The organism is Lactobacillus porci, assembly GCF_009695985.1.
Taxonomy (GTDB): domain Bacteria; phylum Bacillota; class Bacilli; order Lactobacillales; family Lactobacillaceae; genus Lactobacillus; species Lactobacillus absianus.
This window is the reverse complement of sequence record NZ_VUMX01000019.1, coordinates 1-42739: the sequence shown is the minus strand read 5'-3', so window position 1 is coordinate 42739 and position 42739 is coordinate 1. Positions and strand designations below refer to the sequence as shown.

The following is a 42739-nucleotide window of genomic DNA, read 5'->3' as shown; positions in this document are numbered from 1 at the left end:
ACTGACAGTTCTGTATAATTCATAGTAAGAAGGGCTCCCCATGTTTTTGTCGTTATTAACATTGTAAGGGACAACCCTTCTTTTTTTGTTATCTAATTTCTATTTACACAAGAATTTATACTGAACCGATTTTTCCCCTAAAAGTACCTAATTACGGCTGATTTTGGAAAAATGAGCCCCGTAAAGTACCTAACTACGGGCTTTTGCAAAAATTTGAGCCCCGTAAAGTACCCAACTACGGGCTTTTGCAAAAAATCGAGCCCCGTAAAGTACCCAACTACGGGCTTTTGCAAAAAATCGAGCCCCGTAAAGTACCCAACTACGGGCTTTTGCAAAAATTTGAGCCCCGTAAAGTACCCAACTACGGGCTTTTGCAAAAAATCGAGCCCCGTAAAGTACCCAACTACGGGCTTTTGCAAAAATTTGAGCCCCGTAAAGTACCTAACTACAGCCCGTTTCAAAAAATACCTAGCAACTAACGCTTTGACAAGAACGTTACCCTAAAGCTATCTAACTGCAGTTGATTTCTGATAGTAAAAAAGTGTTGAACAATTGCTCCATCGAGTAATCATTCAACACTTTAGGTTAATATTGCTATTCGCTTCTTCCAGCAAAATTACTTTGCAGCGTCAGTAGTAGTCTTAGTTGCGTCAGTTGCTGGGGTAGTAGTTGACTTAGTGTCAGTAGTAGTCTTAGTTGCGTCAGCTGCTGGGGTAGTAGTTGACTTAGTGTCAGTAGTAGTCTTAGTTGCGTCAGTTGCTGGGGTAGTAGTTGACTTAGTGTCAGTAGTAGTCTTAGTTGCTGGCTTAGTAGTCTTCTTGGTAGTCTTAGTTGACTTTGCGGCCTTCTTAGTGGTCTTAGTTGACTTCTTAGCAGCAGCCTTCTTGGTAGTCTTAGTTGACTTCTTAGCAGCGGCCTTCTTAGCAGTCTTAGTTGACTTCTTAGCAGCGGCCTTCTTAGCAGTCTTAGTTGACTTCTTAGCAGCGGCCTTCTTAGCAGTCTTAGTTGACTTCTTAGCAGCGGCCTTCTTAGCAGTCTTAGTTGACTTCTTAGCAGCGGCCTTCTTAGCAGTCTTAGTTGACTTCTTAGCAGCGGCCTTCTTAGCAGTCTTAGTTGACTTCTTAGCAGCGGCCTTCTTAGCAGTCTTAGTTGACTTCTTAGTAGCGGCCTTCTTAGCAGTCTTAGTTGACTTCTTAGCAGCGGCCTTCTTAGCAGTCTTAGTTGACTTCTTAGTAGCGGCCTTCTTAGCAGTCTTAGTTGACTTCTTAGCAGCAGCCTTCTTAGTAGTCTTGGTTGACTTTGCGGCCTTCTTGGTTGACTTTGCGTCAGCCTTCTTAGTGGTCTTTGCGGCCTTCTTAGTGGTCTTTGCTGAAGTCTTTGCAGCTTCCTTGGTTGACTTTGCGTCAGCCTTCTTAGTGGTCTTTGCGTCAGCCTTCTTAGTGGTCTTTGCGGCCTTCTTGGTTGACTTTGCGTCAGCCTTCTTAGTGGTCTTTGCGGCCTTCTTGGTGGTCTTTGCGGAAGTCTTAGCTGCTTCCTTGGTTGACTTAGCGGCCTTCTTGGTGGTCTTTGCTGAAGTCTTAGCTGCTTCCTTGGTTGACTTAGCGGCCTTCTTAGTGGTCTTTGTTGTCGATGTCTTTGCTACAGCCTTCTTGTTGGTCTTAGCAGCTGCCTTCTTAGCAGCGTGAACAGTCAGTGACGTGCCTGGGTTGGCAACGGCACCAGCACCTGCAAGCAGGGCAACAGCAACAGTAGCTTTACTTAAGTTCTTAACTAAACGGTTCTTCATGATATTTTTTCCTTTCCTGATAAAACAACTATTTGCCACGTATTATAACGCATATTTTTCAAAATTGTCATTTTTTCAAAAAAATACACCTAGTATTTAAATAGACTTAAAATAAATTTCCGTGCCCGCTTAGATATTTTTCAAAAATCAATCGCACGCTGGATTTCTTTGAAGAGTCTGGGAAAAACTCAATGTCATAAAAAAGCTTCCAGAAGTTTTCCACTTCTAGAAGCTTTTCCCAGATTCTTTATTGTTCTTCTTTCAAAATGCGCATCGTCGCCTTTAAGGCATCGCGCAATTCCGTGTCCGCCACAAAGCCCAGCTGGCTGATTTTATCAATATCCAGCAAGGCCTTCGTTGCGGTTGAATAGCCAGAGGCTTCTTCGGCATCAGGCAGCTCGAAGACGACCTTCGTGCCGACCGCGTCCGCGATCGTTTCCGCCAAGTTCTTCAACGTGGTATCGCACTTGCTGCCGGCAACGTTATAGGCTTCACCGCATTTGCCATGAACCAGCGTGAAAAAGATCGCCGCTACGGCATCAACGGAATAGATGTATGAATACTGCTGCGTCCCGGCGCTCTTGAGCACGATGTCCTCTTTGGCAATCCCCTTCTTGATGAACTGGGACAAGGCCTTAGAATCCGATTTAAGCATCGTTGGGCCAAAAGAACGCGACAGACGGGCGATTACCACATCCAGGCCTTTTTCTTTGATATAAGCCTGGCAGAGGGCTTCACCGGTACGCTTGCTTTCAGGGTAGCCCGCGCGCAAGGTGTTGCAGTCAAGGTAGCCCAAGTAGTCTTCTTTAAACTTGTCGACGTCACCGCGGTTTTCGCCATACACTTCAACGGATGACATGAACAAGACGCGCTTGACGCCGTGTTCAGCCGCGTAGCTCAGCAAGTTGTTCGTGCCAATCACGTTGGTAGTGATCGTGCTGATCGGGAACTTCGAATAAGCCAAGGGGTGGGTATTGCTGGCCGCGTGCAAAATGTAGTCAACGTGGCCATCATAGTTCACGCCGGCATTGATGTCGCCTTCCGCGAAAGTAAAGTTCGCGTCGTCCCAATAGCTGCCAAAGCGGCCCTGGGCCTTCTTCGCATTGCGGCCTAAAGCAACGATCCGGCAGTTCAGATCGGCTTCTTTGTTCAAAAGCATCACTGCATCGATCAAGCAGCTGCCAATCATCCCCGTTGCCCCGGCAACCATGATCGAGCTGTCTTTGAAGGCCTTCCAATCTTGATATTTTTTAGACCAAGTTCTTAATTCTGACATGTATTCTTGATTATCAGTAATCATCGCAGAGCCTCTAATCTAACTGGTTGGTGTTCAGGTAAGCCTTGAAGAAGCTGAGGTTTTCCGGCGTGGTCAGCTTAATGTTCATGTCTGAGCCAGCCGCGAAGTGCAGTTCAACGCCCAGATCAACCATCATCGTGTTGGTGTATGAAGACCCGTAAATGCCAATCTTTTTTTCAAAAGCTTCATGGTATTTGCTGTCAAGCAGGTCAAAATTGTAAGCCTGCGGCGTCGACACGCGGCGCAGGGTCTCACGTGGAATGTACTTGTGGGTCTTAGCCGGGTCTTTTTCATCAATGACAAAAATTTGCTCATTGTAAGGCATCGAAGTTACGGCATTGCCATATTGCTGGCACTTGACAATCACGTCGGAGATAACTTCATTGTCAATCAATGGACGCACGCCATCGTGAACCAGAATGATGTCATCTTTAGCCGCTTTGCCTTCTAAGTTGAAGACCCCGTTGCGAATGGATTCCTGGCCGGTCTCCCCGCCAGTGACGATCCACTTAAGCTTGGTAATTCCATATTGCTTAGCGTAGGCTTCAGCAACGTTCTGCCAGCCATCCAGGCAGACCAATTCAATAGCGTCAATTTGCGGGTGTCTTTGGAAAGATTCAAGCGTGTACACCAAAACAGGCTTGTCATTGATGTTGATAAATTGCTTGGGAATCTTCTGACCCATTCTCTTGCCAACGCCACCAGCGATTATAATTGCGATATTTGCCATTTTTTGCTCCTAAATAAATTCCCGCTGCCCTGAAATCCGCCAGCTAAGTCATGCGCGGCTTTCGGCGCGGAAAGGCCCAGTTGGGCCAAAAAGTTCAGTCAATACTTTAATTTTAGCAGATCTCCCAGTTTTTGGGGGCTATTTGCCCGCTAGTTGGCTTGCAGGAAGGCGGTCAATAAGTTTCAAAGCGGACGAATTCCGCGAATCTAGGCAAGGTGAACGAGATGCTCCCGTACTTGCGGGTGTCGATCAAGCCTTGGTTCTTAAGCCGGCGGCGGTATTGGTTAAACAGGTTCGGATTCATGTTTAACCGCTCTCTGAACTCTTTCACCTTTCCCCCTTCGTTTTCCGCGATCACGCTTAGGACCTCCTGGTCCAGATCCGACAGTTCACTCCACAGCTTGGCATATGAGGCATCAGCCAGCAATTGATCGTATTCTTGCATAGTGTCTTCACTAATCTCGCAGCTGCCTTGTTCCCAGCAGACATAGCCCAAAGTCTGGAAAGCAAATGGATAGCCCCGGGTCAAGCGGGCCATTTCGATGCTTCTTTCTTGGTCAAGATTAAAAATGCTGGCATAAGCATTGGCCACTGCCATTTGATTCAAAGGCGCCAAAACGATCTTAGGCGACCGGTAGAGAAAGGTCAGATTTTTTACATCCTGCAAAGACATGATTTCATCGTACAAGCCCGTTGCCAAAAAATACAAGGGGCGGTCGTTGCTGATAAAAAGCTGGAAGGCACTGGCAAACTGCTGCATCTGCGGCGTGTTGGTTGCTTCATCAATAGCCACCAGAACCTTTATGCCTTGCTTTTGAAAAGTCGCCAGCGTCTTATCAATGGAATCGACCAAGTTCGGTTCTGGCCGCTGGTGGTTAACTGTGACGCTAGCCCCCAACAATGACAAGCCGTAACTTGCTTCATAGTTGCTAGGGTTAAAAAAGCGGCTGTTTTGCAGGTCACTGTACAAGGCTTTCAGAATGTTGTCCAAAGGACTGATCTTGATCACCAGCCAATTTTTCATTTGGCCAATCCGCTCACAAATATCAGTTAATAGCACGGTTTTGCCGCTGCCTCTGATCCCCATCAATATATATACTTGATCAGTTACTGGCGGCTGCGTAAATGTAGTAATCACGCGATTGCTATCACTCAAACGATTGATATATTCCACCGGTTTTCGTCCAAAAGAAATAGTAAACGGATTTTTACCCTTGTACATGACAGTCCCTCCCTTAATGTTTGTTTTCTCATGCAAGTCCATTATATAAGCTTATACAACCTTATACAACTTTTGTTTTCTTATACAACTGTATACAACTTTTTTTAGTTGGGGACTTTTCGGGAACGGAGTGTGCAAGTTTGGGCTCAGTTAGGTATTTTTTCAAAAAAGACTCCCGAAAAGTACTCAATTGCGACTCCCGCAAAACAAAAAGCGCCACCGTCGGTGCACTGTCTTTAAGCTGAGACGCTGCAACACGCGGGTGACGCTAATTATTTTCACTATTCAAATCGATGACCAGTTCAGTGCTGTCCTTGTCGATGATCAATTTTGGCCGCGGAGCCTTGATTTTAGCCAGGTTCTGGTAGATCCGCTGGCCGCCATTGCCGGATCTCTCCCCCAGCCGGTCAATATCCGGCTCCTCCAGCAATGGCATTTCCCTGTAAAACAAGCAGTTGTCAAAAGAATGCCCCAATAGAGCCAGCCTAAATATTATTGTACTTGTATTATTATATTGTGTTCAAAATCCAAAAAACTGGTGAAATCCTATCGTGGGACTGCACCAGTTTTTGCTTTATTCAAAAATTTTCCGGTATTCGCCATAGCCTGCTTCTGTCAGCTGGTCGTAAGGAATAAACCTAAGGGCCGCGGAATTGATGCAGTAGCGCAGGCCGCCTTGATCCAAGGGGCCATCGGTAAAAACGTGGCCTAGGTGAGAATCAGCCTGGCGGCTGCGGACCTCAGTCCGCTCCATGCCAAAGGACTGGTCCCGGCGCTGGGTGAGCTTGGCCAAAGGCTTGGTAAAAGCCGGCCAGCCGCACCCTGAATCATACTTGTCCAACGATGAAAACAGCGGCTCACCGCTGACCACGTCCACATAAATGCCTTTTTCAAAAAAATCGTCGTACTTTCCGCTAAAGGCTGGCTCAGTTGCAGCATTTTGGGTCACCGCATACTGCATCGGGGTCAGACGCTTTTTCAGTTCATTTTCCTTAGTCATTTCAGTCACCTCATATTTAAAGCTATTGTAGTCTAGGCAGCCGCTTTTCGTCCTTGATCTAGATCAAGAATCCAAATGAAGAGCTTCAGTAATCTGCGTCAGTTGGGTAAACAAATTCCCCCTGGAAATTGAGAACATATTCCAAGATGATATTTAGCTTAATTGAGCTCAAAAGCAAGGATGTGCTGCTTTGGCCGACTAGCAATTTTTTTAATGAAACCAGCCTCTTCAAGAGCATCCAGTTCCTGCTTGATCTTCCGTTGAGATGTGCCTTCAGCAGAGATTAGTTTAACAATCTCCCTGTCTTGAATTCCCAAAGACGGATTATCACCGGTAAACAGCTTAGATTCAGCCAAGTAAAACATAATGCCGTAAACCGCTTTTTCATTATGACCAACTTCAGCGAGTCTTTTAGCCTTAGCACTAACGACTTCTTTAACATGATCCAGCTTGTTTTTAGCAGTAATCAAGTTTTCTAAGACTTTGTCTTGCTGAGCAGTCAAGATCTGTAGCATTTCTTCAATGAAAAATGTCAGCTCTGCTCTATTTTCAGCCTTATCTGTTTCTTTAAAGATCCGATAGTAGCTAGAAATTTGCGCATGAATCGCAGTGGCAACAGAGAAACCAGTGAAGCGGTCATACTTGCTAGAAAGATAAGTTGACAAAAGATAACGACCCATCCGGCCATTGCCATCTAAGAAAGGGTGAGTGTTTTCAAAAAAGAAGTGAGTTATCAAGGCTTTGTAAACCGCTGGCAAGTCATCTTTATTCATAAAGGCGATCAAACTGCTTAGGGCTTCGGAGATATCTAATTCAGACACTGGCGGTACATGCACAGTCTTAGTGGCCGTACCGATTGTGAGGATGCCACTCGACAATTTGTCCCGGAAAAGCTGACCATTTGGCTGTTTTTCAGCAGGAATTTCACCCTTGAGCAACTCGTCGTAGATATCACGGAAATTCTGTAAGCTTTCAATTTTGAGAAGCTGACCATTTTGAATTTCTTGATACATCCGAATAGTTGACCAAAGGCGTTTTTCCTGTCCTTTTGGGTGGACATCTATGCTTCTGATAATCGTGCTAATTTCAGCTGCATCTGTTTTAATGCCTTCAATACTGTTAGTATAGGTAATTTCGCCAAGAAGGAGAGAGTCCAGAAATTGACCAAGTGCGACATTCGGCAGTTTCATGCTAGCCTTTTCAATTTTTCTAGAATTAAGGATAAATTGATTACATAAATTGATCATTTTTGGCGTATAAACAAAGAAGATTGGATATTTCTTGGTCTGTTTGTCACTATTTTTGAAGCTAAGCAAGGGATAAAGGCTGGTTACAACGGCTGATACATTAGCCAACCGTTGTTGGTATTCCGCATCTAAAGAAAAATTAGGATCATAGTCATGCTGATATTTAACGGTTTCTAAGGGATGATAGTGCACCATCGACTGCTCCTTTTTACTCAAAACACTATTTTTGGCAATTTATAGCACCAATTCTAACACTTTTGGGCATCCTTTTTCGTCAAAACCGGTGTTTTGGTAAAAAGGTTATTGAGATCTTCTAACTTTTCTCGCAAAAAAGCCATTTTGATCAAAATTTAGGTAAACGAAAACCTCTTCGACGCGATCGCTGATCCCCGCAAGGTTGCCCACGGCAAGCCGGCCCCAGACATCTTCCTGGCTGCCGCGAAAGGCGTCGGCTGCCAGCCTGAAGACTGCATCGCCTTTGAAGATTCCGCGGCCGGCATCGCCGCCATCAAGGCTGCCGGCAGCTGCGCGGTCGGCGTCGGCCAGCAGGCCGCGCGGCAAGCCGACATCGGCTTTCTTGATACCGCCGCCCTTGACCTGGACCAAATTCTGGCAAAAATAAACCGCAAAAAAAGCGCTGGATGATTCCAGCGCTTTTTTCAGCTTCTAATATTAGTCAAAGAAGCCTTCTGCCTTCAAGGCTTCCAGGTAGCGGTGCACCGCGTCTGGCCAAGTTGGCAATGGCTTGAAGCCGTTCTTTTCCAGCTTGCTCTTGTCCAAGCGGGAGTTGAATGGCCGCACTGCCTTGGACAGGCCGTATTCGGCCGTGGTAACCGGAGTCACCTTGGTCTTGTAGCCGGCTTGACGGTAGATTTCCTTGGTGAAGTCGTACCAGCTGATATAGCCGGTCTTCGTGCCATTTTTGTCAAAGCCGCTGGCCGTTTCCGGCAGCTCCGCGTTAGTCGCGTGGTAGTAGCCGTACTTGTCGGTTTCGATCATGTCGACCAAGAGGCGGGCCAGGTCAAAAGTATAAGTTGGCGTGCCGATCTGATCGTTGACCACCTTGACTTCATCATGGCTCTTGCCCACGTTGAGCATGGTCTTGATGAAGTTCTTCCCGTTCAAGCCGAAGACCCAGGCGATGCGGACGATGAAGTACTTGTCCAGAGTTTCTGAAACGGCCAATTCGCCGCCCAGCTTGGTCTCACCGTAGACGTTCATTGGCTTGTAGCCCTTGAAGTCCGGGTCCCATGGCGTCGTGCCCTGGCCGTCAAAGACGTAGTCAGTTGAGATGTAGACCATTGGCACGTCCAACTTCTTGGCCACGTTGGCGATGTTTTGGGTCCCGCCAACGTTGACCTTGCGGACTGCTTCCACCTTGTCGTCGTCCTCAGCCATGTCGACTGCCGTCCAAGCGGCGCAGTGGACGATCACGTCCGGATTTACCTCAGTGATGACCTTTTCCACGCCTTCAGCGTCGGTGATGTCCAAGGAAATGTAAGGAGCAGTGGTTACGGCTGAGCCGTCAGCTACCCCGCTGTATTCTGGAGCCAGGTCGCTGCCTACGCCTTCGTAGCCGCGCTTGGCCAGTTCGTTCATCACGTCATGGCCCAATTGGCCATTGACGCCAGTTACGAAAACTTTCATTTTTCTCCTCCAAAAATTAGAACTTAAAGGTGTCCTTGATGCCCAGCCACTTTTGGTCTCTGTCAGACAAAGTCAGCTTAGTACCGTCTTCCAGGGAGTAGCCGCTGGCGTCAGCTGAACCTGGGTATTCGCCAACCAGCTTTGGCCATGCAATGCCGATTTCTGGGTCGTTCCAGGCCATGCCGCCTTCATCGTTTGGGTGCCAGAAGTCGTTGACCTTGTAGCAGAATTCAGCCTCGTCGCTCAAGACCAGGAAGCCGTGGGCAAAGCCTTCTGGAATCAAGAATTGCTTCTTGTTTTCAGCAGTCAGTTCAACCCCGTACCACTTGCCGTAGGTCTTGGAGTTGCTCCGCAAGTCGACTGCCACGTCAAAAACGTCACCGCGAACGGCGCGAACCAGCTTGCATTGCGGGAAGTGCTTTTGGAAGTGCAGGCCCCGCAGCACGCCCTTGGTTGAGCTGGACTGGTTGTCTTGCACGAACTTGATGTCAAAGCCAGCTTCCTTCATGTCGTTTTCGTTGTAGGTTTCCATGAAGTAGCCACGGTCATCCCCGTGCACCGTTGGCGTAATTACTGCCAAGCCTTCGATCCCGCCGACATTTTTTTCAACTTTGATTACTTCGGTTATCAGTCCTTTCTGAAAAACTAATTTTCTAATGTCGCAATTTACCATCAGCAATGTTTTCTAAATATTTGCCATATGAACTCTTTCTATAAAAAGCTACGGCTTTCATAAGCTCATCCGTATCGATCCAGCCATTGTTATAAGCAATTTCTTCTACAGCAGAAATACTTACCCCAGTTTGCTCTTCGATTGTTTTAACGAAAGCAGATGCATCCATGAGACTGTGGACCGTTCCAGTATCCATCCAAGCGCATCCCCGACCTAGTCGTTTAACGTTTAGACGATTTTCGCTAAGATACATTTCGTTTAATGACGTGATTTCAACTTCACCACGTGGACTCGGTTCGACTTGAGCCGCCTTTTCACTAACGCCAGCTGGATAAAAGTAGAGGCCGGTTACGGCATAACTGCTTTTTGGCCGTTCTGGCTTCTCTTCAATTGAGACAGCCTTGCCATCTTGGTCAAATTCAATCACTCCAAAACGTTCAGGATCTTTGACATAGCTGCCGAAAACCGTTGCATAACCTTTTTGTGCATTATTTACAGCTTCTTTGAGCATTTTTGTAAAGCCATTGCCATAAAAAATATTGTCACCCAAAACCATAGCGCAAGGTTCACCATCAATAAATTCTTCCCCTAAAGTAAAAGCCTGAGCCAGACCATCTGGATTAGGCTGAATTTTGTAATTCAACTGAATTCCAAATTGAGATCCATCACCTAAAAGTTCCTTAAAACGCGGCAAATCTGTTGGCGTGGAAATAATCAAAACGTCTTTAATTCCAGCCAGCATTAATGTTGATAAGGGATAGTAGATCATCGGCTTGTCATAAACAGGTAGCAGCTGCTTGCTGGTCACCAATGTAAGTGGATAGAGGCGAGTACCAGAACCACCTGCTAAAATGATTCCTTTCATTTGCAGTTTCTCCTATTCTTTAGTCATATAATACTTTTATCAATTTTGAGAAATGATGTTTTCCCACCATTCCTTGTGGTCCAGATACCATTGGATGGTCTTCTTGATCCCATCCTTGAACATGGTTTCTGGCAGCCAGCCCAGTTCTTCGTGGATCTTGCTTGGGTCGATGGCGTAGCGTTGGTCGTGGCCCTTGCGGTCGGTCACGTGTTCGATCAAGGAGTATGGCTTGCCCAGGTAGTCGCAGATCAGCTTGACGATGTCGATGTTGTGCATTTCGTTGTGGCCGCCGATGTTGTAGATTTCGCCAACCGTGCCCTTTTCCAGGATCAGGTCGATGGCCTTGCAGTGGTCTTCAACGTACAGCCAGTCGCGGACATTTTGCCCTTCGCCGTAAACTGGCAGCTTTTCGTCAGCCAGGGCACGCTGAATCATCAATGGGATCAGCTTTTCTGGGAATTGGTAAGGGCCGTAGTTGTTTGAGCAGCGGGAAATGGTTACTGGCAAGCCGTAGGTTCTGCCGTAAGCGCCAACCAAAAGGTCGGCTGAAGCCTTTGACGATGAGTAAGGGCTTGAAGTGTGCAGCGGCGTGTCTTCGTGGAAGAAGAGGTCTGGGCGGTCAAGCGGCAGGTCGCCGTAGACTTCATCGGTTGAGACTTGGTGGTAGCGCTTGATGCCGTACTTGCAGCAGGCGTCCATCAAGACTGAAGTCCCGATGATGTTGGTTTGCAGGAAGATTTCCGGATTTTCGATTGAACGGTCAACGTGGCTTTCAGCAGCAAAGTTGACCACAACGTCTGGCTGTTCTTCTTCAAAAAGCTTGTAGACGCCTTCGCGGTCGCAGATGTCCAGCTTGACGAAGCGGAAGTTTGGATTGTCCATAACATCCTTCAAGGTTGACAGGTTGCCCGCGTAAGTCAGCTTGTCCAGGCAGATGATTTTACAATTAGGGTGCTGCCTCATCATGTAAAAGATGAAGTTGGCGCCGATAAAGCCCGCGCCTCCGGCAATGATAATTTTCATGAGCAATACCTCCTCGTGCAGTCAATCCGTTCAAATTAGTTAGAGTATAAAACACCCTTGAAACCATTGTTCGATTCCAAGGGTATTTCTTTATATATTCAAGGTAAAGTGCAAAGCGTTGTCGACCTTGCTGGCAATAACGTCATATTCCAGCGGCTGAGGCCGGAAAAGGTTGTCAATCATCGTGTAAGTCAGTCCAAGGCAAAAAGTATCCACGAAGTCATGAGCCTTTTGATCATATGCCAGGCCCTCTTCTTCGATAATCTTTTTGAGAAGGACTGCGATATGACGGGAAATTTCCCCGACCACGTCGACTTCAGTCTGACTTTCATAAACGCTCTTATAGAATTTCTTGTTCAACTCAATTCCATAAAAGACCAAGAAGATGATTCCTTCCCAATCCAGATAGCCGATATTGCTTTCGATATCATTTTCCATCATCGACCGGATCGTGTATTCCAGCAAGTCATACTTGTCCTTGAAGCTTTCATAAAAAGTCTGCCGTCTGATGCCAGTCTTTTTCATAACTTTGGCAATGCTGACGTGACTGAATCCTTCTTTTGCTACCTCGTCCTTAAACACTTGCGCGATGTGCAGCTTTAAGCATTCTGACATTGGCTCACTCTTTATTTAAGCAAGGCCTGCAGGCCGCTGGCCAAGATCCCGCCAGCGATAGGCCCCAAAACTGGCACCCAAGCATAGGCCCAATTGGCACCGCCTTTGTTAGGCACTGGCAAGATTGCGTAAGCCAGACGTGGAGAAAAGTCCCGGGCTGGATTCAGGGCAAAGCCGGTCGTTGACCCCAAAGCCTGACCCACAACCATAATCAAAAGACCAACGACCAGTGGCTTCAAGCCTTGAGTGAAGTTGCCCAAGTTGAGCAGAGTGAAGACGAAGAAGAAGGTTGCGATCGTTTCACTCAAGAAATTGAAGACTGGATTGCTGATAGCCGGGCCAGTCGCGAAAATCCCTACGCTGTTGCCTTCATCAGCCTTAGTGGCTTTGAAGTGCGGATAGTAGTGCAGGATCACTAAGGCTGCCCCAACAAAGGCACCCAAGAATTGGCCTAATAAGTACGGCAATACCTGACTCCAAGGGAAAAAGCCAAAAAGGGCAAAACCAATCGTTACCGCTGGATTAAGGTGGCCTTGTGAACCGAATTGACCTGCCACGTAAACGCCAAAGGTTACGGCCATCCCCCAGGCCAGAGCAACAAAGAGCCAGCCTTGGCCTTTAGCATAAGCCTTGTTCAAGCTGATCCCAGCCCCGCAGCCAACGCCAAAGACAATCAGAATCATCGTTCCTAAGAACTCTCCTAAAAATCCGTTCATGATTAGTCATCTCCTTTAATTTTCAGAGGTGCCAGCTGGCTTTCTAATTCTGCCAGCCCAACGCCTGCCTGCAAAAGCGAAGCCGCCACGTATGAGCCTTCTATCAAAGCCGTATCGTAGACATGCAGCTTCTTGTCAGCAAACTCCCCAGCCATGTCCAAATTCATTTTTGCACTGCCAAGGTCGTAAAAAGCCAAGATCTCGTCCGCTGAATTTTCCGCAATGGCTTGGCTGATCTTTTCCATGCTGGTGCCAATATCGCCATCATCAGTCCCACCGGCAAAAGTAATTGGCACGTCAGCTGCTGCCTGCTTGAGCAGCTTTGGAAGACCAGCCGCAATTTCAGGGACATGTGATACAACTAAAATTCCGTAAGTCATGCTAACCCTCCACTTCCAGCAGAGCACTGAACAAGTAGCCGCTAGATACGGAACCTGGGTCCAGATGGCCAATTGACCGTTCGCCTAAGTACGAAGCCCGGCCCTTCTTGGCTTGCATTGGCTTGGTGCTTTCAACGGCCTTTTGAATCACCTCTTCTGTCAATTCACCCTTGGCCAAAGCCGGAACGACTACGGACCAAACATCAACCATGGTCTTGTCGCCCGGTTCAGCACCGCCCCGCTTTTTTATGCCCAAGAGGGCTGCTTCAGTCAGCTTGGCTAAATCAGTTTCTTTGGCGCTCAATTTCGCCATTTCCAAAAAGGCTGTCCCATACAAAGGACCCGATGCACCGCCAACCTTGCTGATAAGAGACATGGCCACCAGCTTCAGGGCTGAGGTTAAGTCAGCTGGCTTTTTAGCATTCAAAGCATCTTCTACCGCAACCATCCCTCTGGCCATGTTGTTGCCGTGGTCACCGTCACCAATTGGCGTGTCCAAATCGCTTAAGTAGGCCTTGTTGGCTTCGATCTTTTTAGCAAAAGCTGCCATCCACTTGTTCAACAATTCTGTCGTCAGTTCCATTTTCAGCAATCTCCTTTACCAAGCAATCGTCTTAACCGGGTAGTTCAAGTAGTCCAGCCACTTATCATCCGCAATTTCCATTACCGTCAGAGAAATCCCTGCCATATCAATGGAGGTCATATAATTGCCGGCTTTGGTAAAGACCGGCTTAATGCCCTTTTCATCCAGCCAATCGAGAACGTCTTTGCTGAAGATGTATTGCTCCATCAACGGCGTTGCCCCCATCCCGTTGACCAAAACAGCATATTTCTTGTCAGCGGTCAGTTGCAAGCTGGCATCGATCTTGCTGAGGAGTTCGTTGGCCAGATCTTTGGATGGCTTGATCTTTTCTCTGCGGTAGCCTGGTTCGCTGTGAATGCCAACCCCATATTCAATCTCATCATCTGCCAGAATGAAGCCCGGCTTGCCAACTTCTGGTACGGTAGCAGCTGACAAGGCTACCCCAATGGTATTAATGTGTGGCAAAACTGCTTTTGCCAATTGCTCAATTTCATCCAGGCTGGCGCCCTGATCAGCTGCTGCTCCCAAAATCTTGTGCATGAAGACAGTCCCAGCTACCCCGCGGCGGCCTTGAGTATACAGGCTGTTTTCAACGGCAATGTCGTCATCAACCACGATCGAGCGAACTTCAATATCATCCATTGCGGCCAAGTCTTTGGCCATATCAAAGTTCATCACGTCGCCAGAGTAGTTTTTGACGATCAAGAAGACGCCTTTGCCTTGGTCAGCGGCCTTGATGGCCTCGTAAATTTGGTCAGGCGTTGGCGAAGTAAAGACTTGACCGCAAACGGCAGCCGTCAGCATCCCTGCCCCCACCACTGACTAAGCCAACTTTGCCCTTCATCGATTCCTTGTCGCTTCTAACCAAGGCAGTCGTGCCAGGAATCCGTTCAACGTATTGCGGGTACATTCTGGATAAGCCAGTTACCATTTCTTCAACCACATCGCTTGGGTTATTAATGATCTTTTTCATGGGAAATCCTCCTTGCTATTTTTTCCTTCGTATCTATTACCAATCTTATTGTGTAAGCGCTATATTTACAACGGACAGTTTTTCAAAGTTGTCCGCCCGTCCTGCCTCATCCCTACTCCTGTCTAAGTCCGTGCTTAAATTCAGCCAGGATGCGGTTGCCGCAGAGGTGCAGGATCGCGAAGTAGCCGGGGGCGGCCCAAAGGACGGCCCAGAAGACTGTCGCGCCCGGGCCTAATCCTTTGGCCAAAAGCAACTGGCAGACCAGGTACACGTACAAGCAGCCCAGCAGGCTGCTGGCCAGCTTTTTCCAGCTGGGCAATAGGCGGGCCTCCTTCTTAGCCAGCCAGCAGCAAGCCGCGCACGCCGCGATGTCGGCCAGCAGCGTTGCCGCGGCCGCGCCGGTTGCTTGATAAGCTGGGATCAGCAGCCAGTTCAAGCCGACATTGACCACGGCAGCCAGGCTGACGGCCAGCAGGGCGGCTTTTTCCTGCCGGGCCGGAACCAGGACGGCGGCCATGTAAAACCAGGAAAACAAGGAGAAGACCAGGGCCAGGCCAAGGAGGCTCATGGCCCCCGCGGCCGGCGCAAAATCTAAGTCCGCGGTTAAAACGACCACCTGCTCGCTTAAGGCAAACAGGCCACAGGACGCCGGCAAAACCAGCGCCGCCAGCAAGTCGGCCAGCTGCCTGGCCAATCTTTGAAAAGACGCGCCCCCTTTTTGCCCATAAAGGCAGGCCAGGCGCGGCACGGCGACCACGATGACTGCCCCCAGCAGCTGCTTGAGCAGCGCCGTCACCTTGCTGGCAACGGAATAGAGGCCAACATAGTAATCGCTGGCCAGCAGGCCCAGCTGGGCCACGTCCGCGCTGGCGTAAAGCAGGTTGACCACGGCATTGGCAAAAAGCACCATAATGGCCGGCAGGTGCTGTTGCCAAGAAAAACGCCAGGTCAAAGACCAAGTGCAGTATTCGCGCAGGCGGACCAGGTTGAGCAAATTGGCCCCGGCACTGGCCACTACGGTCGTCCAGGCATACAGCAAGAGGTCGCCATCATCCTTGACCAAGGTCAGCAGCAGGACCAGCGAGAGGACTTGACAGCCGATGTTGCGGATGGCCAGGTAGCCATACTCCTCGTGGATGGCATAGAGCCACTCGCAGCCCAAAGTCGTAAACAGCAGGCTGGTGCTCAAGGTCCAGATCAATGGCGCGTAAGCGCGCAGCTTGCTGGAAAAAAGCAGTCCCGCCGCCAGGCCCAGATAAGCCAGCAGGGTCGCGGCCAGGTTGATGACCAGGACTTCCGAGGCAAAACGGGACAAGGCTTGCGGGTCATGGCGCTTCTTCGCTCCTTCCCTGGTCGCGTAGGCGTAGATGCCTAAGCCCGCCACCAGGGCCGCCCAGCTGACGACCGCGGCGGCGAAGTCGTATTGGCCCAGCTGCTCCACCCGCAAAATCCGCGCCAGGTAGGGATAAGTCACCAAGGCACAGAGCAAGCGGGTTCCCGTCTGCAGGCCGCTGGCCAAGGCATTGCGCGGCAGCGACTTCTCTTTGCTTTTCTTTGCTTTTTCCATGCGTCACCTTCTTTCGATTGATTGCTGACAATTCACCCGCACAGGCCCAGCGCGGCGGCGAGGAAGACCCCGGAGGCGCTGGTAAAAATCGGGTTCCCCAGGGAGCTGATCAGGAAAAAGGCCACCAAGCTTATGCACGCCGCCCGCGGGTAGCCCGGCGCGGCTTTCTTCAGGCAAGCCAGCAGCTGCAGCGCCAGCCAGTACGCGTACAGCAAGGCGCCAAAGAAGCCAAACTGGGCCAAGAGCATGGGCCAGAAGTTGTCGTTCATGGCAAAGCCGGTCTCACTGGCCAGCGCGTAGTCATGGTTGAAGCCAAAGCGGACGTAAAGGGGCGAATAATGCTTAAAAGCCTGGTCCGACCCATAGGTCGCGAATCCGCTGCCGCCTGGGAAATATTCCCGCAAGACGACCAGGGCTTGGCGAAGCAATTTCGACCTGACCGTTTCGCTGAAAAAGTACTCCTTGACCTGGGGATAGCCCAGGCAAAAAGCCACGCCGGCCGCGCTGACGGCCTTCTTCCAGGTCAAGCGGACTGCCTGACGCTCATAGCGCAAGGCCAAAAGCAGGATCCCGCTGGCCCCGATGCCGCCAGCCCGCAGGGTCATGGCTACCGTGGCCAAATAGAGGAGCAGCCAAAGCCTGACGCCCTTTTGCCGCCTAAGCCCCTGCCCCAGCATGATCACCACTAGCGACACCAGCAGCACCTCGTTTAAGGCAGCTGGGTTTTCATAGATGAACTTGTAGGACCTGATTCCATAGCGCAGGTCATAGCTGAGACCGACCTCGGCCGCCAAGTTGACCAGGCCGCCCAAAAAGGCCACTAAGATAAAGGCCTTGCTGGCCCAGCGCAAATTGCTGACGATCGTCCTTTTTTCCCAAGGGCGCAGGCAGCAGCTGACGTAAAAGACCACCAGGGGCAGCTTGACCAGCTTAAAGGCGTCAATTGCCACCGGCATCCCCTTGATCAAGCCAGATGTCAGGCCGGAGACCAGCCCGATCGCTTCTACCAGCCCCAAGGCCAGGCCGCTCTTCAGCAGCAGCGCTTCTTCTTTCTGGCTCAGCCGCTTGGTCACAAGGGCCCAGCCAATTCCCAGCAGGCTGAAGACGGCCAAAAGCTCGTCTTGGCTGTCAGCCAGGGGCAGGACTTGGCCCAGCCCGGCAAAAGCGACCAGCTGCAGGGTCAAGTAGACCGTGACCAGGTTCTGCCGGCGCAGCTTGATGACCATGGCTCAGTTCCTGCCCAGCAGGTACTTGCGCCAGCGCCGCCGCCACTTGAAGCGCCAGTGCGCCAGCATGACGCGCCCTTCCCCAGGCAGGCTGAAGCCGTTATAGCGCTTGATCTCCCCCATGGTCACGTTGAAGCCGGGCTCTTTGGCGTAAAAGCCGTCCTTGCCGATAAAGTAGCTGTCGCTTTGGTAAAAATGCCTGCTCATCGCCCTTTTTGGGAAATGCAGGTAGGCCAGCTCCTCATACTTGATTCGCCCGTCCTCATAGTAGGCCCGGTAGATCCGTCCCCGCTCATAAAAGAAGGTCTGGTGGGAATGGTTCAGTGAGCAACGGTCTTTGCGCTTTAAGTAGGACTTGGTCCGCCGCATCTGGTCCCGCCAGGAGTAGATGTCCGCGAAGTTCCGCTTTTGATAGCTCCTGATCCCCAGCAGGTCAAACTTGCGCTGGATTCCAGCCACCTCGTCAAAGACGCAGGCCACGTCCGTTTGAAAGACCCGCCGGTAGTCCATCCCGCCCCTGGCCATGAAGCGCAGGTTGTTGGTGACCGTATTGCGAAAAATGGTCAAATGCCCGTTCTGGTAGAGCTTGTCGTACTTGGCCAGCAAGGAGGCGGGCACAAATTCCGCCAGCCGCCCCATGACCTGGTCCAAGTCACAATACCCCCAGTAGCGGTAATCCTTGAGCCAGTCGGCCAGCAGCCAGCCAAAGGCCGGGCGGTAGTCGCAGATCTTGTAGGGCTGGTGCAGGCGGATCGGGAAGCTGATCTTCCGCTGGAACTTGGCCCGCAAAGCTGGCAGGGTCAGCTGCTTGATCTTGAGGTTGGCCGGGGGCTCCTTGACCAGCTGGTCGGTCACCAGAATAAAGTCGATTTCCGGGTTTGCCCGGACAGAATTGAAAAACAGGTCCGCGTAATTTGGCAGGGGGCCAAAGTAGCAGAGCACTAAGGCAAGCTTGGCGTCAGTCATCGCAGGCTCCTTTCATTTGGCCGACCACTTGCTGGTAAAAAGTCGCCGGCTTGGCAAAATCTTCCTCCGGGAATTTGTGGGAAAGCTTGTGGATTGCCGTCTGCCTGGCAATCGCCGCCCAAATCCGCGGATCATAAGGTTCAAACAGGCGCAGGCCCAATTGGTGGGGGGCGCTGCTGTCCACTGGCACTACCCGTGCCCAGTCCTGGGGACAGGCTTCAACCGCCAATTGGAAAAAGGCGTGGAACAGGTAGTAATCCAGCAGGTCATCATGATCCCGCCAGTAGCTGTAAAGCAGGTCCCGCGTGATCAGCAGCAGGCGGTCAAGGCGCGGGGCCACTAAGAGCCAGTTGGACATTGGCAAGGCCTGCCCGTCCCTTCCAGGCTTAAGCAGCTGGTAGGCAAACAGCTCTTTTTTAAATAGCCAGTCCGGCAGGTCGCGGCTGGCATAGAAGACGGTCGCGTCTGACCAGATGCCGCCATAGTTGATCAAGAGCTCCAAGCGGATCAGGTCCGCCAAATGGGCCCCCGCGATCACGCCGCGCGCGATCTTGTCCTGGATTTCCTGGGGAAAAGTCACGTAATTGCGGTAGTTCTTTTCCGTAATCAAGACCACCTGCCGCCTGCCTTCATAGGCCTTTCTAGCTGAGGCATAGCACTTTTGCACCACTTCCGGCGCCTGGTGGATTCCCTGCAGCCAGCAGAACCAGACATAGTCCACGCCCTTGTCTTCCTCCTTCAGCCCGCGGCTAGGATTTGGGGAATGGTGGGCCACTAAGGCCTGCAATTCTTGGCGGTAGCGCCGGCGCAGCTTTTCCCGGATCCGGTACTGGGTGCTCAGGCGCAGGATCTCCAGGCCCTGATGCTTCCCCCCTAAAGCCAGCAGCTGGTTGAGGGCCAAGGGCAGGCAGCCGGCCCGGGCATACCGGCGCACCAGGCTCCAGCCGCCCTGCTGCTTGAAATAATAGCGGGCATTTTTGTCATTTGCGTTTCGTGTGTTCATAGTCAGCTCCTTTGCATGTGAAATTTGGTAAGGGATAAATTAGCATACAAGTGCAGGCCTGTACAAGGCAGATAACCGCCAGCTCAACTTCCGCGCTTATTTTTTCGCATGCTTGTGAAAAAATCTTAATCCTTGCGTCCAAATGGCCTAATAGGAACAAAGCGGCAGGGGCCACTTTTTCCAAGCCGCTTTGCACGAGCGGGAAAGAATTTCTTAAGATTTTCCGCCTTGACGAAGGGGGGACTGGCTTGCTAAATTATTTGACCACAACCCAAATCCAAATTTTGAAGGAGGCTTATATGCACAAACTAACCCTTTCCGAGATCCAGGAAATCGAACTGGACAACCTGCTGACCATTGACCGGCTCTGCCAGAAACTGGGCCTGGTCTACTATCTGGCCTACGGGACCCTGCTGGGAGCCGTCCGCCACCAGGATTTTATCCCTTGGGACGACGACACGGACATCTGGATGCCGCGGCGGGATTATGAGCAATTGATCCGCTACTGCGAGCAAAACTGCCCCGCCCCCTACAAGCTGTGCACCCGGAAAAACAGCCGCGACTTCCCTTACGGCCTGGCCCGCTTCAGCAACCTGGACTACGAATTCGTCTCAACCAATCCCGCCGAGCAATTTGCGGCCGGGGTCTTCACCGACATCTACCCCCTAGATGAAAACGGGGCGTCCTACTCGGTCGCCCGCTGGCTCTACCGCCGCTGCAAGTGGGCCAACATTGCCTACTATGCCTACGCGGCCAACTGGCCCCGGAATTTTGCCAGCAAGGCGGCCCAGCGCTTGTACCAAGGCGCCATCCACTGCCTCTTTGGCGACCAGTTTGCCCAAGCCGTCGACGGCAAGATCCAGCGGATGATTTTTTCAAAAACGAAAAACGGCTGCCAGCACGTCGGCGTGCCGGCCTGGCCGGACGGCGGCGTCCACCTGCTCAAGAAAGAATACTTCGGGGCCGGCCAGTACGCTGACTTTGCCGGCTGCTCCCTGCGCATCCCCGCCAAGCCCGGCCCGATCCTGCGGGAATACTACGGGGACTACCAGGAGCTGCCCCCAGCCTGGGCTCGCTACCCCCACCATGACTACAAGATCTATCCCAAAGCTTGAGTTTTCAGCAATCCATAAATTATATTTTGTTTGTAATAAAAAGACATCATTTCAAGTTATCAGCTTTCCATGCTATTCTGTTAGCACGCTAATTTTTCAGCACAAAAACACACGAAACAAGGAAGGTGACCAATGTCAAACTACTTAAGTCAGCAGGCAGTCATGACGATTGCCATCTTTTTCCAAGCTGACCCTGAAGAATTGCAGTTCGTGCCCCTGAGCCGGGGCATGAGCAACCAGTCATTCCGCCTAGAATGCCGAGGGCAGAGCTACCACTTCCGCCAGCCGGGACCAGGCCAGGAGCTGATCAACCGCGAGCACGAAGCCGCGGTCTACCAGGCCATCAAGCCCTACGGCTTCTGCGACTCCCCTTTGTTCTTGGACCCCGACACGGGCTTCAAGCTCAGCCGCTTCTTGCCTGGCGCCCGCCCCTGCGACCCCCGCCGGGGCAAGGACCTGGACCTGTGGCTCAAGAAGATTCGCCAGCTGCACCGCGCCAAGCTTGAGGTCGGCCACGCCTTTGACCTGTTTGGCCAGATCAGCCATTACGAAGCCCTTTGGCAGGGCTGCCCCTCGATTTACCCGGACTATCAAGAGACCAAGGAAAAGGTCTTTGAGCTCCAGAACTACATCAGCCTAGTGCCCAAAGACTGGTGCCTGACCCACCTTGACCCGGTCTTTGACAACTGCCTCTTTTATCAAGCAGAAGGGGGCGAGCAAATGCAGCTGACCGACTGGGAATATGCCGGCATGCAGGATCCCCATCTAGACCTGGCCATGTTCGCCATCTATGCCGGCTACTCCCAAACAGAGGTCGACCAGCTGCTGGACAAGTACTTCCAAGGTCCTTGTCCGGAAATCATCAAAAACAAGATCTACTGCTATATTGCCGCCTGCGGCCTGCTCTGGTCCAACTGGTGCGAGTACATGCGCCGAATCGGCAAGGAGTTTGGCGATTATGGCTTAAGCCAGTACCGCTACGCCAAAGACTACAGCAAGGCGGCCAGCAAGCGCATCAACCAATTCGACTAGCAAAGGAGCTGACTCAAATGATTAAAGCAGACAATGCCGTAATTTTAGCCGGCGGTGCCGGCGCCCGTTTTGCCCCCCTGTCCTATGAAAAGCCCAAAGGCCTGATCGAGGTCAAGGGCGAGCCCATGATCGAGCGGCAGATCAGGCAGCTGAAAGAAGCCGGCATCAAGCAGATTTACCTCGTGACCGGCTACAAGCAGGAGCAGCTGAACTACCTGGCCAAAAAGGAGGGCGTCGACTTGATCGACAATCCCGGCTACGCCATGCAAAACAGCGCCGCCAGCATCTGGCTGGCCCGGGACGTGATCAAGAACAGCTTCATCTGTGCCGCCGACAACTACTTTCTCCATAACCCCTTCAAGCAGGGGCTGGAAGACCAAGGCAGCTACTATGCCGCCCAGTACAGCCCCGGACCAAGCAGCGAATGGGGCGTCAAGCTTGACGAAGCGGGCTTCATCAAGCAGGTGACCATCGGCACCCGGGCTTCCTGGTACCTCTTGGGGCATGCTTTTTGGACGGAAGACTTTGCCCGCCGCTTTTTTGAGATTTTAAGCAAGGAGCGGACCAAGGCCCAGACCCACGCCAAGTTCTGGGAGGAGATCCTGGCGGAAAACCTGGACCAGCTCAAGATGCGGCTGGCCAAGTTCCCAGCTGGCGTCATCCAGGAATTCGACAGCCTGGACGATTTGCGCCAGTTCGACCACAGCTATGTCAATGACAGCCGGTCGCGGATCTTGAAGAAGTGCGCCAAGCGCTTGGGCACCAAGGAAAGCTGCCTGGACCGGATCAAGGCCATCAAGGGCCGGGGCAATGAGGCCATTGGCTTTCACTTTCGCTATAACGGGCAGATCTTCTGCTACCTGTACCAGCTGGGCGAGATCATCAAGTGCCGCCGCCTGGGCCATCCCTATTGACTGTGAGAAAGGACCACGGCCATGCGCGCGGGCATCTTAGCCGGCCTAACCTGGGCAATTGAGACCATGCTGCTCAGCGGGGCCCTGAATCTGCCCTTTTTCGCCAAAAATCTGCAGCTGGCCTTCCTGGCCCCCTTCATCTGCGCCTTCCTGCACGATTCCTGTTCCAGCCTCCTGCTGGCTGGGCAAGGGGCCTGGCGCGCTTGGCAGCGGCAGTACTGGTGGATCGTCTTGGCCGCGGCCATTGGCGGACCGGTGGGGATGACCGGCTACGTCTTAGCCGTCAAGTTCATGGGGCCGGCCCTGGGAGCCGTGGCCTGTGCCATCTTCCCGGCCGCGGGGGCCGTCTTGGCCTACCTGATCCTGGGCGAGCAGCTGACGCCCGCGCGCTGGGGATGCCTGCTGGCCACCCTGCTGGGCGTGTACGGGCTCAGCGCCTCCAGCCACTTGGCCACGGGCAATCTGCTCTTTGGCTTGGCCAGCGCCATCATGTGTGCTGGCGGCTGGGGCCTGGAAGCCGTCATCTTGGCCAAGTGCCTCAAGGGCGGGGTCAAGCCCAGCCATGCCTTGCAGATCCGCCAGACCGCGTCGGCCATCGTCAGCGGCATCCTCTTGTTGGCGCTGCTGCCAGCGGGCATCTTTTTCCACCCAGTGCTGGGCCAAGGAAGGCTCTGGCTCTTCATTTCCTTTGCCAGTGCTTTTGCCACGGTCTCTTATCTTTTCTACTACAAGGCGATTGACCAGCTGGGTCCCAGCAAGGCCATGGCTTTGAACGTGACTTCTTCGGCCTGGGCCTACCTTTTCACCGTCTTCTCCGGCCAATGGGACCTGGTCAATGGAAAAAGCCTCTTTTTTGCCCTGTTGGTCTTTGCCGGCAGCATCTTGACTGCTGGCGACTGGCAGGAATTGTTTAAGCGAGGTGATCATTAATGGAACAAGTCAACTACGAGCGAGTCAAGGGGCGCTTGGTCTACCGGAGCTGCCGGCGGGCGGTCGATTTGACCTTGAGCGCCCTGGGCCTGGTCGCCCTCTCGCCCCTTTTGGCCTATCTGGCCTTAATCATCAAGCGCGAGGACGGCGGACCGGTCCTTTATTCGCAGACCAGACTGGGCAAGGACGGCGTCCCCTTCCGCCTCTGGAAGTTCCGCTCCATGGTCGTCAATGCCGACGATTTGAAGAAGCAATTGGCTGATCAGAATGAGGTCGCCGGCGCCATGTTCAAGATGGCGCACGACCCGCGGATAACCAAGGTTGGCAAGCGGCTGCGCCGCCACAGCCTGGATGAATTGCCCCAATTGTTCAACGTGTTAAAGGGCGACATGGCCTTGATTGGTCCCAGACCCCCTTTGCCAGAAGAAGCAGCCCAGTATAGCGCCTATGACCGGCAGCGCTTGCTGGTCAAGCCGGGCTGCTCTGGCTTGTGGCAGGTCAAGTGCCGGAACGCGGGTGATTTTGATCAAATGGTCCAGCTGGACCTCAAGTACATCAACCGCAGCTCCCTCTGGACCGATCTGGGCCTGATATTGCAGACGATTGCCCTGTTTTTTAAGCCAAATGGCATGTAAGGAGGAATATATGACCCAACAGCACGTATTTATCATCGGCTCCAAGGGCCTTGGCTCTTATGGCGGCTACGAAACTTTCGTCAAGCGGCTTTTGGACTGCCATGAAGGCAACGGCCAGATCCAGTACCACGTGGCCTGCAAACAAAACGGCGACGGCGCGATGGCCGGCAATGCCTCTGGCAGCTTCAGCTACCGCGGGGCCAACTGCTTTAAGATCCCGGTGCCAGAAAGGCTGGGACCTGGGCAAGCCATCTACTATGACCTGGCGGCCCTCAAATACGGCATTCGCCATTGCCGGGAGCGGGGGATCACTGAGCCGATTTTTTACATTTTGGCCTGCCGGGTTGGTCCCTTTTTAAAGCGTTATGCCAAGCAGATCCGCCATCTGGGCGGGCAGCTGTTTATCAACCCAGACGGGCATGAATGGCGCCGGGGCAAGTGGCCCTACCTGATCCGCAAGTACTGGCAATTGTCTGAGCGGCTGATGGTCAAGCAGGCCGACCATGTCGTCTGCGATTCCATCGCGATTGAGCGCTACATCCTGAAGACCTACGGCAAGTATGAGCCACGGACTTCCTTTATTGCTTATGGCAGCGATTTGGCCGGCAGCCAGCTGGCCGATGACGACCAGCGCTTTACTGAATGGCTTAAAGCCAAGGGCTTGCGGCCTTTTTCCTACCACCTGATCGTGGGGCGCTTCGTGCCTGAAAACAATTTTGAAACGATGATCCGCGAGTTCATGGCCAGCCAAAGCCAGAAGGACTTGGTGATTATTGCCACGGCCAATGACAAGTTTCTGGCCCAACTGGAAGCAAGGCTTAATTTTTCCAAAGATCGGCGGATCAAGTTCGTGGGCACGGTCTATGACCAAGATTTGCTCAAAAAGATCAGAGAAAACGCCTATGCCTACCTCCATGGACATTCAGTCGGCGGAACCAATCCGTCCTTGCTTGAAAGCCTGAGCAGCACCAAATTGAATCTCCTTTACAAAGTCCCCTTCAACCAAGAAGTCGCCCGCCAGGCGGGGCTTTACTGGGACAAGGAAAAGGGCAGCCTGCGGCGCTTGATTGAAAAAGCCGAGCGGCTCAGCCGCCAAGCCGTGCAAGAATTTGGCCAGGCCGCCAGGCAGCGGATTGAGCAGGCCTACAGCTGGCCGCTGATTGCTAGTGAATATGAAGAGCTGTGGCTCACTAAAGGAGGTGAGGCGCGGGCAAAGTGACTGCATCGTAACTAAACTTCACTCCTACACATATTAGACTCTTAACAGATTGCTTTCTCGATTCATATCAAAAGCCGCCCAGGATTTGCCCGTCCTGAGCGGCTTTTTTGGGAATTATCGGCGCGGTTGGGGACTTTTCGGGAATTATGCTTTAAGAAGTACCCAACTGAAGCATTTCTGACCGGCAACCTGCAGAAAACGTCCGAATACCGGCAGAAACCTGCAGAAAGATGTCGAATTGATGCCAAAGTGATGGTGATCTTACGCATTTTTGACCAGCAGTAAAGACAGAAAGCCCCGCATCCCTAAATTGGGTGCAGGGCTTTGGGCATAAAAAAGAGCGCCTATTAAGCGCTCCAACCGGTTCGGTACAAGTAATCAGCTGATACCATTTTTTGCACATCAGATGTGAACTCCGGTTCATTATCTTAGTATCAATATTATACTATTTAAATGTGCCACAATCGAGACCATCAATCTCAAAATTAGGATGTGTGAACGGGGGTGTTTCACCTATGAATGCTAATTTCCCATAAATTACTACTCAAAGTGCTCTATCACTTGATATATCAACCTTTTAGAGGGTTTCGTTGAGTTTAAGTTACAACTCAAAAAATATTATCTTAAACTTCGAAAAAAGCCGTAATAGTAGGCTTCTTAGACATTGAGTTGTAAAATCCTGGGAAGTTAGCAATGAAACATTGGTACTTTTTCGTGATAGTGGTACCTCCTAAGTACCTGAAAAAACTGCTTAAGCACTCGCTTAAGTAGCAACCCGGCCTCCGCTCTTACGGAGGCTTTTATTTTGCCTCACTATCTGCGTCGAGGGCTGGTTCAGCATTGCAAGTCTGTCAAGCACCATGACCGCGATTATTTCAGGAAAATTTACCATGCAGTTTGATTGGCATTAGAAGTTAGAACTGATATACAATTCCTCTCACAAACCAAGTTTGGAAAACATGCTTCAAATTTGTTCAGGAAAGAGCGGTTGACTGGCCTGAGCTTGATTGAGAAAGCCCCGCATCCCTAAATTGGATGCGGGGCTTTGGGTATAAAAAAGAGCGCCTATTAAGCGCTCCAACCGGTTCGGTACAAGTAATCAGCTGATACCATTTCTTGCACATCAGATGTGAACTCCGGTTCATTTTTCGTGATACCCATATTGTATTATTCGAATGTGCTACAAGCAAGACGTACATCGAGATTAATCGATCTCAAAACTAAGATGCGTGAACAGGGGCTGTTGCTCCCTCTTATTCGTGATAGTGGTACTTCCGAAGTACCTGAAACAACTGCAACCTGGCCTCCGCTCTTGCGGGGGCTTTTATTTTGCCTCACTATCTGCATCGAGGGCTGATTCAGCATTGCAAGTCTGCCAAGCACCATGACCGCGATTATTTCTGGAAATCTTACCATGCAGTTTGATTGGCATTAGAAGTTAGAACTGATATACAATTCCTCTCACAAACCAAGTTTGGAAAACATGTTTCAAATTTGTTCATGAAAGAGCGGTTGACTGGCCTGAGCTTGATTGAGAAAGCCCCATATTCTTAAATTGGGTGCAGGGCTTTTGGGTATAAAAAAAGAGCGCCTATTAAGCGCTCCAACCGGTTCGGTACAAGTAATCAACTGGTACCATTTTTTGCACATCAGATGTAATCTCCGGTTTATTCTTTTAGTTCTTATATTATACTATTTAAATGTGCTACAAGCAAGACGTACATCGAGACCATCAATCCCAAAACTAGGATGTGTGAATGGGGGTGTTTCCCCTATGAACCATTGGTTCATTATCTTAATCGTGGTACCTCCGAAGTACCTGAAAAAACTGAAACCCAGCCTCCGCTCTTGCAGGGGCTTTTATTGATAACTTGGCTGCTTTTCTTTATCAGGAAGCCCTAATGTCAGGCTATAAAGTACCAGAGCAAGTAGCAATCGTAGGGTTTGATGGATCGGCAAAATCACGGGAACTTGGAATCACAACCATACGCCAAGATATTAATACAATTTGCAATGTTTGTTGCAGCAATTTGCTCTCTATGATTCACAAATCAAAAATCTATGATGCTTCTCAAACTATCCCTGTAAGTTTGATCAAGCGTAAAACGACGTAAGGTAAGCGTCCCATAGCGCAGTATATTAAAATCCCATCCTAGCAATAATGCTAAGATGGGATTAATGCCAATTTCCCAGAATTTTACAACTCAAGCAAAACGGCTGACAGTTTTTCTGCCAGCCGTTTTTGTTTTATGCATGACTTTCTAGAAATGCAAGGATCTCAGCTTTAGTTCTGGTACTTTTATCAATAGCTTTTAGTAATTCCTCCTGTTCTAGGCGCTTCTTGAGCTCATAGAAGGAATCCAGCTTCTGTGATGCTTTGTCGCAGCGCTCTTTAAGACGCCGGAGCTGTTCTTCTGTTTGGGAAATCTTGGCTTCGATAGTTTTAATATTCTATGTTCTCGGCATTTTCAGCATTTTCTTCATCGTCCTTCTGTTCTTCTGGCATTGCGGCGTTCTGGATGTCTTTTCCAATCAGTCTTGCCTGTGTCTTGATCCATTCCTTATCCAATCCAAACGCGCCTAGGATTACCTTCTGGGTAGCAGTGACAGCGTGATCAAGCTTATAGTTGCCGTTAGGTTGTCGTATCAGCTCAATCTTTTCAAGTTCCTTAAGTGCAGCGGGTACGCATAAATAGTTGGGCTTGCCCGGAATTTTAGCTTTGCGCTTTCGCAGAAGCATGTAAATTCGTGCTCTGATTATCAGCGCAATGAACTGAATGAAGACCTTGGCTTCGGTTGCTTGACTACTTGCGACTCTGAATGAGCGATTGTCATCAATACAAACAAAGATGTGCTAAGAAAGTAGTATTTTTGTCGGTCTAGGGCACTTGATTAGAAATATTTCGTTTGAATACTGTTTATTTTTTTAATACTCATTGGCAAATTATCTTTACCTCCAAAAATAATATCTAACTTCAAAGGATTAGCATTAAGCATATGGCAAAAATCTGCTTTTAAAGAAAGATCTGTTTCCAGATCTTGAAGCATTACTTTAACTTTTTTCATTGCATACCAACGGTTATACTCAATCGATAATTTTGTTAAGTTGTAAAGTAGATTTGCCCTAATTGTTACGTCCTCGGAATAAATAAATAATTTGCTAGAAGTGTTAGCAATAGTATCTATATAGCTAAAAGGCCAATTGGGTTGGTCCCAATACTGAATTAAACTGCTAACCATTTTTTTGGCTAAAGCATCATTCGTAGACTCAAATTTATCATATTTGGTACCAGTAATATTGACAAAGAACTTTTCCACATTATCCAAGTTACCGCTTTCAATTAGACTTGACGCAAGTTTTAGTAGATCAGCATTTGAGATAGTATCATTGGTTACTTCAAGCAGTTTATCTTCAGTCTTCTTTTCTTCAACATTATCTAGCAAGATAGCATAGACTTGAGAAACATATTTTTTTAATTCTGATACGCTTTCAAACCTATCTTCAGGACTATTTCTAGTACACTTGTCAATAATCGTACCAAAAATTGGGTTATAGTTTTTCTTTCCAAAGTCAGAAACTATATCCTCTATTATCTTACCTAGCGAAAAAATATCAGCTCTTTCGTCAACAGAATGAAGATTTTCCCACTGCTCAGGAGCGGTATATTTTTCTGTTCCAATTCGCGTACTTTTTGTAAGTATTGTGGTTTCAGAATTTTCTTCAACACCTAGTCCTAAATCAGAGATCACTAAATCAGAGTCTGAATTATATAAAATATTTCCCGGTTTTAGATCTCTGTGAATTATTCCTTCACTATGTAAATACTGGACCCCGTTTAATATAGCACTAATAATCTGACTTTGACGGTAATAATCTTCATACAAATTAGGAATCACCTGTATCAAATCACATTTATATAATGGCATTACATAAAAATAGGGTGCTTCACTTACATGAAAAAACACCAATTTTAAGACATTAGGATGATCCATTTTGTCTATTAGACGAACTTCACGCTGAAACCTTCTAATACTGTCCTTATTTCTTTTCTTAAGTTCTTTTAGTGCATACTTGTTCTCAAACTCATCTTTGCATAAAAAGACTTCTCCAAAGCCACCGTTTGAACTCAAATTTCTAATTTTAAAATATCCCATACTAAACTGCCTTCCTCCAGTCCACACTACATATTGCGCTACGCCTATATTATAACACAATATATTGTGAGTATCCAATAGCACGATACATCAGAATACCATCCGAGCAATGCTAAGATGGGATTAATCAGTTTATGGGACTTTACTTACAGTGGAGCTGAACATTCTCAGGCCATGGTAAATAGGCTTCCAGACGCTGACTATCTAATAATGACAGCTCATTGGACAGCTTATCTAGAAGATAGTTGATGTATTTGAATTGATCCAAGCCATTTTGCTTGGCGGTTTCGAGTATGCTCATAATGATGACCATGGCTTTGGCGTCAGTGCTGCTCTGTGAAAAGAGCCAGTTCTTGCGTTCCATGACAATCTCTTTGACTGTTCGCTCTGCTCTGTTGTTGGACAGTTCAAGTCGACCATCTTTTAGACCGTTCATGAACTTGTCCATGTGCTTTATGCAATACTGGAAGGCTGTCTCTAGCTTGCTGGAAGGCAACACGAAGATTGGCTTCTTGGGGCGCCAGTCGAAAAACTTCTTAAGCAGAGGCTTTAATTCAGACTGGCGTTTCTTGTATCTTTCTTCAGCTGAAAGGTCCTTCCAGGAGCACTCAAGGCTAAACATTTGATCACAGTAGTGGATCCTGTCTGACAACTGAAGTTGCGTCGGACTCTCTGGCCTTGTCTTTAGGCAAGGAATCATGGAATTTTCGTCTTGCATGAGCCATACAGCCTACAAGAGTCACATCCTGTTGGCTTAATCGTAAATAGCCAGGGTATTGATCACAATGAAGGTATCCGCTGAAGCCTGCTAGGAAATCCCATGCTTCGGCGCCTTTTCGTGATCCATGGTGATACAGGACAATCGGCTTCTCGGCATGCTTGCCTGACAAGAAGGTCCAGACGTAGTCTTTAGCTCTCTCGCTGTCTAAGACTCGATATGGCGTCTCATCTGCGTGAATTACATCCTGCTTTAGCAGCTCTTTTCTCAAGAGCTCGTAAAGGCTGGAGAGGTAGTACTCGCAAACTTTGATATGCCAATTCGAAACCGTCTTGTGATCAAGCGGAAGGCCCATGCACCTCAAGTCCTTTTCTTGTCGGTAGGCAGGAACCTTGAGAACGTACTTCTGATAGATCGTATTTGAGATCAAAGAAGCTGAGCCAAGACTGTTGGTTAACGGAGCCTTGGGTACAGGTGCTTTGATAATCTTGTCAGTTGGTGCCTCATCACTGCAGTGCTGGCACTTGTAAGAGTGCTGAATGTGGTCGATTCTCTTAACCTGGGCTGGAATGTAGAGCAGCTCTTTTCTGGCACAGAAGCTGCCGATCTCTTTCAGTTCGTGCTGGCAGCTTGTGCAGGTAAGATCATCCAAACGATGATGAACCTCCCCGCCTGGCAGAGAGTCTAAGATGTCCTGCTTTCCGCCGACCTGCTTGCGTCTCTTATAGGTAATAGTTTCGGTAATGCGAGGGCAAGTCCTTGTCATCTTCACCACCAGTCTTGTATTCATCGAAGAGACTCAGCTGGTTAGTATTGGCAACGTTCTTTTCGGAGGATTTTCCGTAAAGCTTCCTGGTCAAATACTCAACTTGTTCAGTAAGGAGGGCGACCTGCTTGAGCAACTCTTCGTTAGTTGCTTTGAACGTTTCGATTAAAGCTGAAGTGTCTTTGTCGGTCATAGTTGTTCTCCCTCCTTGATTCATAATCATAAGAATACTAGAAAAGCTCGTGAAATCAATACGATTCACGAGCTCTTGCGATATGAATTTTAGGATCGATGGTAAAGCCCTGCATCAAGCACATGACTTGCTCATCAGAAAGCTCTCGCACTTCGTCTTCATTGTTTGGCCAGGCCAGCTTCCTGTTCTCAAAGCGCTTATAGAGCAGCCAGAATCCCTGGCCGTCCCAATATAGTGCTTTGAATGCTAATTTCCCAGAATTTTACAACTCAAGCAAAACGGCTGACAGATTTTCTGCCAGCCGTATTTCTTTTTATGCATGACTTTCTAGAAACGCGAGAATTTCGGCTTTGGTTCGGGTACTTTTATCAACAGCTTTTAGTAATTCCTCCTTCTCTCGGTGCTTCTTGAGCTCATAGAGGGCATCCAGCTTCTTCGACGCTTTATCGCAGCGCTCTTTAAGGCGCCGGAGCTGTTCTTCTGTTTGGGAGATCTCGGCCTCAATTGTCTTAATACTCTTCGTTCTCGGCATCTTCATCATCGTCTTTCTGTTCTTCTGGCATTGCGGCGTTCCTAATGTCTTTTCCAATCAGTCTTGCCTGTCCCTTGATCCATTCTTCGTCCAGTCCAAAGGCGCCTAGTATTACTTTCTGGGTAGCTGTGACTGCGTGATCTAGCTTATAGTTACCGCTCGGCTGGCGTATCAGCTCAATCTTTTCAAGCTCTTTCAGTGCTGAAGGCACGCTCAGATAGTTTGGCTTGCCCGGCATTTCGGCTTTGCGCCTTCTCAAAAGCGTGTAGATTCTTGCCCGGATTATCAAAGCGATGAACTGAATGAAGATCTTGGCTTCGGCTGCTTGACTGCTTGCGACTCTGAATGAGCGATTGCCAAGGAAGGCCTTATCACTGCCAAACAGCTTCTCTGAGATATCGCGGCTCTTGTAAAGATTCAAGGCTTCAGAGGCCGTCATCTTTTCGGAGGTCACGATCGCGAAATAGCCGCACAGCTGCAGCTCTCGTTCGATGACATCTTCCCGTTCCTCGTAGCCATAGAACTTGTCTTTGTGGTAGGTGAGCTTGAAATAATGCTCGTATCGCTTTGGAAGCTTGTATTCTCTGCCTTTTATCTTGTCCATCTCGGCTTCCATTCGGTCCAGATCAGCTTCCAGTCTAGCACGCTCGCTAGCCTGCTTCTTGGCCTTGTAGTAGATGTGGAAATAGCGGTCAGTGTCGTCATCCGCGTACAGCTTGGCTTTAACCGTTATGCCATAAGTCCGGTAAGCCTTGATGGAGCAGGCTCTCTTTGATTCGAATTCGCCCATGTGCTCCATGATCAAGCCGTGTACAAAGGAGGCTCTGCCTTTAACCATCATCACGAAATCATAGTCGCATGAGTCCATGAATTGAATATTGGCCTTACTGAAGTATCCACGATCAAGGATAAAGCCTATCTTCTTATAGCCGTAGCCACGAATCTTCTCCAGCATGTATTTCAGCTGCGAGACATCCACGATACTGCCCGGATAGCTCTCGTAAAGCAGGGGCTTCTCATTGGTCATATCATAAGCAATCGAGTAGTTGATAATTGGCGCGCCAACATCATTCTTAGGGTGACCATATTCAGCCATCTCAATATCTCCAGCCTTACAGTTCTTGTTGGTGGAGTCATAGGAAACGTAGATTTTCTCATTCTTATCGTGGGTGGCGTTCCAGCTGTTCAAGAAGTCGACCCTGTCATTGTCATCGATCTCGCGAATGAAGCGCGAGATTGTAGAGTCGCTGTAAATCTTATTCTGCGGCGTCATTAATGGATGGTTGTAGGCATAATCCGGGAAGTGCTGAGCCACGTTGCTTTCTGCGATAACTGAATAAGCAGCCAGGTCAAGAAGCAGTCCTTTTCCCCGGTCATCCCAACGCTTCAAGTGTTCAGCGAGCTTGTAGTCTTCGATGATTCGTCTGACTACAGAGAAGGCACCAATTTGGATACAGCTGCTTCTGGATTCATTGACTGGTTCAGCCGCCGTTCCTTCGGCAGGAATCTCAACGTCAGGGAAGAATTTTTCGAAGTTAGGGTTAGGAAACATCATTCCCGGATGATCCGGGTCAGCTTTCCCGATGGTCGTTCTTCGGGCGACGTTGTATTTCTTCTCGGGAAGGTACTCTCTAGCATAAGTGTATTCGATGTAGGTAGTCTTGCCCCGTTTATTTCTGGAAATTTTACCAGTGTTCTTAGGAATATTTACCAGGCAGTTGTAGTACATGATGGCCTCCTTCATTGAGTATTATATCATACTCAAATTATAACATAGAAAAGCACATCAATGCAAGCAAAGATGTGCTAAAAATACAGTATTTTTGCGGGTTTAAGGCACTTTCTCAGAGGACTTGAGTTTGATTGCTTTGGGAAGTTAGCATTTGAAGCGATCTCTTCGGCTACCGCAAAAGAGAAAGACGCATCCAGAGAAGAGATCAAGATTGAAGTTCTTCTTAACTATGTAAGCAAGCGAATCAATTCCCCGGCGCATGTCGGTATTCCCACAAACAATGAACACTCGACCTAATTCAGCCAGATTAATCATGGCTCAAGAACCTGTCCACGACTTCGATCATGAGCTCGTTAGTGGCATCACTGTAAAATGACAGCTCAACCCCTTTGGACTTCAGATTAAGGATAAGTCTGTTCCTTATGGACCTCTTAACTCTGCCCTTCGGCAGCTCGAGCGGTACGATTGGATGTTCAGTCATAATATCGTGTTCCTCCGTATTCAATTGTTAAGGACAGTATATGACTATTGAACAAGAGTTGATAGATACCGCGCTATTGGGTGCTTACGACTTACTTTACATTTGAGTTGTAAAATCATAAGAAACATAAACTGCAAATTATCTTCTTAATTTCTCCACATAAAGATTATACAAGTCATCTGCATTTTTAACAGCGTCATAACCTTTAGCCGCTAGACGCTTAATATTATCATCTGACTCACTATCACGTGATGGTAATTCTGTCTTTTGAATCGCCTCGCCCCATGCTTTAGGATCCAACGGAACAAATTCTAGCTTACCAGTTAAGTCACTTTCTCGTGAAATCTTGTCTGACAAAATTATTGGAAGACCATTTGCTGATGCTTCAACGACGACAAATGGTTGGCCTTCGAATCGAGACGGTAAAACAAATATATCTATAGCTGAAAGATAGTCAGGAACATTGTTAACAGAACCTGTAAAGGTTACCCTATGAGTTAATCCTAATTTCTTAGTCTTAGCTTTCACTTCTTCGAAATCATGACCTGCCCCAATCATCACTAACTTATACTTTTCTGGTAAATCCTTTAATACATCAAGCAAGAATGCTTGATTCTTCTGCTCATTGAAATAACCTACATGTCCCAATAGAACATCTTTAGATTTCACACCTAACTGTTTTCGAATATTATCATGATTGATCTGGTTATAACGATAGTCATCCAAAAAAATCCCATTATCTATCACAGTAAACGGCTTATTACCAAAAAGCCACTTACCAGAGGCTTCATTACATGCAATTTTCATATTCACAAACATATTGAAAGGGATTCTTAACAGGTTATGAATTCGTTGATGTTCTGTCACCGTATTATGGCTATGCGCAGCTCGAATTTTTACACCCGCAAAAAATGCAGCGGCTAATTCAATAGACATAATATTACTACTACCGTTAACATGCACAACATCAAATTTCTCATGTCTGAGCACTCTCAACATTTGGTTGAAATACTTAACAGGATGCGAATTTCGATCTGGGATTTCAAACAATTGAACATTACTTTCCGTTAATTTTTCTTTGATTCCCTCATCAACCTTATTCGGTGCAAGAACTGCTACCTTTACATCCGGTTTATTTGCCAATAGCTTAGCATTATTAATAATAAACGTTGATATACCATTATCTGCCAGCCCAGTTGAATTAACTAAAAGAACCCTCATACGCACTCCAAACTTTGCTTTACTATTTATTCTTTAAGTAGCTATTTTATAATTTCCTACAATCTACGAAAGGATAAACGGCATTAAAGCCTTAAAAATATACTCTAAAGCGTATCGATCTTGTTAATTTCTGAATCAAAATCTATTTCATCTTTCTCAATATTTACCTGAAGTTTTTCCCGCAAAGCCGAATCCGAATATACTTTTTCGATAGTATCAGCCAAGGATTCAGCATTTAACTCACAAATCAAACCATTTTTTTCTTCCTCTATTTGCTCAACATTTGATGGGATATTCGAAGCTATAATTATCTTCTTCAGAATTCTAGCTTCTGTAACAGCTACTGAATACCCCTCATGTCTAGATGGCTGTATATATAAGTCAGCTGCTTTTACATAAACATATGGATTATCACGCCTGCCGAGTAAGGTGAAAACATCTGAAACGTCGTCTCGAATAATTTGCTTCTCCAATCTCTCACGATCGCGACCATCGCCTACACCATACCAATGAAACTTTATCCCCTTGTTTTTTAGAACTGCAGCTGAAGAAATCGCCACATCATATCCCTTCTGTTCAGTTAAACGGCCAACAGTCACGATATTAAAGTCTTTAGGATTTAACTCATCTGGATATCCCTCATTAGCTTTATCAACCACACGTTTCTTGTCAATCACATTATAAATAACTAACGATTTTGAAGCGTATTTAGGATATTGCTTATCAAAAGACGTTTTTATAGCCTGTGATACGCAACAAATCTTATCAATTTCATCAAAATAACGTTGACTGTTTACTACCCAAGGCATTTGCTCATCATGAAGCCAAACTGCTTTATGACTAGCATTTACTTTTAATGCTAAATAAGCTGTAGTGAAAGCACCATATCCGTAAAAATCAATCGCTAAATCATACTTTTCACTTGGCGCTTGAGTATGCTTAGCAAGTAAATCATAAATGCCAATATTCTTATTAATATGAGCCTTTTTAATAACCTTGCCAGGTAAGGAATACATAGAGGCAAGAGAATGATAAAAGCTATTGTCAAATTTAATATAGTTTAGCTTTACTTTCTTATTTAATCGATATTTATATTCATCATCCTTATCCAACAACAACAAAGATAGATCATATTTTTTTGAAGATAAGTGGTTTATGAACTCAATCATAGCAGTCTCAGAACCGCCACCACCTAAAGACTTAGCAACAATCAGCATTTTTTTCATAACAAATTACCTATATCATCGCAACCACATTCATAGTGGCACTATCTAATAAAATCGTAGTAGAACACGCTCTAATACATCTAGTGCAAATTTATTTTTCAGCCCAATAAGTATCAACGCATATTCTACAATAGATAATACAACATCAAATAAGATGACCATTACTGTAGAATCAAACAATACATCACCGGCAAAGCAAATGATCACTATAGACATCGCACCTAAGATATATGTAAAGATTGCTTTCCAAAATCTGCTTTTATACAATCCCTTAATTATATCCCTGCTATAATACATTCCTAAAAACATAGAAATTGCTTCTGACAATGATGTTGTTATCGCCGCAGCATTTTCTTTTAAAGAAGGCATTAATAGCAAATTCAAAACCAAATTAACTACTGCACTTAGTACAGTTATGATCAAAACCTTGTTTTCGCGCTTTGCCGGTATCAAAACACAACTAGTAAAAATCCAGCTAAAAATTGAAAAAATTAACGCTGGACATAATAAGCGCAACGAGCTAACAGCCCTAATATATTTAGTACTCGACAATAGTATTACAATCTGTGGAGCTAACATATAAACTCCGACAGCAGCGGGAATTGATATCAAGGCTAAAGCGTCGGATATCTGTAACAATAGCTTACGATACTCTCTATATCTATGACGCCCCCAAAGCAATGCAAATCTAGGGATTGTAACAGTTAGTATTGCTGCAATAAGTTGCTTAACGATATTGTACATCTTTGTCGAAACAGAGTAGATACCTACAACGTAGTTGTTATTTATTAATCCCAATAACGTTGTATCTAGACTTAAATATATTGTCGTAGCAACAGACGAAGCAAAAATTATCAGTATTGGTTTAATATGCTCTTGCCAATCTATATTAAAAGTAAACCTAATTGTACAAAATTTCTTAGCATGCAAATAGTTCAGTACATTTGACCCTACTGCAGAAAAAACAGTTATTCCAGCATAGTTTAAGTAATCACCAGGTCTTCTCACAAATACAAATAACATAACAATGGAAAGTATTTTAAACACTATACTTCTGATAGTTATATATGTATATTCTTCAAAAATACTATATATCCATTCCGTACCTAGTGTAGTAAAAAAAATTTGAATACTAAAAATATAAATACATGCGGAATAGCTCTGTACCTTCGGAAAAATGAGGACACATAAGAATAGCAGGATATATGAAACTACAGTAGATAATATATTAATCGAAAAAACTTGACTCGCAAAAGCACTAATTTCATTTCTATCATTCCTAAGCTTAGCGCCTTCTCTGACTGCATATGTCGCAATTCCCAATCCTGCAAGCAACAGGAAGTATGATACAAAAGAATTAGACCAATTATACTTTCCAAGTTCTCCTACGTTTAGGACTCGAGATACATAAGGAAAAGTGATAATGGGGAATATGATATTTAAAACACTTCGTAGCCCGTTTAAAAACGCATTTTTCCCTAATGATTTTCTTTTCACGTTATCCTCTTTCTTTGCTTGTTACAGTTAGATAATGTCTTTACCTTATCTTTTTTCAATAAGCCCAATAAAGTCAAATACTAACTTATTGTAAGCAAATGTTGCAACTTCAATTTTGTATCTCATGGAAAGGTCCTTCCACTGCTTTTTGTGTGATAAAACAAATTTTCTCATAACCATATATTCATCATCTGTTCGATCATATCGATGCAAGTAAGCAACTACAGACATTATGGTTTCCCGAAAAACCTGACTACTTCCTTGAGGATAATTAGCTTCAATATAATTAAAAAACTCCAGCATCACCATAGCAACATCTTTATATTTCCATTTTTCATTGCTAAGTGATACGCCGCTGCCGTCACGTCTATATCCATATAAATCATTATTTATAATTACAAAACTATTCGCTTTGTCATAAGCTTTATAGCTGAAAATTATGTCTTCACACATTTTTATATTTTCTGGAAATGTAATTGCATTATCTATAAGCATAGACTTCCTAAAAATTTTATTCCATGGATAACTAGCATATTTTTGATTAAGCAAAGTTCCAATAGCTTGTTGTTTACTGATAGATCTATCGCTGCTCTTTTTTAAATTATGAAATTCGATATTATTAATAAATTCTTGATAGCCAAAAATTGTTATATCAGCATTATTCTTGTTTACTTCTTTCCATAATATATCAACTGCGCCAGGATATAAGACATCGTCACTATCTACAAACCAAATCCATTTTCCTTTAGCAGCCCTTATTCCATAATTTCTTGTTGCTGAAACACCACAATTTTTTCTATGGACGACTTTTATGTTATCACTTTTTTTAGCATATTTTTGGCATACTTCTAAGCTACCATCTGTAGACCCATCATCTATTAAAATTATCTCGAAAACATCTTTGCCATTACATTCAATAATCGAGTCTATACAATATGATATATATTTGCTTGAATTATAGACTGGAATAATAATGCTAATTATACTGTCCATATGCTTTTTCCTAAAAACTATCTTTCACGTATCTGTGCTTTTAATCATACCTTTTGTTAGCTATTATCAACTATAGCTAAACTTATTTGAGCAGTGGTTCTAACTTAGAAAACGAATATCACAACTTCATTTAAACCATTAGGCAGAATATGTATTACAACAAATAACTCTCAAAGAAGTTAAAACTGACCATCCATATTTTAGCATGAACACGCATAACAAGGGAATTAGAGTTAGATCTCGATCTAGTAGCTGCACTGTTGATCAAACACCGTGATATCGTTAGAGAACGTCCCTGTTCCTTTTTCCTTATCAAGCACTGTAATCTTATACTTGACATATGAAGCCGTACGAGGCCACTGCAGACCAATCCGTGTATGAGAGAGAGCCATAGTCAATCTCCAAAATAGAACTACGATACAATTCTCTGCCTAAAAAAGCTTTTTAAAATAGAACTACATTTCTTTTTGTTGTTACCTGTAAATTTGAATATATAGCAACAAGTATTACGAGACCTATAAAACTAAGGCCTATAGTAATTTCAACCATAGCCAATAAACTGTAAACATCTAGCATGGCAATTATAGGAACAAGAAAGTTTTGTTTTCTCTTATCTGCTTGATGAATAGCGTAAATTGTCAATATAGCAAGAAATGCAAATGGAATCACACCCACTTGCAGTATAATATCCCAGAAACCATTTTGCGTATTGGGCATATTCAAATAATTCCCTATAACTTCATTCGAGCTACTAGGGCCATATCCCCAGAGCCAATGGCCTGACATTAAAAAAGGCAGTTTCTTATAGATATTAATGCGTCCTGTCAACGTAGTGCTTCTTCCAAGAGAGCCTATAAAAAAGTTTTGATATACTTTAGTTTCTACTATATAAACGTAATTATAAACTGCCATAAATGACACTATAGATATTGCTATCCAAAGTAACGGCTTTCTTGTAATTTTTTTAGGAAACAGAAATACAAAAATAGCAAGGAGTAATGTCCCTGTAACTCCAGTAATACAATCCACTAGCAATGAAATAATCAGTGTATATAAAATCAGTGCTATAGTAATTTTTTTACTCGTCTTGTTATTTAAATCTCCCTGAAAAATATAAAAAGCTACTGCTTCTAAATGCGTGTAAGAAACACTAAATTTCCCATTTAACAAATAGCCCTGCGTAACCCTAAGTGTTGCTATCCTAGGAAGAAAAAGCACATCGTTTAGCACACAATATATCAAAGATATTATAAACAAATTTTTAGCAAACTTTTTGCCGTCACCTATTTCTACAATATAAACTGCAGATACAAAAAAAGCTGCTATTCGTAATATATAATATATTCCTGCTTGCCATCCATTAATTTTCGTGTGATTCGGACTGTTTAAATATGTTGAATATAACGCTCCACCCAAAAATAGAAATAGCAAAAGCCAAATTACTATTTTTGGCCTATTGCTACTTGATTTCTGAAATAGTATCAGTGAAATAAAAAAACTAATAGCTATCCCTACTACATTTATCGCTTTCTGCAAAGAATCAAGGGTTAGACTTCCAAATGCCAAATTAAATGCAAGAAATGATATGAAGAATTCTATTAAGCCATGCTTGTTCAGTACAATTTTATTGTTCATCTATCAATTTACCCTAAACACTATGTTTTGCTATCAGTCTTGCTTTTTTAAGCAATAATCCAAAAAGTCCTGATAACTTTTAAACATAGGATTATGTTCCCTTAATATCTTGTTGCTTCGATCATAATTTCTCATCAATTTCATCTGGCTTTTGAATTCCGGTATATCATCGGTTTGACTAAATAAAAAGAAATATTCATCTAACTCAGACTCTGGAGGAACAGTACCATGCTTTGCAATGTATTCTTGAACTACCGTTTTTGCTTCTTCTAATTGTTTCCTATCACGCTTATTTTTAAACTCCTCTAAAGTCATTAACTTTTTAGCCGGATTACCAGCATAAACAGAATCACTATCAACATGACCACTAACGACAGAGTTTGCACCGATCACTACATTATCGCCTATTTGGCTACCACCTAAAATAGTTGCCCCCCAACCAATAAAAACATTGTTACCGATAGTAGTCTTCCGCTGGTTTCCATATATATATCCATACTTTCGCTTTAGTACGCTCCAGCTATAATCATGTGTCAATATTGTAACTGGGCCTGTTATTTGAACATCGTTACCTATTGACAATAAATGCGGATTCTGGGTGTCGATAGATGTATTGAAAGGTCTAAATATTTCAACATTATCTCCGACAGAAACTCCAACCTCTTTTAAATGATTAACATAATCTTTGCTACTAGCTCTATATCCAATAAACATTTTTTTTATGCTCATTATTATTGACATACTGGCCACCTCCATAATGATTTTTTTGAATCCATATAGGCTTCATTCTAGAATACAGCAATTTCAAATCTAACAAGCCCCCCATTGTGACAAATAAACCGCCTGGTTATTCCGTTATGGCATCCTGCACCGGAACCATCTAGTACACCACTTGAGTCTGCTCTCCCTATCTATTGTCGGTCGTGACAAAGATGGATTTAAAAATTCTGTCCCCTTATCTTTCTCGATCTTGAGTTTACTGTTCTAAATAAATTTTTTAACTTTCCATTTCCACATTAATCTAAATCGATGGAAAGATATATTTTTCTTTTTCATTTGTGTTAAAGCAGCTATAGTCGTTGGCAACGAATCAATTTCTACAAATTCGTTAGGAATTATTTCAATCATGCGGCTATCAATGTTAGCACTAACTTTCATTTTACGTTGTTGTAAATGGATATACATTAAATCAATGTAATGTATTTCCTTAGAGTCAGTATAATACAAGCGTAGCCCATCTTGATTATCCCAAATTATAACCTGATTTTTTCTTCTTGGTTGAAGCTCAAACTTTCGATTTTTTAAAACTACTTGTGTAAACGCTGTCGGTGTTACGCTTACATTATATGACCAATCAGCTGCAAAAACCTTCTTACCATTTTGCAAGAAAATGTCATTTATACTTAAACTATTTTTTTGTGAAACCTCATCAAAAACAAAAATGTCTTCTGACGTCAGCGCTTCTTTATATGGAAATGAACCATCGATTTTTTTCATAAACATCCGATTATTCTCGAAAGTGTTTTTGAAAATAGTCATATGTCCCAACTCGAATAATTTGTCATATTGATTTAAAAAATCGGAAGATAAAAAATCATCTAACTTTCCCATGATAGTATCAATATCACAGTAACCCCAAAATGGATAGTCTTGTATTAAATCTTCAAAAATGTAGCCATACGTTGGTTTATAATCACATAATTTATATGGAGTAGGTAACTCTATTCTAAAATCAAACTTAGACTGTATTCTTTGCCTTAAATCTTCAAAACTCATATCAATTTTCTGAACATTTTGAGGCCAACTATACGAAGTTTTGTCGTCTGTTACAATAATCCATTTGAAATTTTTGTTGAGCTTACAACTATTTAAAAACAGCTGAAAATAATTCGGAAGCTTTCCAAAATATGGTACAATAAACGCTACTTTTTTCATATAACACCTAAGCACATTAGTTATTATTCCGATATGACATTTTTATATTGAATACGTTTTTCGCATTGCCCTTTTTACAAGCTTAATTTTTTTTGGACAATAGATACAACAACTTACTTTGCTTTTTTCTTATTAAAAACAAAAATGCTCTTTGTTTAAAACCTTGATATGACCCCCGAAATTAGGACACTAATTTCGGGGGTTATTTTCATGACTAAATACACTAAAGAAATCAAACTCGCTATTTACCACGAATGGGTAGACGATCATAGAAGAGGCACCTACCTCAGC

General features: G+C 46.2%; 41 protein-coding genes and 3 pseudogenes. 8 read left to right on the top strand and 36 right to left on the bottom strand.

Going from position 1 to position 42739, the window contains the following annotated elements; genetic code table 11:
• Nucleotides 1–616 precede the first annotated feature (616 nt).
• The 7 genes from FYJ62_RS07405 to FYJ62_RS07375 form a co-directional block, all read right to left on the bottom strand.
• A complete protein-coding gene (locus FYJ62_RS07405; RefSeq protein ID WP_154549068.1) occupies nucleotides 617–1786 on the bottom strand; it encodes a hypothetical protein in 1170 nt (389 codons plus the stop codon).
• Between the two features lie 247 nt (nucleotides 1787–2033).
• Nucleotides 2034–3086: an NAD-dependent epimerase/dehydratase family protein gene (locus FYJ62_RS07400; RefSeq protein WP_154549067.1), complete on the bottom strand. Its 1053-nt coding sequence runs from the start codon at nucleotides 3084–3086 to the stop codon at nucleotides 2034–2036.
• Nucleotides 3087–3096: 10 nt separating this feature from the next.
• Nucleotides 3097–3813: an IspD/TarI family cytidylyltransferase gene (locus FYJ62_RS07395; RefSeq protein ID WP_154549066.1), complete on the bottom strand. Its 717-nt coding sequence runs from the start codon at nucleotides 3811–3813 to the stop codon at nucleotides 3097–3099.
• 172 nt (nucleotides 3814–3985) lie between these two features.
• The gene (locus tag FYJ62_RS07390; RefSeq protein WP_154549065.1) at nucleotides 3986–4837 is read right to left on the bottom strand and encodes a winged helix-turn-helix domain-containing protein; all 852 of its coding nucleotides are present in this window, start codon (nucleotides 4835–4837) and stop codon (nucleotides 3986–3988) included.
• A gap of 466 nt (nucleotides 4838–5303) precedes the next feature.
• Nucleotides 5304–5510 (bottom strand): hypothetical protein, encoded by a 207-nt coding sequence (locus tag FYJ62_RS07385; protein ID WP_154549064.1) that lies wholly within the window; start codon nucleotides 5508–5510, stop codon nucleotides 5304–5306.
• 99 nt (nucleotides 5511–5609) lie between these two features.
• On the bottom strand, nucleotides 5610–6035 hold the full coding sequence (gene msrB / locus FYJ62_RS07380) for a peptide-methionine (R)-S-oxide reductase MsrB (RefSeq protein WP_154549063.1): 426 nt from the start codon (nucleotides 6033–6035) through the stop codon (nucleotides 5610–5612).
• Between the two features lie 158 nt (nucleotides 6036–6193).
• Nucleotides 6194–7477 carry a Fic family protein gene (locus FYJ62_RS07375; RefSeq protein WP_154549062.1) on the bottom strand — a complete coding sequence of 428 codons (1284 nt, stop codon included), beginning with the start codon at nucleotides 7475–7477 and terminating at the stop codon, nucleotides 6194–6196.
• A gap of 183 nt (nucleotides 7478–7660) precedes the next feature.
• Between FYJ62_RS07375 and FYJ62_RS07370 the strand changes: the two genes are divergently transcribed.
• Nucleotides 7661–7927, top strand: coding sequence for an HAD-IA family hydrolase (locus FYJ62_RS07370; RefSeq protein ID WP_407657302.1), 267 nt, complete (start codon nucleotides 7661–7663; stop codon nucleotides 7925–7927).
• A 27-nt stretch (nucleotides 7928–7954) separates the two neighbouring features.
• On the opposite strand, the gene rfbD is transcribed toward FYJ62_RS07370, so the two are convergent.
• From rfbD to FYJ62_RS07305, 13 genes and pseudogenes are all read right to left on the bottom strand, one after another.
• Nucleotides 7955–8929: a dTDP-4-dehydrorhamnose reductase gene (gene rfbD / locus FYJ62_RS07365; protein ID WP_154549061.1), complete on the bottom strand. Its 975-nt coding sequence runs from the start codon at nucleotides 8927–8929 to the stop codon at nucleotides 7955–7957.
• Between the two features lie 16 nt (nucleotides 8930–8945).
• Nucleotides 8946–9602 carry a dTDP-4-dehydrorhamnose 3,5-epimerase gene (rfbC, locus tag FYJ62_RS07360; RefSeq protein ID WP_154549060.1) on the bottom strand — a complete coding sequence of 219 codons (657 nt, stop codon included), beginning with the start codon at nucleotides 9600–9602 and terminating at the stop codon, nucleotides 8946–8948.
• Nucleotides 9583–10467: a glucose-1-phosphate thymidylyltransferase RfbA gene (gene rfbA, locus FYJ62_RS07355; RefSeq protein ID WP_154549059.1), complete on the bottom strand. Its 885-nt coding sequence runs from the start codon at nucleotides 10465–10467 to the stop codon at nucleotides 9583–9585. The genes rfbC and rfbA overlap by 20 nt, the downstream gene beginning before the upstream one ends.
• A gap of 39 nt (nucleotides 10468–10506) precedes the next feature.
• Nucleotides 10507–11490: a dTDP-glucose 4,6-dehydratase gene (gene rfbB, locus FYJ62_RS07350; RefSeq protein ID WP_154549058.1), complete on the bottom strand. Its 984-nt coding sequence runs from the start codon at nucleotides 11488–11490 to the stop codon at nucleotides 10507–10509.
• A 90-nt stretch (nucleotides 11491–11580) separates the two neighbouring features.
• Entirely contained in the window at nucleotides 11581–12105 is a 525-nt protein-coding gene (locus FYJ62_RS07345; RefSeq protein ID WP_154549057.1) for a TetR family transcriptional regulator, read from the bottom strand.
• Nucleotides 12106–12116: 11 nt separating this feature from the next.
• A complete protein-coding gene (locus FYJ62_RS07340; protein ID WP_154549056.1) occupies nucleotides 12117–12821 on the bottom strand; it encodes an MIP/aquaporin family protein in 705 nt (234 codons plus the stop codon).
• A 2-nt stretch (nucleotides 12822–12823) separates the two neighbouring features.
• A complete protein-coding gene (gene dhaM, locus FYJ62_RS07335; RefSeq protein WP_154549055.1) occupies nucleotides 12824–13201 on the bottom strand; it encodes a dihydroxyacetone kinase phosphoryl donor subunit DhaM in 378 nt (125 codons plus the stop codon).
• Nucleotide 13202: 1 nt separating this feature from the next.
• Nucleotides 13203–13784 carry a dihydroxyacetone kinase subunit DhaL gene (gene dhaL / locus FYJ62_RS07330; protein WP_154549054.1) on the bottom strand — a complete coding sequence of 194 codons (582 nt, stop codon included), beginning with the start codon at nucleotides 13782–13784 and terminating at the stop codon, nucleotides 13203–13205.
• 15 nt (nucleotides 13785–13799) lie between these two features.
• Nucleotides 13800–14757 (bottom strand): annotated as a pseudogene (gene dhaK / locus FYJ62_RS07325) (dihydroxyacetone kinase subunit DhaK).
• Nucleotides 14758–14869: 112 nt separating this feature from the next.
• Entirely contained in the window at nucleotides 14870–16324 is a 1455-nt protein-coding gene (locus FYJ62_RS07320) for an oligosaccharide flippase family protein (RefSeq protein ID WP_154549053.1), read from the bottom strand.
• Nucleotides 16325–16356: 32 nt separating this feature from the next.
• Nucleotides 16357–17550: a polymerase gene (locus FYJ62_RS07315; RefSeq protein WP_154549052.1), complete on the bottom strand. Its 1194-nt coding sequence runs from the start codon at nucleotides 17548–17550 to the stop codon at nucleotides 16357–16359.
• A gap of 3 nt (nucleotides 17551–17553) precedes the next feature.
• Nucleotides 17554–18516, bottom strand: a complete 963-nt coding sequence (locus tag FYJ62_RS07310; protein WP_154549051.1) for a DUF6625 family protein — start codon at nucleotides 18514–18516, stop codon at nucleotides 17554–17556.
• Nucleotides 18509–19519, bottom strand: coding sequence for a capsular polysaccharide synthesis protein (locus FYJ62_RS07305; protein WP_154549050.1), 1011 nt, complete (start codon nucleotides 19517–19519; stop codon nucleotides 18509–18511). The genes FYJ62_RS07310 and FYJ62_RS07305 overlap by 8 nt, the downstream gene beginning before the upstream one ends.
• 299 nt (nucleotides 19520–19818) lie before the next feature.
• Between FYJ62_RS07305 and FYJ62_RS07300 the strand changes: the two genes are divergently transcribed.
• From FYJ62_RS07300 to FYJ62_RS07270, 7 genes are all read left to right on the top strand, one after another.
• Nucleotides 19819–20634, top strand: coding sequence for a LicD family protein (locus FYJ62_RS07300; RefSeq protein WP_154549049.1), 816 nt, complete (start codon nucleotides 19819–19821; stop codon nucleotides 20632–20634).
• Nucleotides 20635–20766: 132 nt separating this feature from the next.
• On the top strand, nucleotides 20767–21666 hold the full coding sequence (locus tag FYJ62_RS07295; protein WP_154549048.1) for a choline/ethanolamine kinase family protein: 900 nt from the start codon (nucleotides 20767–20769) through the stop codon (nucleotides 21664–21666).
• A gap of 17 nt (nucleotides 21667–21683) precedes the next feature.
• Entirely contained in the window at nucleotides 21684–22580 is an 897-nt protein-coding gene (locus tag FYJ62_RS07290) for an NTP transferase domain-containing protein (RefSeq protein ID WP_154549047.1), read from the top strand.
• A gap of 21 nt (nucleotides 22581–22601) precedes the next feature.
• Nucleotides 22602–23510, top strand: coding sequence for a DMT family transporter (locus FYJ62_RS07285; RefSeq protein ID WP_154549046.1), 909 nt, complete (start codon nucleotides 22602–22604; stop codon nucleotides 23508–23510).
• Nucleotides 23510–24145: a sugar transferase gene (locus tag FYJ62_RS07280; protein ID WP_154549045.1), complete on the top strand. Its 636-nt coding sequence runs from the start codon at nucleotides 23510–23512 to the stop codon at nucleotides 24143–24145. Before FYJ62_RS07285 ends, FYJ62_RS07280 begins: the two co-directional genes overlap by 1 nt.
• A gap of 10 nt (nucleotides 24146–24155) precedes the next feature.
• A complete protein-coding gene (cps2T, locus tag FYJ62_RS07275; RefSeq protein ID WP_154549044.1) occupies nucleotides 24156–25364 on the top strand; it encodes a beta 1-4 rhamnosyltransferase Cps2T in 1209 nt (402 codons plus the stop codon).
• 1871 nt (nucleotides 25365–27235) lie between these two features.
• Nucleotides 27236–27478, top strand: coding sequence for a substrate-binding domain-containing protein (locus FYJ62_RS07270; RefSeq protein ID WP_268233455.1), 243 nt, complete (start codon nucleotides 27236–27238; stop codon nucleotides 27476–27478).
• Between the two features lie 329 nt (nucleotides 27479–27807).
• Here the strand turns inward: FYJ62_RS07270 and FYJ62_RS07265 are convergent, their stop codons facing one another.
• The 16 genes and pseudogenes from FYJ62_RS07265 to FYJ62_RS07195 all read right to left on the bottom strand — a co-directional run bounded on the left by FYJ62_RS07265 (nucleotide 27808) and on the right by FYJ62_RS07195 (nucleotide 42448).
• Nucleotides 27808–28104, bottom strand: coding sequence for a hypothetical protein (locus FYJ62_RS07265; RefSeq protein WP_229771866.1), 297 nt, complete (start codon nucleotides 28102–28104; stop codon nucleotides 27808–27810).
• 152 nt (nucleotides 28105–28256) lie between these two features.
• Nucleotides 28257–29519 carry a serine/threonine-protein kinase gene (locus tag FYJ62_RS07260; protein ID WP_154549042.1) on the bottom strand — a complete coding sequence of 421 codons (1263 nt, stop codon included), beginning with the start codon at nucleotides 29517–29519 and terminating at the stop codon, nucleotides 28257–28259.
• Between the two features lie 142 nt (nucleotides 29520–29661).
• A pseudogene (tnpC, locus tag FYJ62_RS07255) lies at nucleotides 29662–31003 on the bottom strand (IS66 family transposase).
• Entirely contained in the window at nucleotides 30960–31196 is a 237-nt protein-coding gene (locus FYJ62_RS07250; RefSeq protein ID WP_154549041.1) for an IS66 family transposase, read from the bottom strand. Before FYJ62_RS07250 ends, tnpC begins: the two are co-directional and overlap by 44 nt.
• A 55-nt stretch (nucleotides 31197–31251) precedes the next feature.
• A pseudogene (gene tnpB, locus FYJ62_RS07245) lies at nucleotides 31252–31428 on the bottom strand (IS66 family insertion sequence element accessory protein TnpB); the annotation flags it as partial.
• Between the two features lie 81 nt (nucleotides 31429–31509).
• Complete coding sequence (locus tag FYJ62_RS07240; protein ID WP_154549070.1) at nucleotides 31510–31734, bottom strand: hypothetical protein; 225 nt, start codon at nucleotides 31732–31734, stop codon at nucleotides 31510–31512.
• Nucleotides 31706–33457 carry an IS1634 family transposase gene (locus FYJ62_RS07235; RefSeq protein WP_154549040.1) on the bottom strand — a complete coding sequence of 584 codons (1752 nt, stop codon included), beginning with the start codon at nucleotides 33455–33457 and terminating at the stop codon, nucleotides 31706–31708. The genes FYJ62_RS07240 and FYJ62_RS07235 overlap by 29 nt, the downstream gene beginning before the upstream one ends.
• Nucleotides 33458–33604: 147 nt before the next feature.
• Entirely contained in the window at nucleotides 33605–33775 is a 171-nt protein-coding gene (tnpB, locus tag FYJ62_RS07230) for an IS66 family insertion sequence element accessory protein TnpB (RefSeq protein WP_154549039.1), read from the bottom strand.
• On the bottom strand, nucleotides 33768–33941 hold the full coding sequence (locus FYJ62_RS10650) for a hypothetical protein (protein ID WP_195837414.1): 174 nt from the start codon (nucleotides 33939–33941) through the stop codon (nucleotides 33768–33770). The genes tnpB (FYJ62_RS07230) and FYJ62_RS10650 overlap by 8 nt, the downstream gene beginning before the upstream one ends.
• 138 nt (nucleotides 33942–34079) lie before the next feature.
• The gene (locus FYJ62_RS07225) at nucleotides 34080–35162 is read right to left on the bottom strand and encodes a glycosyltransferase (RefSeq protein WP_154549038.1); all 1083 of its coding nucleotides are present in this window, start codon (nucleotides 35160–35162) and stop codon (nucleotides 34080–34082) included.
• Nucleotides 35163–35266: 104 nt separating this feature from the next.
• On the bottom strand, nucleotides 35267–36388 hold the full coding sequence (locus FYJ62_RS07220) for a glycosyltransferase (protein WP_154549037.1): 1122 nt from the start codon (nucleotides 36386–36388) through the stop codon (nucleotides 35267–35269).
• Between the two features lie 45 nt (nucleotides 36389–36433).
• Complete coding sequence (locus FYJ62_RS07215) at nucleotides 36434–37885, bottom strand: flippase (RefSeq protein ID WP_326832013.1); 1452 nt, start codon at nucleotides 37883–37885, stop codon at nucleotides 36434–36436.
• Nucleotides 37886–37930: 45 nt separating this feature from the next.
• Nucleotides 37931–38878 (bottom strand): glycosyltransferase family 2 protein, encoded by a 948-nt coding sequence (locus FYJ62_RS07210; protein ID WP_154549036.1) that lies wholly within the window; start codon nucleotides 38876–38878, stop codon nucleotides 37931–37933.
• Nucleotides 38879–39322: 444 nt separating this feature from the next.
• The gene (locus tag FYJ62_RS07205) at nucleotides 39323–40513 is read right to left on the bottom strand and encodes a hypothetical protein (RefSeq protein WP_154549035.1); all 1191 of its coding nucleotides are present in this window, start codon (nucleotides 40511–40513) and stop codon (nucleotides 39323–39325) included.
• A 33-nt stretch (nucleotides 40514–40546) separates the two neighbouring features.
• Entirely contained in the window at nucleotides 40547–41254 is a 708-nt protein-coding gene (locus tag FYJ62_RS07200; protein WP_154549034.1) for an acyltransferase, read from the bottom strand.
• Between the two features lie 243 nt (nucleotides 41255–41497).
• Nucleotides 41498–42448 carry a DUF6625 family protein gene (locus tag FYJ62_RS07195; RefSeq protein WP_154549033.1) on the bottom strand — a complete coding sequence of 317 codons (951 nt, stop codon included), beginning with the start codon at nucleotides 42446–42448 and terminating at the stop codon, nucleotides 41498–41500.
• Nucleotides 42449–42739: the final 291 nt, after the last annotated feature.

Coding starts and splice junctions, on each gene's coding strand:
- FYJ62_RS07280 (WP_154549045.1), top strand. CDS start 23,510: ATGGAACAAGTCAACTACGAGCGAGTCAAGGGGCGCTTGGTCTACCGG.
- FYJ62_RS07210 (WP_154549036.1), bottom strand. CDS start 38,878: ATGGACAGTATAATTAGCATTATTATTCCAGTCTATAATTCAAGCAAA.
- rfbA (WP_154549059.1), bottom strand. CDS start 10,467: ATGAAAGGAATCATTTTAGCAGGTGGTTCTGGTACTCGCCTCTATCCA.
- FYJ62_RS07305 (WP_154549050.1), bottom strand. CDS start 19,519: ATGAACACACGAAACGCAAATGACAAAAATGCCCGCTATTATTTCAAG.
- FYJ62_RS07195 (WP_154549033.1), bottom strand. CDS start 42,448: ATGAAAAAAGTAGCGTTTATTGTACCATATTTTGGAAAGCTTCCGAAT.
- dhaM (WP_154549055.1), bottom strand. CDS start 13,201: ATGACTTACGGAATTTTAGTTGTATCACATGTCCCTGAAATTGCGGCT.
- FYJ62_RS07260 (WP_154549042.1), bottom strand. CDS start 29,519: ATGGGATATTTTAAAATTAGAAATTTGAGTTCAAACGGTGGCTTTGGA.
- FYJ62_RS07250 (WP_154549041.1), bottom strand. CDS start 31,196: ATGACCGACAAAGACACTTCAGCTTTAATCGAAACGTTCAAAGCAACT.
- FYJ62_RS07340 (WP_154549056.1), bottom strand. CDS start 12,821: ATGAACGGATTTTTAGGAGAGTTCTTAGGAACGATGATTCTGATTGTC.
- FYJ62_RS07400 (WP_154549067.1), bottom strand. CDS start 3,086: ATGATTACTGATAATCAAGAATACATGTCAGAATTAAGAACTTGGTCT.
- rfbC (WP_154549060.1), bottom strand. CDS start 9,602: ATGGTAAATTGCGACATTAGAAAATTAGTTTTTCAGAAAGGACTGATA.
- rfbB (WP_154549058.1), bottom strand. CDS start 11,490: ATGAAAATTATCATTGCCGGAGGCGCGGGCTTTATCGGCGCCAACTTC.
- dhaL (WP_154549054.1), bottom strand. CDS start 13,784: ATGGAACTGACGACAGAATTGTTGAACAAGTGGATGGCAGCTTTTGCT.
- FYJ62_RS07395 (WP_154549066.1), bottom strand. CDS start 3,813: ATGGCAAATATCGCAATTATAATCGCTGGTGGCGTTGGCAAGAGAATG.
- FYJ62_RS07405 (WP_154549068.1), bottom strand. CDS start 1,786: ATGAAGAACCGTTTAGTTAAGAACTTAAGTAAAGCTACTGTTGCTGTT.
- FYJ62_RS07235 (WP_154549040.1), bottom strand. CDS start 33,457: ATGTACTACAACTGCCTGGTAAATATTCCTAAGAACACTGGTAAAATT.
- FYJ62_RS07205 (WP_154549035.1), bottom strand. CDS start 40,513: ATGAACAATAAAATTGTACTGAACAAGCATGGCTTAATAGAATTCTTC.
- FYJ62_RS07200 (WP_154549034.1), bottom strand. CDS start 41,254: ATGTCAATAATAATGAGCATAAAAAAAATGTTTATTGGATATAGAGCT.
- FYJ62_RS07375 (WP_154549062.1), bottom strand. CDS start 7,477: ATGGTGCACTATCATCCCTTAGAAACCGTTAAATATCAGCATGACTAT.
- FYJ62_RS07315 (WP_154549052.1), bottom strand. CDS start 17,550: ATGGTCATCAAGCTGCGCCGGCAGAACCTGGTCACGGTCTACTTGACC.
- rfbD (WP_154549061.1), bottom strand. CDS start 8,929: ATGAAAGTTTTCGTAACTGGCGTCAATGGCCAATTGGGCCATGACGTG.
- FYJ62_RS07295 (WP_154549048.1), top strand. CDS start 20,767: ATGTCAAACTACTTAAGTCAGCAGGCAGTCATGACGATTGCCATCTTT.
- FYJ62_RS10650 (WP_195837414.1), bottom strand. CDS start 33,941: ATGACTGAACATCCAATCGTACCGCTCGAGCTGCCGAAGGGCAGAGTT.
- FYJ62_RS07290 (WP_154549047.1), top strand. CDS start 21,684: ATGATTAAAGCAGACAATGCCGTAATTTTAGCCGGCGGTGCCGGCGCC.
- cps2T (WP_154549044.1), top strand. CDS start 24,156: ATGACCCAACAGCACGTATTTATCATCGGCTCCAAGGGCCTTGGCTCT.
- tnpB (WP_154549039.1), bottom strand. CDS start 33,775: ATGATTAATCTGGCTGAATTAGGTCGAGTGTTCATTGTTTGTGGGAAT.
- FYJ62_RS07225 (WP_154549038.1), bottom strand. CDS start 35,162: ATGAGGGTTCTTTTAGTTAATTCAACTGGGCTGGCAGATAATGGTATA.
- FYJ62_RS07220 (WP_154549037.1), bottom strand. CDS start 36,388: ATGAAAAAAATGCTGATTGTTGCTAAGTCTTTAGGTGGTGGCGGTTCT.
- FYJ62_RS07285 (WP_154549046.1), top strand. CDS start 22,602: ATGCGCGCGGGCATCTTAGCCGGCCTAACCTGGGCAATTGAGACCATG.
- FYJ62_RS07310 (WP_154549051.1), bottom strand. CDS start 18,516: ATGACTGACGCCAAGCTTGCCTTAGTGCTCTGCTACTTTGGCCCCCTG.
- msrB (WP_154549063.1), bottom strand. CDS start 6,035: ATGACTAAGGAAAATGAACTGAAAAAGCGTCTGACCCCGATGCAGTAT.
- FYJ62_RS07300 (WP_154549049.1), top strand. CDS start 19,819: ATGCACAAACTAACCCTTTCCGAGATCCAGGAAATCGAACTGGACAAC.
- FYJ62_RS07345 (WP_154549057.1), bottom strand. CDS start 12,105: ATGTCAGAATGCTTAAAGCTGCACATCGCGCAAGTGTTTAAGGACGAG.
- FYJ62_RS07390 (WP_154549065.1), bottom strand. CDS start 4,837: ATGAAAAATTGGCTGGTGATCAAGATCAGTCCTTTGGACAACATTCTG.
- FYJ62_RS07320 (WP_154549053.1), bottom strand. CDS start 16,324: ATGGAAAAAGCAAAGAAAAGCAAAGAGAAGTCGCTGCCGCGCAATGCC.
- FYJ62_RS07240 (WP_154549070.1), bottom strand. CDS start 31,734: ATGAAGATGCCGAGAACGAAGAGTATTAAGACAATTGAGGCCGAGATC.
- FYJ62_RS07265 (WP_229771866.1), bottom strand. CDS start 28,104: ATGCTTCTGCGAAAGCGCAAAGCTAAAATTCCGGGCAAGCCCAACTAT.